At 38.4% G+C, this 57671-nt stretch carries 55 protein-coding genes, 1 pseudogene and 1 other annotated feature (1 of these 57 only partly in view); of the genes and pseudogenes, 7 read left to right on the forward strand and 49 right to left on the reverse strand.

Annotation, left to right across the window (positions count from 1 at the left end):
- The 14 genes from LG336_RS15010 to LG336_RS15075 all read right to left on the reverse strand — a co-directional run.
- A protein-coding gene (locus LG336_RS15010; protein ID WP_404328304.1) for an acetate--CoA ligase family protein crosses the window boundary here: on the reverse strand, positions 1-1707 show its 5' portion. The gene continues 405 nt to the left of window position 1, outside the view; 1707 of the gene's 2112 nt are visible here — the first part of the coding sequence; its start codon is at positions 1705-1707; its stop codon lies beyond the left edge, outside the window.
- Between the two features lie 353 nt (positions 1708-2060).
- Positions 2061-4001, reverse strand: a complete 1941-nt coding sequence (locus LG336_RS15015; RefSeq protein WP_404328305.1) for a sigma 54-interacting transcriptional regulator — start codon at positions 3999-4001, stop codon at positions 2061-2063.
- Between the two features lie 159 nt (positions 4002-4160).
- Positions 4161-5105: a phosphotriesterase gene (locus LG336_RS15020; protein ID WP_404328306.1), complete on the reverse strand. Its 945-nt coding sequence runs from the start codon at positions 5103-5105 to the stop codon at positions 4161-4163.
- A 28-nt stretch (positions 5106-5133) separates the two neighbouring features.
- Positions 5134-6441, reverse strand: a complete 1308-nt coding sequence (locus LG336_RS15025; protein WP_404328307.1) for a TRAP transporter large permease — start codon at positions 6439-6441, stop codon at positions 5134-5136.
- Between the two features lie 12 nt (positions 6442-6453).
- Positions 6454-6933 (reverse strand): TRAP transporter small permease, encoded by a 480-nt coding sequence (locus tag LG336_RS15030; protein WP_404328308.1) that lies wholly within the window; start codon positions 6931-6933, stop codon positions 6454-6456.
- A gap of 89 nt (positions 6934-7022) precedes the next feature.
- Positions 7023-8096, reverse strand: a complete 1074-nt coding sequence (locus LG336_RS15035) for a TRAP transporter substrate-binding protein (RefSeq protein ID WP_404328309.1) — start codon at positions 8094-8096, stop codon at positions 7023-7025.
- 73 nt (positions 8097-8169) lie between these two features.
- Positions 8170-9237 (reverse strand): LLM class flavin-dependent oxidoreductase, encoded by a 1068-nt coding sequence (locus LG336_RS15040; RefSeq protein ID WP_404328310.1) that lies wholly within the window; start codon positions 9235-9237, stop codon positions 8170-8172.
- 492 nt (positions 9238-9729) lie between these two features.
- Positions 9730-11355, reverse strand: a complete 1626-nt coding sequence (locus LG336_RS15045) for a long-chain fatty acid--CoA ligase (RefSeq protein WP_404328311.1) — start codon at positions 11353-11355, stop codon at positions 9730-9732.
- Between the two features lie 278 nt (positions 11356-11633).
- Entirely contained in the window at positions 11634-12638 is a 1005-nt protein-coding gene (locus LG336_RS15050) for an NADP-dependent oxidoreductase (protein WP_404328312.1), read from the reverse strand.
- Between the two features lie 1091 nt (positions 12639-13729).
- Positions 13730-13885 carry a hypothetical protein gene (locus LG336_RS15055; protein WP_404328313.1) on the reverse strand — a complete coding sequence of 52 codons (156 nt, stop codon included), beginning with the start codon at positions 13883-13885 and terminating at the stop codon, positions 13730-13732.
- Between the two features lie 142 nt (positions 13886-14027).
- On the reverse strand, positions 14028-14231 hold the full coding sequence (locus tag LG336_RS15060; RefSeq protein ID WP_404328314.1) for a zinc ribbon domain-containing protein: 204 nt from the start codon (positions 14229-14231) through the stop codon (positions 14028-14030).
- Positions 14232-14449: 218 nt separating this feature from the next.
- Positions 14450-15517 (reverse strand): C45 family autoproteolytic acyltransferase/hydolase, encoded by a 1068-nt coding sequence (locus LG336_RS15065; protein WP_404328315.1) that lies wholly within the window; start codon positions 15515-15517, stop codon positions 14450-14452.
- Between the two features lie 182 nt (positions 15518-15699).
- Positions 15700-16944 carry a tyrosine--tRNA ligase gene (gene tyrS, locus LG336_RS15070; protein ID WP_404328316.1) on the reverse strand — a complete coding sequence of 415 codons (1245 nt, stop codon included), beginning with the start codon at positions 16942-16944 and terminating at the stop codon, positions 15700-15702.
- 46 nt (positions 16945-16990) lie between these two features.
- Positions 16991-17216: a binding site (T-box leader), on the reverse strand.
- A 16-nt stretch (positions 17217-17232) separates the two neighbouring features.
- A complete protein-coding gene (locus tag LG336_RS15075; protein ID WP_404333177.1) occupies positions 17233-17745 on the reverse strand; it encodes a MarR family transcriptional regulator in 513 nt (170 codons plus the stop codon).
- 185 nt (positions 17746-17930) lie between these two features.
- On the opposite strand from LG336_RS15075, the gene LG336_RS15080 reads away from it, so the two are divergent.
- A complete protein-coding gene (locus LG336_RS15080) occupies positions 17931-18368 on the forward strand; it encodes a cell wall hydrolase (RefSeq protein WP_404328317.1) in 438 nt (145 codons plus the stop codon).
- A gap of 99 nt (positions 18369-18467) precedes the next feature.
- On the opposite strand, the gene LG336_RS15085 is transcribed toward LG336_RS15080, so the two are convergent.
- A complete protein-coding gene (locus LG336_RS15085) occupies positions 18468-19088 on the reverse strand; it encodes a superoxide dismutase (RefSeq protein ID WP_404328318.1) in 621 nt (206 codons plus the stop codon).
- 267 nt (positions 19089-19355) lie between these two features.
- Between LG336_RS15085 and LG336_RS15090 the strand changes: the two genes are divergently transcribed.
- The gene (locus LG336_RS15090; RefSeq protein WP_404328319.1) at positions 19356-19997 is read left to right on the forward strand and encodes a helix-turn-helix transcriptional regulator; all 642 of its coding nucleotides are present in this window, start codon (positions 19356-19358) and stop codon (positions 19995-19997) included.
- A gap of 156 nt (positions 19998-20153) precedes the next feature.
- Here the strand turns inward: LG336_RS15090 and LG336_RS15095 are convergent, their stop codons facing one another.
- Positions 20154-20600 carry a GyrI-like domain-containing protein gene (locus LG336_RS15095; protein WP_404328320.1) on the reverse strand — a complete coding sequence of 149 codons (447 nt, stop codon included), beginning with the start codon at positions 20598-20600 and terminating at the stop codon, positions 20154-20156.
- 346 nt (positions 20601-20946) lie between these two features.
- Between LG336_RS15095 and LG336_RS15100 the strand changes: the two genes are divergently transcribed.
- Entirely contained in the window at positions 20947-21108 is a 162-nt protein-coding gene (locus tag LG336_RS15100; protein WP_404328321.1) for a helix-turn-helix domain-containing protein, read from the forward strand.
- A 208-nt stretch (positions 21109-21316) separates the two neighbouring features.
- Here the strand turns inward: LG336_RS15100 and LG336_RS15105 are convergent, their stop codons facing one another.
- From LG336_RS15105 to LG336_RS15135, 7 genes and pseudogenes are all read right to left on the reverse strand, one after another.
- Positions 21317-22195 (reverse strand): haloalkane dehalogenase, encoded by an 879-nt coding sequence (locus LG336_RS15105; protein WP_404328322.1) that lies wholly within the window; start codon positions 22193-22195, stop codon positions 21317-21319.
- A gap of 167 nt (positions 22196-22362) precedes the next feature.
- On the reverse strand, positions 22363-23718 hold the full coding sequence (gene glnA, locus LG336_RS15110) for a type I glutamate--ammonia ligase (RefSeq protein ID WP_404328323.1): 1356 nt from the start codon (positions 23716-23718) through the stop codon (positions 22363-22365).
- Positions 23719-23909: 191 nt separating this feature from the next.
- Entirely contained in the window at positions 23910-24308 is a 399-nt protein-coding gene (locus LG336_RS15115) for a cytidine deaminase (RefSeq protein WP_404328324.1), read from the reverse strand.
- A 272-nt stretch (positions 24309-24580) separates the two neighbouring features.
- On the reverse strand, positions 24581-25015 hold the full coding sequence (locus LG336_RS15120; protein ID WP_404328325.1) for a VOC family protein: 435 nt from the start codon (positions 25013-25015) through the stop codon (positions 24581-24583).
- 191 nt (positions 25016-25206) lie between these two features.
- Positions 25207-25746: a histidine phosphatase family protein gene (locus LG336_RS15125; RefSeq protein WP_404328327.1), complete on the reverse strand. Its 540-nt coding sequence runs from the start codon at positions 25744-25746 to the stop codon at positions 25207-25209.
- 24 nt (positions 25747-25770) lie between these two features.
- Positions 25771-26427, reverse strand: coding sequence for a hypothetical protein (locus LG336_RS15130; protein ID WP_404328328.1), 657 nt, complete (start codon positions 26425-26427; stop codon positions 25771-25773).
- A 71-nt stretch (positions 26428-26498) separates the two neighbouring features.
- Positions 26499-26681: pseudogene (locus tag LG336_RS15135) on the reverse strand (DUF4440 domain-containing protein); the annotation flags it as partial.
- Between the two features lie 228 nt (positions 26682-26909).
- On the opposite strand from LG336_RS15135, the gene LG336_RS15140 reads away from it, so the two are divergent.
- Positions 26910-27239 carry a hypothetical protein gene (locus tag LG336_RS15140; RefSeq protein WP_404328329.1) on the forward strand — a complete coding sequence of 110 codons (330 nt, stop codon included), beginning with the start codon at positions 26910-26912 and terminating at the stop codon, positions 27237-27239.
- A 113-nt stretch (positions 27240-27352) separates the two neighbouring features.
- Here the strand turns inward: LG336_RS15140 and LG336_RS15145 are convergent, their stop codons facing one another.
- From LG336_RS15145 to LG336_RS15215, 15 genes are all read right to left on the reverse strand, one after another.
- Entirely contained in the window at positions 27353-29083 is a 1731-nt protein-coding gene (locus LG336_RS15145) for a glycine betaine ABC transporter substrate-binding protein (protein ID WP_404328330.1), read from the reverse strand.
- A 5-nt stretch (positions 29084-29088) separates the two neighbouring features.
- Positions 29089-30294 carry a glycine betaine/L-proline ABC transporter ATP-binding protein gene (locus LG336_RS15150; RefSeq protein ID WP_404328331.1) on the reverse strand — a complete coding sequence of 402 codons (1206 nt, stop codon included), beginning with the start codon at positions 30292-30294 and terminating at the stop codon, positions 29089-29091.
- Between the two features lie 235 nt (positions 30295-30529).
- A complete protein-coding gene (locus tag LG336_RS15155) occupies positions 30530-31237 on the reverse strand; it encodes a DNA alkylation repair protein (protein ID WP_404328332.1) in 708 nt (235 codons plus the stop codon).
- A gap of 110 nt (positions 31238-31347) precedes the next feature.
- Positions 31348-31908: a sugar O-acetyltransferase gene (locus LG336_RS15160; protein WP_404328333.1), complete on the reverse strand. Its 561-nt coding sequence runs from the start codon at positions 31906-31908 to the stop codon at positions 31348-31350.
- Between the two features lie 799 nt (positions 31909-32707).
- Positions 32708-33166 (reverse strand): hypothetical protein, encoded by a 459-nt coding sequence (locus LG336_RS15165; RefSeq protein ID WP_404328334.1) that lies wholly within the window; start codon positions 33164-33166, stop codon positions 32708-32710.
- A 4-nt stretch (positions 33167-33170) separates the two neighbouring features.
- Positions 33171-33959 carry a hypothetical protein gene (locus LG336_RS15170; RefSeq protein WP_404328335.1) on the reverse strand — a complete coding sequence of 263 codons (789 nt, stop codon included), beginning with the start codon at positions 33957-33959 and terminating at the stop codon, positions 33171-33173.
- Positions 33960-34331: 372 nt separating this feature from the next.
- On the reverse strand, positions 34332-34928 hold the full coding sequence (gene clpP / locus LG336_RS15175; protein ID WP_404328336.1) for an ATP-dependent Clp endopeptidase proteolytic subunit ClpP: 597 nt from the start codon (positions 34926-34928) through the stop codon (positions 34332-34334).
- A 15-nt stretch (positions 34929-34943) separates the two neighbouring features.
- Positions 34944-35636, reverse strand: coding sequence for a sigma-70 family RNA polymerase sigma factor (locus LG336_RS15180; RefSeq protein ID WP_404328337.1), 693 nt, complete (start codon positions 35634-35636; stop codon positions 34944-34946).
- A gap of 118 nt (positions 35637-35754) precedes the next feature.
- The gene (locus LG336_RS15185) at positions 35755-36390 is read right to left on the reverse strand and encodes a TVP38/TMEM64 family protein (protein WP_404328338.1); all 636 of its coding nucleotides are present in this window, start codon (positions 36388-36390) and stop codon (positions 35755-35757) included.
- 33 nt (positions 36391-36423) lie between these two features.
- Positions 36424-37140, reverse strand: coding sequence for an endonuclease/exonuclease/phosphatase family protein (locus LG336_RS15190; protein ID WP_404328339.1), 717 nt, complete (start codon positions 37138-37140; stop codon positions 36424-36426).
- A gap of 34 nt (positions 37141-37174) precedes the next feature.
- The gene (locus tag LG336_RS15195) at positions 37175-38755 is read right to left on the reverse strand and encodes an alkaline phosphatase family protein (RefSeq protein ID WP_404328340.1); all 1581 of its coding nucleotides are present in this window, start codon (positions 38753-38755) and stop codon (positions 37175-37177) included.
- A 139-nt stretch (positions 38756-38894) separates the two neighbouring features.
- The gene (locus LG336_RS15200) at positions 38895-39455 is read right to left on the reverse strand and encodes a YkoP family protein (RefSeq protein WP_404328341.1); all 561 of its coding nucleotides are present in this window, start codon (positions 39453-39455) and stop codon (positions 38895-38897) included.
- 315 nt (positions 39456-39770) lie between these two features.
- Complete coding sequence (locus tag LG336_RS15205; protein ID WP_404328342.1) at positions 39771-40250, reverse strand: hypothetical protein; 480 nt, start codon at positions 40248-40250, stop codon at positions 39771-39773.
- Between the two features lie 182 nt (positions 40251-40432).
- On the reverse strand, positions 40433-41332 hold the full coding sequence (locus LG336_RS15210; protein ID WP_404328343.1) for an EamA family transporter: 900 nt from the start codon (positions 41330-41332) through the stop codon (positions 40433-40435).
- A gap of 259 nt (positions 41333-41591) precedes the next feature.
- Entirely contained in the window at positions 41592-42170 is a 579-nt protein-coding gene (locus tag LG336_RS15215) for a LysE family translocator (protein ID WP_404333178.1), read from the reverse strand.
- A 131-nt stretch (positions 42171-42301) separates the two neighbouring features.
- Here LG336_RS15215 and LG336_RS15220 point away from each other — a divergent pair, with 131 nt between their 5' ends.
- Positions 42302-43198 (forward strand): LysR family transcriptional regulator, encoded by an 897-nt coding sequence (locus LG336_RS15220; RefSeq protein WP_404328344.1) that lies wholly within the window; start codon positions 42302-42304, stop codon positions 43196-43198.
- 35 nt (positions 43199-43233) lie between these two features.
- Here LG336_RS15220 and LG336_RS15225 read toward each other — a convergent pair whose 3' ends face one another.
- From LG336_RS15225 to LG336_RS15275, 11 genes are all read right to left on the reverse strand, one after another.
- Positions 43234-44382: an acyl-CoA dehydrogenase family protein gene (locus tag LG336_RS15225; protein WP_404328345.1), complete on the reverse strand. Its 1149-nt coding sequence runs from the start codon at positions 44380-44382 to the stop codon at positions 43234-43236.
- 42 nt (positions 44383-44424) lie between these two features.
- Positions 44425-45483 carry a phosphotransferase family protein gene (locus tag LG336_RS15230; RefSeq protein WP_404328346.1) on the reverse strand — a complete coding sequence of 353 codons (1059 nt, stop codon included), beginning with the start codon at positions 45481-45483 and terminating at the stop codon, positions 44425-44427.
- Positions 45458-46672 (reverse strand): acyl-CoA dehydrogenase family protein, encoded by a 1215-nt coding sequence (locus LG336_RS15235; RefSeq protein WP_404328347.1) that lies wholly within the window; start codon positions 46670-46672, stop codon positions 45458-45460. Before LG336_RS15235 ends, LG336_RS15230 begins: the two co-directional genes overlap by 26 nt.
- 410 nt (positions 46673-47082) lie before the next feature.
- Positions 47083-47526, reverse strand: coding sequence for a DinB family protein (locus tag LG336_RS15240; protein WP_404328348.1), 444 nt, complete (start codon positions 47524-47526; stop codon positions 47083-47085).
- A gap of 145 nt (positions 47527-47671) precedes the next feature.
- Positions 47672-48325 carry a GGDEF domain-containing protein gene (locus LG336_RS15245; protein WP_404328349.1) on the reverse strand — a complete coding sequence of 218 codons (654 nt, stop codon included), beginning with the start codon at positions 48323-48325 and terminating at the stop codon, positions 47672-47674.
- Between the two features lie 25 nt (positions 48326-48350).
- Entirely contained in the window at positions 48351-49331 is a 981-nt protein-coding gene (locus LG336_RS15250; protein ID WP_404328350.1) for an HD-GYP domain-containing protein, read from the reverse strand.
- Positions 49332-49674: 343 nt separating this feature from the next.
- Positions 49675-50877, reverse strand: a complete 1203-nt coding sequence (locus LG336_RS15255) for a D-alanyl-D-alanine carboxypeptidase family protein (protein WP_404328351.1) — start codon at positions 50875-50877, stop codon at positions 49675-49677.
- A gap of 203 nt (positions 50878-51080) precedes the next feature.
- The gene (locus LG336_RS15260) at positions 51081-51539 is read right to left on the reverse strand and encodes a hypothetical protein (RefSeq protein ID WP_404328352.1); all 459 of its coding nucleotides are present in this window, start codon (positions 51537-51539) and stop codon (positions 51081-51083) included.
- 466 nt (positions 51540-52005) lie between these two features.
- The gene (locus tag LG336_RS15265) at positions 52006-52743 is read right to left on the reverse strand and encodes a hypothetical protein (protein ID WP_404328353.1); all 738 of its coding nucleotides are present in this window, start codon (positions 52741-52743) and stop codon (positions 52006-52008) included.
- 406 nt (positions 52744-53149) lie between these two features.
- Positions 53150-54256: a 4Fe-4S binding protein gene (locus LG336_RS15270; protein WP_404328354.1), complete on the reverse strand. Its 1107-nt coding sequence runs from the start codon at positions 54254-54256 to the stop codon at positions 53150-53152.
- 144 nt (positions 54257-54400) lie between these two features.
- Positions 54401-54649, reverse strand: coding sequence for a hypothetical protein (locus LG336_RS15275; RefSeq protein ID WP_404328355.1), 249 nt, complete (start codon positions 54647-54649; stop codon positions 54401-54403).
- Between the two features lie 280 nt (positions 54650-54929).
- Between LG336_RS15275 and LG336_RS15280 the strand changes: the two genes are divergently transcribed.
- Together LG336_RS15280 and LG336_RS15285 are read left to right on the forward strand one after the other, a co-directional pair.
- Entirely contained in the window at positions 54930-55811 is an 882-nt protein-coding gene (locus tag LG336_RS15280; RefSeq protein WP_404328356.1) for a PhzF family phenazine biosynthesis protein, read from the forward strand.
- A gap of 328 nt (positions 55812-56139) precedes the next feature.
- Complete coding sequence (locus tag LG336_RS15285) at positions 56140-57669, forward strand: multicopper oxidase family protein (RefSeq protein ID WP_404333179.1); 1530 nt, start codon at positions 56140-56142, stop codon at positions 57667-57669.
- The last annotated feature ends 2 nt before the right edge of the window (positions 57670-57671 follow it).

Below are 57671 nucleotides of genomic sequence, written 5' to 3' on the forward strand. Positions count from 1 at the left end.
TTCAAACTCAGCGCCATCTGTTTCTTCAATGATCTTTTGTAATTTTTTGAATTCTATCCTTACAGCCTCACGGTCAATTAGGTTAAGTACAACCAATCCTTTATCTGTCTTGTGGAGGATTTGCGGTGACATCCCTTTTAAAACAATTGGATAGCCAATTTCAGTTGCAAACTGGATGGCTTCTTCAGCGGTTCTAGCTAATTTTTCCTCGGTAATTGGAATTGCATATTGTTTAAGAATTCTTTTGCTTCCATACTCTGTTAATAGAGTCGAGCTACCAAATACATCTTCTTTTACTGGCAGGTAGGTTTCCTCATGATCTGGTTCTGCTCGATTCGCAAAAAAGTGAAGTGCTTTTGATACTGTAACCGCCCTTGAGGGATCGTCGATTACACAAAGCCCTGCATCGCTAAACATCTTTCTAGATTCTTTACTATTAATCGTGACCACGATCTGAGGAATGTCCTTATAGCGTTCCTTCATCGCTTTTAATGTCGTAATCCGATCAGCTAACGAATCTAGTTTTAAACCTGCAAACCCTAGAAAGATGACTGTGGAATCAAATTCACCACTAGATAGCACTGAATCCATAAAGTCCTCGAGTAAAGTTGGCATATAAGAAATTTGAGCTGTCGTATCAATTGGATTCTGAACACCGGCAATTGGGAGAATCTCTCTAAGCTTTTGTTTTACTGGCTCCGGAGTTTCTGGTAGCGTTAGTCCGTTTGCAGATAACTGGTCAGCTAGCATAATGCCAACTCCACCTGAAACAGTAAATACTGCAACTTTGTTCCCTTTTTGGAAAGGCAATTTAGATGCTGCATAGGTAACATCTAAGAATTCCTCAATCGTTTCAGCACGGTATACCCCATATTGCTTAAAGACTGTATCAAAGACCTCATCCGCACCGACTAGAGATCCAGTATGGGACAATGCTGCCTTCATTCCCACATTTGTTCTTCCTACCTTTAGCGCAATAACAGGCTTCCCATTCTTTCGCGCTAGCTTCAGGGCTTCAATTAATTTGTCCCCATCCTTGGTTCCTTCGATATAACAAGCAATAACATCCGTACCGGGGTCTTGTGCTAAAAACTGAATACAATCCGCAACATCCACATCACACTCATTCCCGGTAGCTACAAAATAGCTGAAGCCGATATGATGTTGTCTAGCCAATGTGAATACATGTGACCCAAATGCACCGCTCTGGCTGACAAAACCAATATTACTGAGCAATGGTTTTTCATCTTCGATGATCGTAGAGAATGTCCCGTAAACTCCTTTGCTCACATTAAACATGCCTAGACAATTCGGACCTAAAACGCTTACATGATTCTGTTTGGCCAATCGAGAAATTTCATCTTGAAGTTGTTTTCCTTCCTCATCTATCTCGGCAAATCCAGCGCTAAAAATGATGACGGATCGGACCTTTTGATCCACACATTTTTTAAATGTGTCAAGAACAACCGATTTAGGGAGCGCAATAATGGCCAAATCGATTTCCGCTTTTACCGCTTGAATATCTGGGAAACACTTTAGCCCATTCATTTCTTCGTATTTTGGATTTATCGGATAAATAACACCTTCGTACCCATACTTTTGCAGATAGCTTAAAGGTCTTCCTCCAATTTTCTGGTCATCTGGAGAAGCGCCAATAATCGCGATACTTTTGGGATCAAATAGTGCATTTAGATTGGCTTGCTGCAAGCAATATCACTCCTTATCTGTTTTAATTGTTCTATACCTTACTTAATGCAAATTCCGTGCCAACTTTCAAAATGAATTACGATATTTCCCGTTTATGTATAAATATCTGTTGAAGGTTAGTTAAAACCTCAGCAGTAAAGCGCTTTATTACTCCGACAAAATATAATTTCATATTATTATGGTACTCAGGATCGATTAGGTTTTCTGTAGATGTTCTCATTTTTCAGAATTATCGTTTCACGAAAGGATTATATGTCTTAATATTGAAACACCTCTTTATATTCAAGAAAAAAACAAGCAACCACAACTGTTGCTTGTTCATTCCGCACAAGAGCTTACCGTATCAACTTTCCCTATTTCGCTTCAACCTGATCATTCAGTTTTCTCCAAAGAGTACTTCTACTGATTCCTAGTATTTTTGCTGCTTCTTTTTTGTTTCCATTTGTTTTTTCCAACACTTCTTTAATTTTGCTTACTTCTATATCTTTAATGACTTCCTGATAAGAGGAGTTTTCAAAATTCAATTGATCCAAAAGGAAGTGGTTTTCTTCGATTGCGTCTTTTAAATAGGTTAACACCTCTTTTTTTGAGATATGATGTGGGGTTTCAATATAGGCAAACAACCGTTCCATTGTATTTTCAAATTCTCGAATATTCCCATGCCATTCGTGGTCTTCTAAGTAAGGTAAGATATCACTTAACACATCATTGACCAATGGCAAAAATGCTGGATAGTTTTTGGCAGTAAACGCCTTTACAAGGAGCCCAATATCTCCTTTTCGATTACTGAGTTTAGGAAGGAACAGATTTAAAACGGCGATTCGATAATATAAGTCCATTCTAAATTTTCCTTCCTTAACATCCTTAATCAAATTCACATTTGTTGCAGAAATTACGCGAACATTAATCGGAATCGCCGTTGGACTCCCCAGCCTTCTAACAACGTTTTCTTGTAGTACCCTGAGAAGCTTTGCCTGCATACTTAATGGGATTTCGCCAATCTCATCTAAAAAGACCGTTCCATTATGGGCTAACTCAAAAAGACCTGGATTTCCACCTTTTTTTGCACCAGTGAACGCACCATCGTTATAGCCAAAGAACTCGCTTTCTAATAAGTTTTCAGGAATCGCTGCACAGTTAATGGCGATAAAAGGCTGATTCGCACGTGAACTTTCATTATGTATACTTTGAGCAAAGAGCTCCTTCCCGGTTCCTGATTCACCAAGAATAAGAACATTCGAATCCGAACGGGCAAACTTCTTCGCTTTATTAATCGCCTTAATCGTCTGTTCACTTTGCCCGATAATATCACCGAAATGATATTTAGCTGTATCTGCTTTGTAATGCATTTTACGTCTAATTTTATTTTCCTGTTGCTGTAAAGTCTCAGCATCTGAAAACAACGCCACAATTCCATTAAAATTTCCATTTACATTGATGGGTAGCGTGTTCAATAGCAACGTTCTTTTTTTATATTGTACAACCATATCCTTAACTACTTTACTTGCAGATAAAACGTCTAAAATCTCACTTTGAGGCAAAATATCACTAATAAGCTGTGTAGTAAGATTATCTTGGTCCCCAAGCCCTAATAGTTCAACCGCATGATGATTAATACTTAGGACCCTGCCTGTTACATTGAGATTAATAACCCCTTCATTGAAATTTTCCAAAATATAGCTTTGTCTTTTCTGATAACTTTGCTCTGCAAGCTTAGCAGTCAGGATATTAAATGCAATATCTGCAGCAAGTCCTACACTTTCTTTTCCGTACCAAAGGATGCCTTCCATCCCTAGCTCTTTGGCTAACCTTACGATCAAGCCTGATCCAATGACAACCTTTTGTCCTTCAGACTTAAGTTTCCTCACTAAGTTACTAGCATCCTCAGCGGTAACATAGGTATACTGATTCATTTTTATTTTAAAGATTGAATCCAATTCTTCTTTCATTTTAATAACATTTTCCGGTTTGCTTTGAATATATTCTTTCTGATAATTAATCACATTAACTTCATTGGAAATTTTTGAGGCCTTGACTAACGCTTTATAAAAATCATTGGTCTGAACACGCAAAGGAATAAGATTGCCGCGAACACCTATCTTTTTAAATTCCTCAAATAACATCGCACCACATATTAATACATCATCATCTGTAATATAGGTTGGATTATTTAATATATAAATAGAGTCCAAGGTTTGGACCACCAAATCATTGATCGTTCCCTTTCGTTTATCGATAGCACGTTTTACATAGTCATCCAACGGTGCTGATCCAGTAACAAGTAATTTAAGCACATTCAGTCCTCCTTTTGTGCCCAGAAGTTATAATGATTATTCCTTTTTATTATAATTATAACAAAATTAATATTATGAATATACGGAAAATTTCACCGAACAAAAAATCTCGCAATTTCTGCGAGACTTTTGAAAAATAGTGAAAAAGACGAGCGTTCATCAATTAGAAAGCCAATCCTTTACATTTTCAACCATCATTCTATGAATGTGCTCATCTGATACCCCATGCTCTTTTAGAGTCGGGAGAATTTTGTCCAGCAGAAAGGTCATGGACCAATCTGGATAAGTAGCTCTTTTGGATTCCTCAGGTTTATGTGCATCGGTTGTACAGCAGTAATCCTGAGACAAAAACATGCGATTTGCATAGCCTTTTTTCACTAATGCAATGACTGTGTCATTTCGTTTTTCAGTCGATAAAGTATGCGTCAATCCATATCTGTCCATGCCGATAAACGCACCAGTATCTAGGACTCTTTCAATATAATCTAGGTTGTCTGTGTCCCCACAATGACCGATTAAAACCTTATTTAACGAGACCCCTTCTTCTTTAAAAATAGCTAATTGTTTGAGGCCGGTTTCTGAGGCTGGGTGAGAATGTGTCATAATTGGAACACCCGTTTTATGGTGTGCTCGGGCCACTCCCCGAATTACCTTTTCAACTCCAGGTGTAATCCCTTGAATATCTGTAGCGCATTTTAGAAAGCCCGCACGAATCGATGAATTCTGAACACCAACGTCTAGGTCTCGAACAAATTGGTTAGCCATAAATTCAATATCATTAAAGGCAAAACGCGTTGGTAAATCATTGAATGTGAAAATCCCCGTAGCTGCCACAATGTTCATGTCTGTTTCTTTGGCCACCCTTTGCATAAACCTTACATCCCGGTCTAGTCCCAAGACAGAGGGGTCAAAGATCGTTCTTACCCCTCGTTCTTTAGCAGCCTTAACCTGTGCCATCGCCAAAGCTACCTCTTCTTCGTGATCATATAAATGTGGAAATTGTTTTACCACTCGTTCATCTCGAGTCCTTAAATGCTCGTGAATTAAGGTGCACCCTAAGTCTTCAACATGCATTTCCCCGTTCACTGTTTGGATGGTATTCATGTTCTTCCCCCTTACAAACATACTATTATTATTTTACTAGATTCGGAAGAAATAAAGCGATCTCTGGAAAGATATAAAGCAATGTGATTAATGTTAAGATTGGCACCATAAAAAGAAAGGAGCCTTTGAAGATATCACTCAATTCAAGTTCCTCTACAACCCCTTTTAACACGAAGCAGTTCATCCCGATTGGTGGGGAGATGAGCGCCATTTCCACTAACAATACGATGATGACACCAAACCAAATTAAGTCAAATTCTAGTAACTGTAGAATCGGTAAAATAATGGGAATGGTTACAACAATCATGGCGAGTGTATCCATAATTGCTCCTAAAATGAGGTACATGATGACGATTAAAAGAAAAATGATCGTAGGTGACAACGATTTAGCAAATAAAAAGTCAGCAAGAAGATTGGGGACTTGCGTAATGGTCAGTACAAAATTTAATAAAAATGCACCCATGACAATCGCAAAAATAAATCCAGTTGTTTTAACCGTGTTAAATACCGCCTCTGTGAAATTCGCAAACGTTAATTTTCGGCGAATCAGGGCAATTAAAAATGCGCCCAATGCTCCGATTCCAGCTGCTTCAGTAGCCGTAAATGCTCCAACATAGATTCCACCCATTACCAATGTAAATAAAGCTAAAATCCAGCCATTCGCTTTTAATGAACTAAATTTTACCTTCCAGCTCACTTTCGGTTCTTGAACATCTGATATTAGTTTGGGGTTGAACATAATACTGATATAAATAGTCGCCATGAAGAATAATGTCAATAAAATTCCTGGAATGATCCCTGCAATTAATAACTTTCCAATCGATTGTTCGGTAACCATCCCATAGATGATAAACATCGTACTAGGTGGGATGAGAATCCCTAACGTCCCCCCTGCGACAATGGAACCACCTGTTAAACTTTTCGCATAACCGGCTTTTAGCATTTCCTTTGATGCAACGACCCCAATTGTTCCTGTTGTTGCTAAACTCGATCCAGATGAAGAGGCAAACATAGCTGAAGCGCCGATTGTAGCGATCCCCAACCCGCCTTTTAGTCTTCCAAACCAATTTCTAAATGCCGTAAATAATTCATCACTAAACCCAGCTTTATAGAGTAATTGGCCCATTAAAACAAACAGAGGGATCGTACTCAATGTGTAATGATAGCTGTGCTGCCAGATTACACTATCGATCGCGGCATATAATGGGATCTCCCCCTTTAAGTAGAGCAATCCTAAAATTCCTGGTATCGCCATCGAAATGACAATTGGAACACGCAAAAACATTAAGAGAAAGACAGATAGAATAACTAGGACACCAACCATTTCAACTCCCAAGAATCTCCCTCCTTATACAGTAGATTTTTTCAATGATTGAATAGAGTAAATGAGTTTTTTTATTGCGACGAGAGCCCAAGCGACGAACCCAATGATTAGTAATATCTTAAATGGGTAAAATGGAATCCTTAGCAAAGTAGAAGCGTGGACAAAGTTTAATTTAATAAAAAAAACATACGCAACAACGAAACAGAAACCAATGGTAAGCATCTGAGAGATGATGTCTAATACCGTTTGTATCCATTTTGGAAATTTATCAACGACAATCCCAATGGCGATATGAGAATTCGTATCCTCTGTAAAAGCTAACGATCCGACAATGAGTAACACCATTCCGAATTGGACAAATTCAACGTCGCCAATAATCGGGTACCCCAATCCCCGTGAAAGTGCCGCTATCCCAACGAAGATCATCATCAGCACTAAAATACCGAAAGAAATCCACTTATTTACATTTACTATCATCCCTATTATCTTATCGAGTATGGTCATACACTTCCCTCGCTTCCTGCTTGTATATCCAAATAAGATAAAACAAACTAGAAACTTAGCTAGTTTGTTTTATCCACCGGACAAACACTTTATTTTGGAACCTGAACCCCTGCTGATTCCAAGAGTTCTACGAAATAATCCATCATCTCTTGACCGTTATATCCACGTTTATTTGCTTCATTCACCCAATTTTCCATTTGTTTTTTTACAGGTGCTTTAAATTCTTCCATTTCTTCGGCAGTAGGTTCATAAACAGCGCCACCTTTATCCTTAACAGCTTCTTCATAAATCTTGATCCCTTCTTCTGCAGATGATGTATAGAGCTCCGTCATTAAATCCGCATATTTAGGACCAAAATCATCAACAAATTGCTGTTTAATTTCCTCAGGTAATGAATCTAAGAAGTTTGTGTTAATAAAGAATGGTAGGACACTAACAGCCAAATCAACCTTTGTCATATACGGTGCTACTTCGCTCAACTTGTAACCGTTTGCACCAACGGCTGTATAGGCAACAGAATCGACTACACCCCGCTCTAAAGACTCATATAACGCTGTATTATCTAATGATACTGGTACGGCACCTAACTGTTTGAATAGCTCGAGTCGTGCGGCCACACTGTCACTTAATTTTTGATTATTGAGATCTTCTACCGATTGAATCGGGTTCGTGCTATAGATTTGGTAGGAATCCGTCGAAGACACTCCCATAAAGGTTCCTTCGACGAATGAGTCTTTCATAAATTGATCCACAAATTGTGTTACGACTTTTTGGGCCACTTCAGGAGAGTTTACGAGAAAAGGCGTATCTGCAATGGTTAGTGGAAATAAATCTGTATCCACATGTAGCCCTGGCGGAACAAGCCCTGCTTCATAAACCCCAGCATTCACATCATCGAATGATGTAGCCAAAGAGCCTAGTGCGGCACTAGGAAAAACATTTACCTTTACAACGCCATCCGTTTCTTTTTCAACATATTCAGCCCAAGGTTCCGCAACATTCACATTAAAAGGACTTGTAGGAGCCGCCGATACATTGAGGTTCAGCTCATACACCTTTGAACCATCGTCTGTCGTGTTACTTTCAACCCCACCACAAGCCGCTAGAGTTAAGAATGTAATAGATAGGACCAATACACCCAGGATTTTTTTCATTTTCATCATCTTCTTTCCCCCCCTTGATTTCCCAAAATAAACAATGACTGCCATTAAGCGATTGTAAGCGCTTTTAAATATGTTATTTCTTAACGGCTGATACAGATTGATTTTCAAAGTGTGGCATTACTTTCTCGGAAAATAATTTCATTGATTTGACAACTTTATCTTGTTGTTGACCCCCAATATTCATCCAAAGAATAATGTTATTTAGTCCTGTTTCTTCTTTGTACCTTTCAATATCCTTTATTACTTTTTCAGGTGATCCGATTAACGTATTCTCTGACTTTAAGAAACTATCGTAATCAACCTCTCTATCCCTACTAATAACACCAAAAGTAGGACGGTTATCTCTTTCACCCATATACCATTCCAAGCCCTGCCTATAGTCTTCTTGAGCTTGTTCAGTTGTATCAGCTACGAAACAAAATAACAACTTACCCGACCTAGCAACTGCTTCTTCTACATATTCTTCTGATAATCCGGAAGCTACGGCATGTTCTCGGTACAATGAAATTTTATGCTTCGTATCGTCATTCTTAATTCCGCCTAATACAAAGGAATGACCTTGCTTAGCTGCATTAATCATTGAAGCATCATTCCCCGAAACCATAACAAAAATCGGTGGTCTTGGGTTCTGAACAGGTCGAGGGTAAACTGGTATATCTTTAATATCATAAAATTTACCTGAATAGTTTACGGTCCCATTTTGTAAAGCGGTTGTTAGGATATCAAGCGATTCTAAATACTTGTCATGTCGATCGTCAAAATCGATGTTATAAGCATCAAACTCCAATTTGTCATAGCCTTTTCCTACACCTAAGTAAAGTCTACCATCACTGATGATATCGACTAGTGCCATATCCTCAGCTAATTGAAGCGGGTGATGCAAAGGTAGCCTAGAAACGGCTGAACCTAATTTGATATTTTTTGTCATTGCCGCTGCAGCAGATAAATATACCGATGTTGAACTGACAACACCATATAAACGCGCGTTATGTTCCGCAATCCATGCAGAGTGAAAACCTAAATCGTCTGCCAATTTAATTTGATCTAACCCATCCCTAAGCTCCTCTGCATCGGTTTTCCATGGAGCCACTGAATTTAAAAAGAATAATCCAAAAGTCATATCTTTGCCTAACACTGCCATTCTACCATCTCCCATTTTTGAATTTTTACAATTTACTATAATACGATTAAAGATATACTTTTTGATGTGCATAATCCAGGGTAATAGAACAGTAAAAAATACAATGACTATAGACCGTACGGACAAATGCACCTCCTCAAAAAATACATTACACCCTTAAATATGCAAGAACCGTACCAAAGTAAAAAAACGGGGAGAAAATTTGTAGGATTATAAGGTTGAGGATGCTATCAAACCACACCAATTCTACATATTTTCTCAAAAACTATTTTTAAATAAATAATATTTTGTAGAAGAAACCCTAATAAACAATTGGGTTGTATTTCAATATTCGGAATTATCCGTTTTCAAATTAAGACATCGTGTTTCATATCTGATACAACAAACTCTCAAAAATAGATCAATGGAAGAGATGAGTCCCCACTTGCTAACGAACTGTGAATTCACAAAAAATGTAAGCCCTTCATTCAATGAAGGGACCCATGGCTAAAACTAGAGTGATTCGCTCATAGTATAGCTTTTATAATCCTCACGTAATTTCATTTTCAAGAATTTCCCTACAGAAGTTTTTGGTATTTCATCGATAAAAATGAAATCATCTGGTAACCACCATTTGGCAAATTGTAGTGCTAAGAAATCCAGTAGTTCTTCTTTTGTTACGTTAGCATTCGAGGTTTTGCTTTTTACGATAAAAGCGACTGGCCGCTCCTGCCATTTTTCATGAGGAACCGAGATGACGGCAGCCTCAGAAATCGCTTCATGTGCCATTAAGGCATTTTCGAGGTCAACAGAAGATATCCATTCTCCCCCACTTTTTATTAAGTCTTTTGTTCGGTCAACAATCTTGATCGTTCCTTCTGAATCAACTGTGGCAATGTCTCCTGTATAGAGCCAACCGTCTTTTACAGCCTCAGCTGTTTTCTCTGGTTGATTGTAATAGGAATCTGTAATCCATGGTCCCCGAACCAGCACCTCCCCCATTTCTTTCCCATTATTTAGTACTTCACCCTGTTCATTTATCACTTTTATTTCAATTCCAGGAACAGGAATCCCCTGTTTGGAGATAAAGTCTAGTTTCTCTTCGTAATCCAAACCTTCTTGATAGCTTTTCAACCTGGAAACTGTGGCAACCGGACTTGTTTCTGTCATTCCATAGGCGTGAATAAATGGGATATTGTATTTCTCTTTATAGGCCCGAAGGATTCCTTTTGGTAACGCAGAACCTCCACATACGATACTACGTAAGCTCGACAAATCGTACGTATTTGTATTCAATTCATTCAACAAACCAATCCAAATAGTGGGAACTCCTGCAGTAATGGTCACACGTTCTGTTTCAATCAGGTCTCCAAGTGTTTTAAAATTGAAATTCGGACCAGGCAATACTTGTGTAGTACCAAACCAGACCGAAGCAAACGGAAAGCCCCAGGCATTCACATGGAACATTGGAACCACATGCATGGCAATGTCGGATTCAGATAATGACATCGTATCAGCCAAACCAAGCATCATACTGTGCAAAACAATGCTTCTATGTGTATATAAAACCCCTTTAGGATTTCCTGTTGTTGCAGATGTATAACACATACCAGCTGGCTCGTTTTCTTTTAGATTATCAGGAAATACATGCTGTTCATTTCCTGTTTCCAATAGTTTCTCATAATGATAGACAGGCTGAAGGTTCGTAGTAGGGAGGTGTTCTTCATCTGAAAAGACAATATAAGCTTTGACATGAGGGAGATCCTCTTTAATACTTTCAATAATTGGCAATAACCCTTGATCAATAAGCAGTATCTTATCCTGTGCATCGTTAATGATATATTTTAGATGGTCAGTTGAAAGGCGAATATTAATCGTATGCAAGACTGCACCCATGCTAGGAATTGCAAAATACGCCTCTAAATGTCGATGGTCATTCCACGCAAACGTTCCAACCTTGTCACCACGTTCCACTCCTAAATGTTCAAGTACACTCGCTAGTGCTCTAGTTCTTTTGGCAAAGTCAGCATAAGTGTAACGTGTAACTCCTGTTGAAGTTTTAGAGATGACCTGCTTTTTGGCAAAATAGTTCTCAGCCCTCACTAATAGAGTATCAATAGTCAATTGTGTGTCCATCATAATGAATCTCTCCCGTCTTTCTATTTTTTATTGGCTCTTTTCCCAGACTTCATTGCTCTTGGATACAAATTCGGTTGAATTAAGCTTTGTTTCCCTTCAAAGTACCCTTTTATTAATGAGAAAAGAGCGCGCAAACTTCTTATCACGTACCAAATAGCTTATCTTGCGTTAAAATCGGCTTTAGGTAGTAAAAATCGGCTTTAAGATTTTTACAATTTTAACAACAATCTTTACGAAAAAAGCCTATTTAATTGATCGTTTCAAATGTGCAACATTAATTACTCAATGACCTTTACCATTTGCTTTCCTAGGTTTTCACCACGGAATAATCCTAAGAAAGCATCAGGAGCATTTTCTAACCCTTCAACGATATTTTCTTTGTATTTAATTTTCCCTTCGTTAAGCCATTGTGCTAGTTCTTTTCTTCCTTCTTCAAAATGTTCTTTATAATCGCTATAAATGAACCCCTTTAAAAGGATGCTCCTTCGGATAATGGTGGTAAACAGACGCGGACCTAATTCTTTATTTTCAGAGTTTAACATCGAAATCTGCCCACATAGTGGGACTCGTCCATGAAAGTTTAATAAGGTGATTGCGGCATCGGAAATCTTCCCACCGACGTTATCATAATAAATATCGATTCCGTTCGGGCACACATTTTGTAATGCTTGAGCAATATCCTGTACGTTCTTATAATTTATGACCTCGTCAAAGCCAAGTTCGTCTTTCAAAAAGGTTGTTTTTTTATATGAACCTGCAATTCCTACTACTCGACACCCCTTAATCTTAGCAATTTGCCCTACTACCATCCCCACTGCACCAGCAGCACCTGAAACAACAACGGTTTCCCCAGGTACTGGCTTGCCAATGTCAAGTAAACCAAAGTAAGCGGTTAAACCAGTCATTCCCGTAACATGTAAATGCGATGTAATCGGCGCACCAGGGGGAATTTTTTGTAATCCTGAGCCTTCAACGATTGAGTAATCTGCCCAATCAAACGTCCCTGTCACCATCTCCCCTGTCGAAAAGTCTGGATGCCTTGATGAAATGACCTCTCCAATACTATCACCCGTAAGTGGCTCCCCAACTTGGAAAGGATTTGCATAGGACTTTATGTTGTTCATTCTTCCACGCATATATGGGTCAACAGATAAATAATGAGAACGGACGAGAACTTCATTTTCCTTTGGAATCGGTATATCTGTTTTTACAAGGGTAAAAGTACTTGAATCAGGCACACCTACTTGCCGTTTCGCTAACAAAATTTGCCGATTATTTTTCATTACGACACTTGCACCCCTTTTTTAGTATTTGTAGTCATAAAAGCTGAGCTCTTTACAGACGACTAGTGTATTTGTTTAAGTAAGTCATTTTTTTTTAATCACTAGACTATTAACCTCTCACCAAATTTCTAAGAAGAAATCGTAGTATTTTCCTTGTTTTTCTTCGTTTTCTTAAAGATCGCCCAACTCATGATTGTTACTGTTAAAAGAATTAATAGTATTGAGAAGGGTCGTGTATAAAAAATGTTTGTTTGCTCTAAAAATCCTTCTTTTTTGTATTCACACCATAAGTCAATGCAAGGTTTGTGCCAACTAGCTATAAAATGATTGAATTTCAGTACATCTAACCGTGGATCTTGAGTTAGACAGCTATGAATTAAATCACTTTTTATGTAGCATGAAACATCCTTTTTTAAATTTCTGTTTCATAATTGAGGTACAACGTCTCGTTAATGAAGCGCTTTTACTTCTTTTGTCCTTAGCAACTTTAGGCAAAATAAAAATGGGTCGCGTTAGTGCGACCCATTTCTGCTTTACATATTTACATATTTCATTCCATTATGTCCATTGGGAACCACACTACCTAGATATGGATCCAGCATTCCGAAAATCAATTAGGAACAAGCCAAAAAAATTTTAAAAATTACACTTTGAAGCTTACCCTCTTCCCACTACATAGAGGCTTTTACGCAAAGATTGAATAGTTGTAACTGGAAAATAACACTAGTTAAAAAGTATGTTAATATATTACTATTGAATTTTTCTGTTTTTAGGGGGATACATTCGATGTTGGAAATTAAAGTAGAATAGATTGGCAGCGATATCATCATTAAGCATCTGTTTACAAAAGTGGTAATTCCTATATCTGATATAGTGAGTGTCTCTTTTGACGATACATATGAGGGTGAGGAGAAAACGGCCATTAGAATTGGGCACCCTAGTAGTAGTACTGAAAGAATTGCCATCAAAACAAAAACCAGCGACTATTTATTATTTGTCCCTAATTATACCTCTGTTATGAAGTTAATTAAAACAGCCATCGAACAAAATATACAAAATTAGTGAGACAAGGGGACAGGTTCACTGTCCCACTATGAAAGTCGAATCTTCCCAACCCTTCTGCGTTTCACAGCATTTTTACTCTCCTGGTCCTTTTCGGCCGTTGATTGCATTGGAAGGGTTATGAGACCTGCTCTATACATGGCAATACTAACCACCGTGGCTAAAACCGTACTTCCAAACAGCATCCATATGAATCTCCTGCCAACATGATGAAACATATATTTCACCTCATTAACCTTAATTGTCCATTATATGATGAAAAAAAAGGCTATATACCTCATCGGCCGGGCTGTTGGCATCAGTTGCTTACCCCAAAATTCTGGTTTTTTAACCGAAAAACAAATCAAGAATATTGGATGAGGCAGAAGCTTTTTTATTGTAAAACTCTGAGTACCCACAATTGTTACAGTAGACGACGATAAACTGATTGTTTTGGATGTCAAACATTTTCGATAATCCGGTACCGGTCATTGCGACTTCCTTCTGTCCTGCATCTTTGCTTCCGCATTTTATACATCCTTGATTAGCCATAGCGCAATCCTCTCCTTTTCTATCGTAGTTTTATTACCGTTATCACCGAAAAAGGTTCCATTTTTATCCACCGCAGGTTTTGTTTTTGAGAGTGGGCCAAGGTTCACCTTCCTAGCTGGGACAGTGAACTGAACTGTCCCTTTGTCCCTATCCACCGCAGGTTTTATGTTTGAGAGTGGGACAATGAACCTGTCCCCTTGTCCCTTCAAGGGGACAGGTCACAATTTTTGATACCAATCTGCTTTCTCCATATTCACAAAAGGGATATCTGTATCAACTAGCCCTTCGACTCGCTCAATTGATAGGTCTTCCCCCTTTAACCACTTTGAAAAATCGATTTTTGTTGGTTCCTGGTTTCCACCGAGTGCTACCCAGGCGGCCATTTCTTTTGGAAAATAGGCGGAGGTATGAATAGTTCCTGCCCAACTTCCGTAAAGTTTGGAGAAAACACCTTTATCGGTATCGTTTAAGAGTCGGAAGGCCTGTTCTCCGCTTAATTCATCTACGCGATTATCCTCCATGGCTTGCATTCTTTTTTTCGAATCATCAAGGACACGCCGATTCTCATCGGTCAAAATGTGAAAATGGTTGGTACACGATAATCCCTGACGCACTTCAACTCTTCGTGGCGATGTTTCGAGAATATAAGGCAACTCGCTATTGGCATCATATAACACATAGCTAAAAGAGCCACGGTGCGGTATCTCCTTCAATAAATCCACTGCCTCTTCAGCACTAGCGCAAAGTTCCAGGATGAGCCTGCCAATCATGTGGCAGATAAAACCGTCGCCTGGACGTCTCCGGTTCATAAAGGTATAGCCCATGCTAAGCCCTTTTTCATTCAAGCCATCACTTCGACCGGTGATTTTCTGCGTAAAGCCACTGGTCGCATAGCCCCCATCACTTGGTTGGTAAAAAACGAAGCGGCCATCGTACGTTTTCGGATGATAATCATAATTGCGAATCATATACCCATCCCCAACATAAATGGAACAACCCGAACGAATGATGTTAACCCGGTACCCTCCAAATTCAAGCAACACCCTTTCCATCGACCACCCTAGAGCATCCTGCAGACCTAAGAATTCCTCCCAGATAGATGGTGCTAACTTCTTGAAAACCTGTTGTGTCTCGTCATGATTGATTTTAAAAAGCGGTTTCCGTACTTTCCATTGTCGTTCCCGATTATGGACAAGAATCGAATCCTTGATTAAGTTCCCCTGGTGAAAACCGAAATCATAATGTGTACCGCGAAATTGAATAACATCTGCAAAAATCTTTTTCATCGTGTAATCCTCCATTTGCTCCATTATTACTAGCATAGGTTTATTGAACTTAAAAATAAAGAAATGGAGTTTTTGGGAGGACATAACCAAATCTAGTCCGAATCCTTTTGAATATGTAATAAGGAAAAAGAGCCCCCTTAATGAATCAGTAAGAGTCAATAAAGGGGCTCCTTATTAGCGATTTAGAGCGTAATCTTGATGAATTTACGTTTCCCTACTTGAACGATTAAACCATCACTTAAAGTGAGCTGCGCGTTTGTATCTTCCACGGTGTCTCCATTTATTTTTACGCCTCTATTTTCAATCATTCTTCTCGCTTCACTCTTCGATTGGAACAATTGCAAACCAACAAGAAACTCGATGATGGCTATTTCTGACTCTCCCGTCCACTTGACTGTAGGGATGTCTTCAGGCATGTCACCTTTTTGGAACACAGAGATAAAATGCTGTTCCGCTTTTTCTGCTGCCTCGAGCCCTTGGTACATCCGAACAATCGTCTTGCCTAATAACATTTTGGCGTCTCTTGGATGCAATGTATCTATCTCTATTTGTTCCTTTATCTTCTGAATTTGGTCTGGAGTGAAATCGGTAATTAGTTCGAAGTATTTAAGCATTAACTCATCTGGAATCGACATGGCTTTTCCGTACATTTCTTGTGGACTCTCATCAATCCCAATGTAGTTATGCTTGGATTTAGACATTTTTTCGACCCCGTCTAGCCCTTCTAATAAAGGCATTAACAAGGCAACTTGCTTTTCTTTCCCAAACTTTTCTTGGAAGTGTCTTCCCATTAAAATATTAAAATGCTGATCTGTCCCGCCTAGTTCGATATCACTTTCTAACATGACCGAATCATATCCCTGCATTAACGGGTAAAAGAATTCATGAAGCGAGATGGGTTTACCAAAGGTAATTCGTTCTTCAAAATCATCCCTTTCTAACAATCTAGCTACCGTTATTTTACCCGCCAACTGAATAACATCTTCAAAATTTAATTTTGATAACCACTTAGAGTTGTAGTGCAACTCTACCTTCTCCATATCAATAACATTAGCAAATTGTTCGAAGTAGGTTTTAGCATTATGCTTTACTTCTTCATCTGTTAATTGTTTTCTAGCGACAGATTTACCAGTTGGATCGCCAATTTTTCCAGTAAAATCACCAATAATCAGTTGGATGATATGACCATTCTCTTGAAACTGCCTCATTTTGTTCAGGACAACCGTATGACCAAGATGGACATCTGGAGCAGACGGGTCTAAGCCTAGTTTTATTTTTAATGGCTTATTCTCTAAAATGGACTTGGCAATTTTATTTTCTAACTCTTCGGTTGGAATGATTTCTTGAACCCCTTGACTGTAAATAGCCATTTGTCTCTTTACTTCTGTTTGTTGTTCCTCCGTTAATTTTGCTTTTACATCTTTCATCTTCGTTCCTCCTATAATTAAATATAAAAAAACCACATCCCTATAAAAAAGGGACGTGGTTATACTATTGCACGCGGTACCACCCTTATTGAAGGATCCAATCCTTCCACTCTACGATTAACGGCTCGTCCGTTCTTTGCTACTTTTAAAGATTTCACAAAGAAAGCTCAGGGAATGTAATTCATTGTTGTCTATGTATCGATTTTCACCAACCATCGATTCTCTGTGAACAGGGAGACAACAATTACTGGATTTCCCATCTCAGCTTTTTTCATTATTTAATTCATTTTAAAACTGATTTTCAAGAATGACTTTTCTGAGGTATTTTGACATCCTTTTTTGTTCATCTACTGACAAACCAGACACAATCTCGATTTCACCTTTGTGGAATCGTGGATAGAGGCTCTCCATCACTTGTCTGCCCTTTTCCGTTAAAGCCACGTACGTGATTCTTCTGTCTCTACTGTCGCCTTTTCTGTAACACAGCTCTTTTCGTTCAAGAGTTTTCGTGATATTACTTACGGTCGCTTTTGTGACTCCAGCGGATTCTGCTAATTTTTTCGTTTCGATTGATTCCCATATCCACATATCATATAGCATCGAAAAAGCCGTCCATGATAATCCATATTCAGATAAAACTTCCTGTTCCATCTTATTTTTTAATCCTTGTGCAACTCGATAAATATTAGTCACAACGGCAACGGCATCAAGATTTAACGAATCAAGCGGGATGTTCGTTAATCGATTGATTGTATCCTTTTCTTCAGGAAGCAGTTCACCATCCAGATTTGTTGCGTGTATAGGAATCACCTCTTTTAATTTTCAAAATCATTAGCTATGAAACGATATTACCAAAAAGATTTAACGAATACAAGAGATACATTGTGGTAAAAGTTACAAATTAGCAAGTCCACTATAATAAATATTACCTAAAGCCAACATGTTTGTAGGCTTTCTTCATACAATTCTTTTAGAGGTGATGTTAAGTGGCGAGAGTAAAATATACGGATAATGACGTTAATTTAGTCGCGAGAATGATAAGGGCCGAAGCCGAGGGTGAAGGAAAGATGGGAATGTTAATGGTTGGAAACGTCATTGTTAACCGTACTGCTGCAGATTGTTTAGACTTTAAAGACGTAAGAACCATTTCCCAAGTCATTTTCCAAGTTCAAGGAGGAAATTATTCTTTTGAAGCTGTCCAAAAAGGCAATGTTTTTTACAACAGAGCAAGGACTGCAGAAAAACGATTAGCCAAACAAACGTTAGATTTTTGGCGTGAGCATCCGTCGAAATACTCTCTTTGGTATTTCAACCCGTATGCTCCATGTCCACCAACATGGTACAATCAACCATTTGCAGGACAATTTAAGCAACATTGTTATTATGAACCGATAGCTAATACATGTGATAGTGCTTATAGATAGTAAAAAATCCCCACACACTGTGTGAGGATTTTAAAAAAGTGAAAACGTACCGATTGGGATATTAATCCTTTTCGGTACTGTTTTATAAAATGAAAGACCTTAGCTTAAAGCAGCTTCATACTTGCTTGAAACAGCTTCCCAGTTGATGATGTTGAAGAAGCTTGCGATATAATCTGGTCTTCTGTTTTGATAGTTTAGGTAATACGCATGCTCCCAAACGTCTAACCCAAGAACTGCTACTTTTCCATCCATGATTGGGTTATCTTGATTTGGAGTGCTTGTTACTTCCACAGCACCATTATCATTTACAACCAACCAAGCCCAGCCTGAGCCAAAACGAGTTGTTGCTGCTTTTGTAAATTCTTGTTTGAAGGCATCAAAGCTTCCAAACGCTTTATCAATTGCTTCTGCTAGTTTCCCAGTAGGAGCATTGTTTTCAGTTGCAGGCGCAATCACTTCCCAGAATAGTGAATGATTCAAGTGTCCCCCACCATTATTTCTTACCGCTGTACGGATTGCTTCCGGTACCGCATCTAGATTGCTTAGCAATTCTTCTAAAGACTTTTCTTGAAGTTCTGCTTTTCCTTCTAGGGCAGCATTAAGGTTATTTACATATGTTTGGTGGTGCTTGCCATAATGAATTTCCATTGTTGTTTGGTCAATATGGGGCTCCAAGGCATTAAAGTCGTACGCTAGTGTTGGCAAAGAGTATGTAGTCATCTATTATTCCTCCATTTTTGTTTTCTATTTATATACTTTATAGTATAAAAAGTATATTTTTACTATAACTCCTAGAAATGGAATAAGCAATCGTTTTGCTCGGTGGAATTATAATATTTTCATATTCTCTCATTGCGGGAACGCAAGAGGCCTTTTCTTTCAACATTTTATACTATGTAGTATACTTAATGAACGTAACCTCCAAAACTAGTAATAGTGTGCACTATTTTTATAGACAAATGAAGACAGAATTGAAGGTGACTTTTGTTGCTTAAAAACAAACCCAATACGAAGGATCGTATTTTAGATTTATTGAAAAAAGAAGTTTCATTGTCAGTAAATGAGCTTACTGAACAATTGAGCATTACCCATATGGCTGTTCGAAAGCATCTTACTAGCTTGGAAAATGATGGACTGATTCAATCTGTAGAATGCAAACAACCTATGGGCCGTCCACTGCAACTGTACTCTTTAACCGAAAAAGGTGAAAAAGTTTTCCCTAAAAACTATGAAGGAATTACGCTTGAATTCCTTAAAGATATCGAAGAAATTTATGGTGAGGATTCAATCCACCTTCTCTTTAAGAAACGAGAAAACCGTCTTGCTACAGAATATTCTACTAGAATTCAAACAGACTCCATGTCAGAGAAAATGAGTGAAATCGTTAAAATCCAAAACGAAAAAGGGTATATGGCTAGTGCCAGTCAAATTGATGAAGGTTCTTTTGAGCTTATTGAATATAATTGCCCTATTTATTCCGTTGCCCAAGAATACAAGATTGCATGTCACTGTGAAACAGAAATGTTTAAAAAGGTAGTAAGAACTGACCAAGTTCACAGAACCTCTTGTAAAACAGACGGAGACAGCCATTGTAAATTTGTTTTTAGATTCAATTCAAAAAATCTTTAGGACTAACCACTTACAAGGTTAGTTCTTTTTGTTAAGATTCCAATCATAAACACCTTCCCCCTTCTTTACCAATCCTATACCGTTAGTAGAACAAGATTATTTTCATTTTATCTATCCGTTTTACTTTGATTTTACTAATTCGTTTAGATTTGACTTTTATACTTGAATTGGTAAATATATCTGTACTTCTTCCTCTCCTTCGCTCGTAGGGTGATAGGTCTCAATTATGTAAGAATTGAAATCTCTTTGATACCCTTTTTCTTCTGCCCAATTCAATAAATTCAAATGAAGTTCTCCCACATTAGATAGATTTCCTCTCGTAGTTATGTAACTCTTATTGGTTTCGAAATAATCCATTCCTGTTGGTACTTCTTTTAATTTCTCCCTTACCATTAAGCCTACATAATAATGACCTATGTTATGCTTCTCATCTTTTTTAGGCTCAAATAATGCAATTTCGGTGTCTGTTGTATACAGGATTTCGTTTGATCGGCTTAACAGTTGCTTTGCAAGCAACGGAACTTCATGACCAAAGTTAACAAACTCCCCACTCCCTTTTAATCCAACAATCTTAAATTCTTTTTTTATCATCATAAACGACATCTTAACCTCTCCTATTTGAAAAATTCAATCATGGCTGATTTCATTTATTCAACAAAAAATCCTTACTTCCTGCAGGGTAGGGATTGAATACACGACGAATACCGATAAACCTTTGAGCGAGATAAGTAAAAAGGATCTTTTTCTGATAAAAACAAAAAAGTACAGCCTCTATTCAGCTGTTCTTTCGTCTTGCCTAACAACGTCCTACTCTTACAGGGGGAAACCCCCAACTACCATCGGCGTCGAAGCTTAACTTCCGTGTTCGGCCTCGGGCTGCCAAGACCGGCGGAAAAGAAAAGCGGGAGTTAAATCGAAGCAATCTCTTGATCCCCAAACGAACTCGAGCTTGACCGTTATTGATAAAACAGAAAGGCATCAAATACGAGAGCTACCCATTGAAACGGACTGGAATATTTCAGCCGTTGCAAGAGAGTTAAATATCGCGAGAACGACCCTGTACCGGAAGATGAAAAAGTATCATTTAAAGGAGCAGCGGATGGTGGAATGACAAAACATCCATTTTAAAACTCGCACAATAATCTTGATGATAGAGTATCAAAACCTCCTCTTATGCTGGGGCACCTGTAGACCTCCGCTGTAAAACAATGATTGGATAAAAATAGCCTTCTCTTATCGAGAAGACTATTTTTTATGGTCTAGTTTTACTCTTTCATCTATCAAGAAGTCCTTTTTACCTAAAAAGAATCGTCAAAAATTTAGGATATCGATTGAACAAACCGGGCAACCGCTTGACCAATTTCTTTTGGCGAATCTTCTTGAATAAAGTGTAATCCTTTTACCGTGACTTCAGTTTGGTTCGGCCAAGTTCTGCAAAATTCCCGTTGAGGACCTGTCAGAATGGTGCCTGGTTCCGCATTGATGAAAAGTTTAGGAACCTCACTCTTTGATAACCACGTTGCATAATCCTGTGCAAATTGGTGTACATCCTCTGGCTCTCCCTCAAAAGGAATTTGTCGGGGCCATGTCAGCATCGGCCGCCGTTCTTCTCCTGGCTCTTGGAACGGACGACGATAGGCATTCATTTCCTCTTCGGTAAGTGGACGAATAATGCTGGAGGGTAAAATTTTCTCGATAAAGCCATTCTCCTCAAGAATAAACTTTTCCCCTTTTGGAGATCGCATTTTCTTGAAGATATTGGTTGCTGAATCAGGCCATTCTTCCCAAGTGACAGGGCGGACAAAGGCCTCCATATAAGCAATCCCCTTCACACGATCACGGTTGCGATTCGCCCAGTGAAAGCCAAGTCCGGAACCCCAATCATGAATAACAAGCGTTACGTTCTTTAAATCTAATGCATCAAACCAAGCATCAAGATATCGTGCATGATCCACAAAACGATATGAGCCATTCGGATTCTTTCCTGATTGCCCCATTCCAATTAAATCAGGAGCGAGGCACCGACCTAACCCTTCTACTTCTGGAATGATATTTCTCCAAAGATAAGAGGAAGTCGGGTTTCCGTGAAGAAAGACAATTGGATCGCCTGTCCCTTCATCAATATAAGCCATTTCTGAATCAAGAACCTTTACTCTTTTACGTGTGTACTTGTCATCAACTGAGAGATTAATCGTCAAATTTCATAGCCTCCTTTTTAGTTTGATTTCTATTTCGCTATTACCCTAAGCAATCCCTTTGTAACCGCTTAAAAAATCTTCGTATCTGGTAAATTGACAACAAGATAATCCACTTGAACAAAAAAAGCCTTCTCGATACGAGAAGACGATTTTGTGCCGGCCTTATATTAGAATTTAGCTTGATAATTTTCAATTTCCCATGAGTGAACTGCAGTACGATAGCGATCCCATTCCGCTGTCTTCAAGGACACATATTCGCTATACACATGTTCTCCCAGTGCTTTAGCACCAAATTCACTTGCTTCCAATTCCACAATCGCTTCTTTTAAGCTACCAGGAAGGTTTTCAATTCCTAGTTCTGCTCTGCGATCGTCTGTCATATGGAAGATATCCTCATTCACCGGTGCTGGCACTTCTAGTCTTTTTTCGATTCCATCTAATCCAGCAGCTGCAATGACCGCAAACGTTAAGTATGGGTTAGAGGATGGGTCTGGACAACGTAATTCTACTCGTGTCGCAAGCCCTCTTTTAGCTGGAATCCGAATGAGAGCGGAACGGTTAGACGCAGACCAAGCAAGATAACAAGGTGCTTCATATCCAGGGACTAAACGCTTATAAGAGTTTACGAGTGGATTTGTGACAGCTGCAAAACTCTTCACGTTTTCAAGGACTCCTGCAATAAATTGATAGGCTTTCTCTGATAACTCCAATTCATCGGAAGAATCATAGAATGCGTTTTGACTTCCTTCAAAAAAGGACATGTTCACGTGCATCCCAGAACCATTAATTCCAAACGCTGGTTTCGGCATAAATGTTGCGTGCAGACCAAACTTCTTGGCAACGGTCTTTACGACCCATTTATAAGTCGTCGCTAAGTCTGCAGCTGTCAGTGCATCTGCATATTTAAAGTTAATTTCATGTTGTCCTTCCGCTACCTCATGGTGTGAAGCTTCAATGGTAAAGCCCATTGCTTTTAGCGCACGATAGATTTCTAACCGAACACGTTCTCCAAGATCATGTGGTGATGGTTCGAAATAGCCTGCTCGATCACCTAATTCACGAGTCGGATACCCATCTTCATCTGTTTTAAAAAGGAAAAATTCTAACTCCGGTCCGACAGAAATCGTATATCCATGGTCCGCTGCACGCTCCATTGTTTTCTTCAGGACATTTCTTGTATCTCCTTTAAATAGCGAGCCATCCGGGTTTTTCACCGAACAAAGGAAACGTGCCTCTGAATACCCTTCTTCAACTGTCCATGGGAGAACAGCAAATGTATGTAAATCAGGCTGTAAATAAAGATCTGATTGATTAATAGGGGAAAAACCAGTAATAGAAGAACCATCAAACATCATTTTCCCTTCTACTACGTCCTCTAACTGTACAGTCGTTACCGTTACATGCTTTAAGATTCCCTCTAGGTCCACGAATTGTAAGTGTAGGAGTTCCACACTTTTTTCTGTGATGGTTTCTTTAATTTGTTCTAAAATGGACGATTCATTTCGTACTAGTGTTTTAGTCATGTTAGATTACCCCTCAAATTCATGTTATGTTTTGTGACATCTCAATAAAATGATTATAATTAATACATAATAGTTTGACAACTATTTTTTTGTACAGTTGCGATTCTTTTTTGTTTAGGGTAGATCATTCTTTTCTGCAAATGCGAAAAAAGCCATCAACCAATGGTTGATGGCTTGAGACTTCTATTTTTTTACATTTCTAAATCTGTAAAAGCATATGGTAATAACTCTCTTAAAGTCAATTCTCGTATTTCTTTCTTGTCATTTGTTAAGTAAACGGGCATTTCAGGAGAACAGAATTCTGCTAATACCTGCCTGCAAATACTACAAGGTGGAAGATAGTCTTCCGTATCCCCTGCTACAGCAATTGCCTGAAAATCACCTTTTTTATAGCCGTTTGCAATGGCCGTGAAAATAGCAGTACGCTCAGCACAATTGGTTGCACCAAACGAAACATTCTCCACGTTTACACCATTAATCACCGTACCATCCTTTAGTAATAATGCTGCTCCAACTGGAAACTTAGAGTAAGGTGCATAGGCATTTTCCATCGTTGTACGTGCAATTTCCATCAATTGTTCTTTATTCATGTAATCCATCCCTTTCAAGGAAGAATGAACTTTTGACAGTCCCCTTAGCCAACTTTTTTAAAATTGCAGGACTCTTATCTTATAATTTTCCTAAATCTATGTCAATCTCGATAAGCCTTTCAGTGTCATATTGCACAAATATTTCACTGAGACCATACAGCGAAAGACACACTTTATTGATAATTTTCTTCTTTGGGCATCTCCATATGGATCATCTGGGGATGTACTTTTCATTTATATTTTTTTTAAAAAAAGAAGTATTAAACCTTCTTTTAATTCTCCCTTTTTTCCTCCCAAAGCTTTAAACGTTTTTCATGACTAACCACTTTATGTACTTGATGCAGCATCCATATATAGCCAAAGGGGTCCATGAATATGGCGTTCGATACTCCGTAGTCAGGAATCTCAGTAACAGGTTGCACCTCTGTACACCCTATATCCATCGCCTTTGCATAGGTCTCTTTAATGTCTGGGACAGTAACATTAACCCAACTGGTCTTAGGGTGGTCAGGATTTGGTGCGTTCAGATGGAATTCTGGGTTTTCATCTAACATATGAAAGCGAACGCCGTATAGGGTAAAAACGGCCTCATTTTCACCACGAGGAAAGTTTGAAACCTCCACTCGCTCGATCTCAAATATCTTTTCGTATAACTCCAATGCTTTTAAGCAATCATTCACAACCATATCAAGTTCTACTCCAACCATAGTGTACACACTCCTTTTACCTATTATTTTAACATAAATTTACAATATTCCTTTAGGTTAATCAAATTAACATAACCTACAGCATTCTAAATTACATAGTGTTGGCATCGTGGACAAATCCTGTTTGGATCAATGGCTCCTACACACCTATATTTGCACCTGTTTTATAGGTACAATACTTTAGAAGTACCTTATTCCCATATTCGCTCAAAAGTTACTTTATTTTTTTCATTTTTTATGAGAAATACATCAGGATTACTAAGGTTTTTCCAATCCTCGAACCCGTATTCCGAGTTAAAATGTTTTAACAGTAAGGACATTAGGTTTCCGTGTGTAACGATAATTGTGTTATCAATATTGCTATTAAAGATTTCTTCTACAACTTCAACGACTCGTTTCATTGCTTCTCTGCTAGATTCTCCTCCTTCGAATTTAAGCTCTAAGTCTTCAAAGGTATTTCTTAGGTTTTCAAACCAATCCGACATATTGTGGGTACTAAGTATACGTTCTGTTAATCTACTATCTACCTCTACCTCAATATTTAAATTCTTTGCAAGGGGCTCGATAGTCTCCATTGCACGTTTATATGGGCTTGAAATAATTCTATCCACTTTTATATAGGAGAGTAACTCAGATAAATCTAACGCCTGTTTCATGCCTCTCTTTGTAAGTTGGGCTTCTGATGGCTGCCCTTCTGCCTCACAATGCCTAATCACATAAATTTGTTTCAAGGTACCCACTCCAAACATATGATTTTAATAATCATGAACAGTAATCAATTTGATTAATTTGATGACGTCTTCTTCATCCCCCGGATCAATGCTAACTAGCTTTGTATTTTCAATCATTTCTTTGTAGAATTCTTCACCAGCTGGGTAAATGCCGTCCCACCGTAAAGGAACGTTGTATACATTAATCGTCCCATTCCCATTACCACTGTAGGTAACGGATCCATCGATTAAACGAGAACCGGCTAGCTGAATCACATCCTCTGGATAATTCAAACTTGTTTCATCATCAGGATTGAGGGGTGTACCCACTGGAATCAATCGAACATACAATCCGTCGATATCTTTATTTGGACCAAGTTGTAGCCAAACTCTAGCATATTCTATTTCTTCACTAGAATATCGGGCTAAAGCTTCTTTGTCTTCCTTATCGCTTTCATTTCCTTCACTATTTTCAGAGATGCTATTATCGGCTTCTGAAGAGACGTCCGTTGCGTCATCAGTGTCAGATTCTTGTCCTTCATTGGTCGAATCATTTTTATTCGTTGTCGCATCTTCGGGAGACTCTAAACGAGAACTGTTTTCTGAAGAATCCGTCGTGGTTTCCTCGTTTGAATTGCTAGCGCATCCTCCAAGTAACAATAAAGCAAAAGTAAAAGAAAGAATCATAAATCGTTTTTTCATTTCTCAATCCATTCCCTTCAATAAAAATCTTCCACTAAGGATATTTGATTGCTCCTGCTATTTCGTTCATTTTATAACGATGGCCCTGTTTTGGTCCCTTGATGAAAAACCATCTTCCATCCTCCATTATGAAGTTTCCATATTGAACTTCGCAAGGAATGTTGACTCGTCATTTCATTAAAAATTCGGTATGTCGCTAATACAATTTCATCCGATAAAGGATGGATCTCGAAATCACTCAATTTCATTTCTATTTCATGATTAGTCTCATTTACAACGATTTCCTTCAAACCGTCTATCTCAACCTGCTTTTCAACCTCCTTTTTGATGTTAATCTGAAATATCAGTGTATTTTTATGTTAGGATAAAAGAAGATGTGAAAGGATCTTTTAGCTACAGAACGGTGCAATGTTCCATAAGATCAATCGCTTTTTTACTAACATTGTAGATTATTGGTTAAAGAAATAGTATGAGGTGACACTATGTATTGGGAATCACTCCCAAGTTGGATTTGGGTAATCTATTATTTATTTTTATTTGCAACATTGGGAACAGCCATTATGAATTTGAAAAGAAAGAAAATGATTTATTTATCAATGATCACGATAGTTCTGACCATTACTGTTCCAATCATCAGTTTAACAAATAGCATTGGAAGGTTAGAAGGAGTAAATGAATTTGAACACTTAGTTGCTCAGTTACAACAAGGTTCAATTTGGTCTTTTTATGTAGTCCTAGGTTTTATATATTTGTTTGTTTATTGGGTCATGCTTATTTTTAAAAATAAGTTGAGGACTGAAGTAACTCACTAATATACGCAACTTTCCATTAAAAGCTAAGGATACATGTATACATAGGTTGAAGGTGAATCCATTTTTAATCTAGAAACATGAGAGAGTCTCCAGAAGGAAACTCTCTCTTTGTTTTATTTCAAGTCTTCAATCGAGTTGATTTCAACATACTTTGGTACAACCAGTCCATTCTTAGTCCCATGAAGATTTTCTCCAAGGTCAATGAAATCGTCCTTATAGGTATTAAAATATTCAACATGCGTAGTTGGGAGCCATGCACCAACCATGCCATCAGCGCTTCCATTGGCAACACCAGCAAACATCGGTCCAACTTCAACTTGGCTCAACGTCACATCATACCCATTTTGCTGCAGAACCTTGCCAATCACATAGGTGCTGGCAATTTCTGAGTCCCAAGCAACAAAAACAAGATTGACTGGTTTCCCATTTCCTGGTTGGGCACCGTTTGTCCATTCAGAAACTTTATCTGAGTTGGCATTAATCCACTTTTCAGCTGCTTCATTTGGATCCATTCCATCGGCAACATCGACCATTACGGCTTCCATATCGCTTGGTTCCCAAGTAAATTGGTCTAGGATGGTATACGCACCAGGTGCATCCTGTTCCAGACCTTTTCTTACGATTGTATGAATTTCTTCAGCGCCACCAAAGGATTCTCTCGGGTCGTCGAGATATTTCAAATCAAATGAGGAGAACATCCAGTGTGGGGTCCATCCGGTGATAATAATAGGTTCTTGATTTGAATAGGCTTTCTGCAACTCTGCAACCATTGCGGCAGAAGACCCTTCAAGTAGCCTCCAATTATCTAGTTCGTATTCCTCTATTGCTGTTTTTGTCAACTCCATCAACCCTGCTCCAGGCTCAATCCCAACAATTTCATACTCTGTCTCAGCACCGATACCAGTCGCATTCTCGTTTATAGGAGAATTGTTATCTGGAATCGCTGTAACAATGGCCGTACCAACTGCTAGTAATGCTAAAATAGAGAAAGCGATTTTAGGCTTAAGTACATGCCCATAAGCTGGCTTACGTAGGTTTTGCGTGATACGATCTAGTATGATTGCAATGAAGACGATGGATAATCCAGCTTCAAAGCCTTGTCCAACGTCAATTTGGCTAACCGCTCGGTAAACATCTGCACCAAGTCCGGGTGCCCCAACTAATGAAGCCGTAACAACCATGGATAAAGCGAGCATAATACTTTGGTTAACCCCTGCCATAATCGTTGGCGTCGCCAAAGGCAATTGCACTTTGAACAATTTTTGACTGGTCGTTGACCCAAAAGCATTTGCTGCTTCAACTAAATCTTCAGGCACTCTTTGGATACCAAGATTCGTCATCCGAATCGTTGGTGCAATCGCGAAAATGAAGGAAGCAATAATACCTGGTACAACTCCAATCCCAAAAAATAAAATCGCTGGAATTAAATAAACAAATGCAGGCATTGTTTGCATAAAGTCTAAAATAGGTGTCACGATGCGTTGCACTGTTTTTCTTTGTGCACACCAGATTCCTACAGGTATCCCAATGATGATTGTAAGCAATCCTGATAATAAAACAATGGCAAGTGTTTGAATACTTGAATCCCAATAACCAAGATTTTCAATCAAAAGTAAACTTAATAACGTAAAAACACCCAATGGCCATCTGCTTGTATAAATAACCAAAAGAGTCAAGACGAGAATTAAGATAATCGGAGGACCTACACTTAATACATCTGCGATAATATTCAATAGACCATCGATTAAATTGGTAATAAAAGTAAAAAATCCAGCCCAAGCAATGGTTAGCCACGCGACAAAAGAATCAACCCATTCTCCTAACGGAATTTTAGGAATATCCATTGTAATTAATCACTCTCCAGTTCATTCAAAGAATCTTTGTTTCCCGATAAGGCTCCAATGACGGCTCCTCGTATCACAATTCCTTTGAATCGATGGTCTTCATCTATAACAGATATCGGCAAGCTAGATGTTGCAATTTCATCCATCAAGTCAGCAAGTAAGGTATCTTCTGAAACCGTTGGGATTTCCGTTGTCATCGCTTCGGCAATGGGTTGATTTTGGTCAATGGCCTGACGAGCTTGTTCAGCGGTTAGTGCGCCCAGCAACTTATTCTTACGGTCGACGATAAAGATGCTTGAATATCCTTGCTTCCGCATTATTTCCAATGCGACCCTTGGACCGCGGTCTACCGTAATTTTTTCGCCTCGCTTCATCACATGCGAAGCTGTGATAACTTTCGACAGATCCACATCTTCAACAAATTTCTCGACAAATTCATTTGCCGGATTAATCATGATTTCTTCCGGTGTTCCAAGTTGAATCACACTGCCATCTTTCATCAGGGCAATTCGATCCCCAATTCTCAGTGCTTCATCTAAATCATGGGTGATAAAAATGATTGTTTTCTGGTATTGCTCTTGGATGCCAATTAATTCATCTTGCATATCTTTACGAATTAAAGGATCTAAAGCGCTAAAAGCTTCGTCCATCAAGATAATATCTGTATCGCTGGCAAGAGCTCTAGCGAGTCCAACCCTTTGTTGCATACCACCACTCAGTTGGGATGGGAATTGATGTTCATACCCTTTTAACCCGACAGCTTCTAAAGCCTGCATTGCCTTTTTGCGGCGTTCTTCTGAAGATACCTTTTTAATTTCAAGACCATATTCAGCGTTTTCTAGTATGGTTTTATGTGGAAAAAGGGCAAAGTTTTGAAAAACCATACTGATTCTTTTTTGTCTGGTTTCCCTTAATCTTGCGGGATTCATCTTCACGATATCTTCATTTTTTATGAGAATTTCTCCAATTGTCGGGTCAATCAACCTGTTAAACATCCGAATTAACGTTGACTTACCACTTCCAGATAAACCCATGATGACAAAGATCTCACTAGGATAAATTTTAAAACTAACATTATTAACACCAACTGTGAGCCCTGTTTCTTTTAAAATTTCTTTCTTTGATTTGCCTTGTTTCAATAAATCAATGGCAGGTTTAGGAGATTTGCCAAAAATCTTCGAGACATTCCTGACTTCTACGTATGGTTCCATCTATCCTCACCTCGGTTTATAATTGGCTATTTCCTATTTACTTTTCCCTAATGTATAAAACGATATGAATGCTTAGTAGGTGGCGGAAAAAATCATACAACCATTTTTACAAAATAAAAAAAGGACCACACATAGTAGACAATGCTAAAATGTGTGGTCCTTTTTTAATTTCTTATCCAATTAAAGCTATTTCGGTACCTTCAGTCGAATCAAACACCCCCATACAAAGGTGTTTTTAACATCTGACATATTTGCGCTTGAACCCAATCTTCCCTCTATCAACTACCTTTTGAATATCTTGGGAAGCATGGAGAATACTGCTTTTTTTCTTTTCCCGCTTGATTTCGATTGGTCCTATCGCCTTCGCCGTTTCAACCGCCTTTTCATGAAGTGGCAAATAAGAAACAGCGACTGCGGAAAGAAAGGTATTCATCGCAGATTGTGTTCGCACGGGAGAATCGTGAATACTATTTTCTACCAGGTCAAGCATACTAGAAATTTTGCTTTCACTAAATTGGCTGTCAGGTCGGTTCCCCAAGAGCCAACAATAACAGCTCCATCCTCCAGACATCCTCAGTTCTTCCCCACTTGCAATCCATTTATCAGCAACCTCTTGGGCAATATCTGCCTCTGATAAAGTGACGGCGACCACATAATCGGACAGCATATAAAAGTAAGCAGCATCCATCCAACGATCATAATCTGACTGAGTCATCCCGTTTGGGTCGGCAATAATGCCTGCAAAGTACATCGCATCATAGTTACCAGTCGCATAGAGTTCTTCCGCTAAAGGTTGGTTTATTTTAATTTTCTTTGCCATTGGTTTCATAGCGCCAGTCGCAACACCAAAAAGCGGCTCATGAGCACCATTGGATAGGTACGTTTTTTTCGTTCGTTCCTTGCCGAGTTCCTCAAGCTCCTGCATCACTGTTTCGAAATCCATCGGTTAGTACTTCCTTTCTTTTTATATGTCTGAATAGGTAATTTAAATCGAGATATGAAATACACGCTTTCTGGATATGTTAAAGGGGCATTTTATTTAACTGTTTTCCTCTAAAGTTCAATATGTTTTATAACTTTTGCTGGGTTGCCACCCACGACCACATTATCTGGAATATCCTTCGTTACGACTGCACCTGAAGCAATGACCACGTTGTTCCCGACCTTTACACCAGGGTTTATGATGGCACTACCACCAATCCAAACATTGTCTCCGAATGTAATCGGCTTTGCATATTCTATACCTGAATTCCGTTCGGTTGGATGAAGTGGATGTGTTGCAGTATAGATTTGTACTCCAGGTGCCAGCATGCAATTGTCCCCAAAACGAACTTCACAAACATCCAAAATCGTGCAGTCAAAGTTCGCATAAAAATTCTCTCCGACATATGTGTTATACCCATAATCAAACCGGATTTTGGGCTCCATATAGATGTTTTCTCCCGTAGAACCGAGTAATTCCTTTAATAATTTCGTACGCTTTTCACCTTCAGTTTCTAGGGTTTGATTATAAATCCTAACCTTGCGTCTTGCTTCCTCGCGTTCTTTTACAAGCGCAGGATCAGCAGGATTGTACATTTCCCCTGCCAACATCTTCTCTTTTTCAGTTTTCATTTAATGACCAGCTTTCTTATGTAGTGGGACATAGGGGACAGGTCCCTTGTCCCACCATATAATTCCAATTGGACAACGATGTCCCTGCTTCCCTATATATAGTCCATTCAATCACAATTACTTTCATTCTTCCACTATCATGGGTACTTTGTTAATCCGTATTTAAATATCGGTTGGTTTGCGGGACAGCTATTCCCGTTATTTCATTAAAGCACCCGACCGTACTAGTAACAAACCACTACTTTTCCATTATTTTAGTATACAGCCAAGGGATTCCCAAAAAGATCAAAATTCCTGATAGAAATGAAAGGAAAGTGAAAAGACTTATTACATTTATCAAAAATAGCACTACTAATACTACTAAGACAAATATCCTCCAATATAGAATGAAGTTTTTCAAAATACTCCCCCTTAAAGTTATTCACCTTCTTAGAGGTAAGCAACCTTTATTTTAATATTATTTAAAAACATATGTAAGGAGCAAATAGAACTAAAATAAATACAAACGCTCTTCTTATTCTATTATTCTTCCAATTTAAAATACCTTGATAAAAACAGCCAACAAGGAGCAAGTATAAGGAACAAATCAACAAAAAAAGTCGTACACATTAAAGTCCAGGTACCTTCTCCCGTCGCAAAAACTAGCGGGGACAAGGTACCTGTCCCTGACGTCCCGTCTCATCAGCTTGTAGCCAATGATACCAGGATAAAACCAAAGAAAGAATGATTCCATTTCCACTTTTTTCTTCTTTTGATTAAATATGTCTTCCTTTCTGCCCAAAGTTCTACTAAAAAGTATTTACTTAACCTTAGCTACTCCCAATGCAAAATGGTTCCACAAGATATTTTCTACTAATTCTACTTGTGATTCATCACAATCAATAATTAAAATGACTTCCGATTGTTTACCCTTTAGTAACCTTGATTTTTTCTTAATGACTTTTTCTGTAAATAGTCGGATAGCAACTCCTAAAATAAAGCCTATGGAAGCACCAATTAACCCCCAATAGATCGGTCCCCATGCAAGTTCGAACCCAATACTCGCACCAATGACAGAGAAGGCGGTAGCTAAAGCAACTCCTATATCTATAAGTGAAGTACCATCCGAACGATGCAAATTATCAAAGATTTTTCTTTCTTCTGCTCGATTATCAAGCGGAACTGCAAAGATAGATTCTTTTTTTATTCCCTTTTTTTCTAGCATTGAAATAGCGATTTCTAAAAAAGCATTTTTTTCAAAGGTAGAGAATACCTGCATTTTATCACTTCACTTTTTGTCCTTTTAGTATTTCGAAATTGGGAGATTGAAAATTTTCTATTAAGTATTTACGTTGCTCTTTTTCATAAAGTTTATTGTTTTCAACTGTGTTCATGTAAGAGTCAAATACAGCAAAACCATAAATTGAAGGAAAAAATAAGAGCCATTCGGGTTTTAAAACAGCTGTAGCTTCTTTAACTTCCCCTAAAAATAGAAGGGAAATAGCTTCAAGCCCATGTGAGTAATAAGTAAAAATCACAACCCAAATGATAATAAAGAATGCTGTGGTAATCCTATGTATATATAATTGACCAAGACCAGGAACGAATAGTGACCAAACGAAAGTCATAACAGGATTTCTTTTGTCAAGATAGTTAATCTCAAGTGCACCTATACTAAATGAGTTAAAGCGATGCTCTTCACTCTTTGCTAAAATATAAACTTTATTCAAATCAACTGTTGTTCGATAGCTATCCCAAATTCCAAATAGATACACAGGAATATAAATTAACAGCCATCTGGTATCCAAAATCTCTTTTGCCATATCAATTTTACCTTGAAAAGAATAAATCATGGCTAAATTAACATTTGCCAGTACATTAACAACCACTTCCCATATAAACAGAACAAATCCACGCAGATATTTAGACAATAGTAAATGTCCGAAACCTGGAAAAGCAGCACTCCACCAAGCAATGATATAAGGGTTTCTTAAATGTATTTGTGTGGTACCCAAAATACTGACATGTGCACTGTACCGTCTAGCTGTATTATCATTGGTATAGTTGTTCATTTAAAGTCACCCAATTTTATGTACCTATATTTTATAGTTAGGATACCTCTAATAAGGATTATCTATCCTGAACCTCAATTCACTAACCTGCCTTTTTACTTTTATGAAAAAATCATAGCAAAAAAAGGCGTTAATCCTTACTGCATTAACCGCCCCCGTTAATTGAGTAAACTCCTGGCACAAAATATAATTCTATTATAAAATCAACAATATTAGGAACAGAATAAAATAAAAAATGACGTGTGCCAATTCACACGCCATTTCTTTTTGACTAATGATGACCAGCGGAAAAGGGAAACCAGTAATCTTCCCTAACGCCTTACATCCACATCTCATTAAACAAGGTGTTCCGGCCATTCCCGTGTGAAAGCATTAGAGACCTGACTTCTCCGTTCGCCCGATGACCTTATCAATAATCCCGTATTCTAACGCTTCTTCCGCACTCATGAAAAAATCCCGCTCGGTATCGTTAGCAATCTTTTCAATTGGTTGGCCCGTACGTTCAGCAATAATCCCGTTTATATGTTCTTTAAGTTTCAAGATCCTCCGAGCGGAAATTTCAATCTCCGTCGCCTGTCCCCTCACCCCACCTAGAGGTTGATGGATCATAATCTCACTATTTGGTAGCGCAAATCGTTTCCCTTTTGTTCCTGCGAGCAGCAGCATCGCCCCAAACGAAGCAGCCATCCCGATACAAATCGTATTGACATCTGGTTTAATATGCTGCATCGTATCGAAAATCGCAAAACCAGCTGTCGTGGAGCCACCTGGACTATTGATATAAATAGAAATGTCCTTATCAGGATTGTCGGCTTCAAGAAATAATAACTGAGCAATCACGCTGTTCGCTACCTGATCGTTGATTTCATCACCAATCATTACGATTCGGTCCTTTAACAACCGAGAATAAATATCGTAGGAACGCTCGCCACGATTGGATTGATCGATCACATATGGAATTGTCGCCATGCTTTTTCCTCCCTTTTATGCTGCCATAGAATAGACATTGAGAGGGGTTTGGGATGGTTTCGGTTTTTTCAGAACTGGAACCTCGACAAGCGAAGGGATTTGCTTTAGATTCTCAATAAGGATCTGCGGGTCGTCTGCTTGAAGGGATTGATGAAGCAGCTCATACAACAGTCTTTGGTCATTTTTCTCCGAAATTGGTTTTACAGGTTGCATTTTGCTTTCCCTTGCTAATGTTTGCCTAGCACGGAATAAGCTAGACTTAATCGCCACTTCACTACTATCAAGCAAATCGGCAATTTCCTTTAGCTGAAAACGGAAGCCTTCTTTTAGGGTAAAAATAACTGCCTGTTTTGCAGTCAATTGTCCAATCAACGTCTTCACCGTGTCCATCAATCGATCAGTGTCAGATTCTACCTCAGAGTTGACGATTTCTTGTTCAATCCCGATGATTTCGCGTTTTCGCTTTCTCACCGTATCAATCCATTGATGATAAGCAATCTTGTTCAGCAAGGCTGGTGTTAGCTCTGTTTGAGGATAACTCTTAGTAGCTTTTAAAATGACCTCCTGAACAAGGTCATCACCATCCCATGAATTTTGAGCAAGAAAATGACAATACCTTCTTAGGCCCTGATACAACTTTCCAATTTTGAAAGAACGGTCGGCATCCCCTGCCTGAACTTCCTCTATAATCCCTTCGTGCGTTGACATTCTGTTCACTCCTTTACCACCTCTCTACTCTATATAACGGATGGGAGGTGGGAAAAAGATACGGCTAATTTAAATTTTTTCAGAAGGCATCTTTTATCCAATTAAAGCAAGATAAATATTAATCCATTACCACCTTCGCCTTCCCTTTATACCACCAACGATAGCAAAGTAGGACGACAAGCAAAAAAGCGACATAAACGATAATTCCAATAAATAGTGTATGGGTTGAGGCAAATAGTTGATTACCAACATATGCGTAAGCAATCATTCCTGGAACTTTTCCTAAAGCCGTCGCATACAGGTAGGTCTTAAACAACATCCTACTTAAACCTGAGTATATATTGACTACAGGCGGTGGTACAACTGGAATGATTCGACTAAATAAGACAGCAATAAAAGCGTTTTGACTGATAATATAATCAAATTTCTTAATCCCCTTATACCTTCCAATTGATTGCTGAAATTTTTCTATAAAAAAATAACGAGCCAAGAAGAAAAAGATTGCTGCCGCTCCTACAGAACCTACCCAATTAATGGAGGCTCCAATTACGATCCCATATTTAGCTCCCATTAAACCAGCAAATACGCTAAATGGGACGATTGGAATCACCCCAAAGAGAATGGACAATAAGAACATGAGTGGTAGCATTGATAAATCACTCTCATTTAACCAAGCCAATAAAGGTTCACGATAGGTAAAAGCGGTAAATAATATCACTGCATAAATAAGAAGAAAGAAAATTCCTTTTTTCATTCGTGCTGTCTCCCTTTAAAAAGGTCTTTGTAATCAAACAGAAAGCGTGGCCATGACCGGTAAATGGTCAGAAGCAATGGGATTTGTTTCGATTACACCAATATCCTCGACATCAATATCTTTTGTTGTAAAAATATAATCAATTCTAGCTCTCGGTTTCGTGGATGGGTAGGTGTAGCCAGCACCCTTCCCCGACTCCTGCCAAACATCTCTATAGGTACCCGCTACCCTTTTCCATTTTTTAGTATTCGGGTGCATATTCCAATCCCCAAGAATCACTCCAGGTTCCTTCGTGTTTTCTAAGATAAACTCTGTTTGTTTCCGATGTAACCGAGGATTTAGGCTTAAATGTGTGACATAAACGTTGAGAAATTGTTGATCTAGCTCAATCGTTGCTTCAAGAATCGACCTTCCTTCGATTAGACCTGGGATAAAGTTAAATAGGTGATGATTATCTTTCATGATTGGATAGCGAGAAAGTAACCCATTCCCATATTGTTGGATCTCAGTAGAGTTTTTAGACTTTCTTGTTAAGGATGGACTATAGGCATAAAATAGATTTAGTTCTTTCGCAAGGAATTGAACTTGGTCGATAAAATCACTACGTTTCGAGAACGTTTTATCCACCTCATTTAACCCAATGATATCTGCCTCGCTACTAGAAATCACCTTCGCAATTCGTTTTAAATCCACCTGTTTATCCATTCCTTTGCCGTGATGGATATTGTATGTCATGACTTTGATGTTCAATTGACTTTCCCCCAGGCTTGTGTCGATTTCCACATTATTCGGAAGTTTTATTCGGTTGCTCTAGAATTCTTAGAATCCACTCTTTCATATCCAAAATTCGCTCATGTTTCGGTTTTTCGTCAGTGCCTGCAACGATCAGCGGGAAATAGGTATCTTGTTTATGCAGGGAGCCATGCCCCGCCCCACCCACATGGGTTGGAGAGCCTTCACCAATAAATTCATATCCGGGCTTGGCATTTACGACTAAATATTGACCAGGATGTGATTGAAAAGCGCTATAAAGCCGAGCAAGACCATCTGGGTAGTCGTTGTATGTAAGTTGATTTTCTTCATTCATACGTAACTCTAAAATTTCGACATTTCCAGTGAGGGACCAAGCCTGTCCATAAGCATCGCTATATTCTCCATTCGGTTTAAAAGTAAGAGCTCCGTCATGATGGGGTGAAACAACTGTAACTTCTTCCCCTTCTTTCCAAGCAATATTGTCAATGCGCTTTTCCGTCCGGAGAACATCCACCAGATTCGACATTTGGATATTCTCTTTTAGCCGATAAATAAAAGACATACGTTCGTTTAAACCAAGCACAATCTCATCCTCAGCTTTGATTGGTCCGCTAATTTTATGAATGTGATAATCCTTTAAAAGCTTTCTTAGATCGATTAAGGCCTGTTCTTTGTCATCCAGAACATCCGTTTGACCGCTATCTCCCATGACGATCCATACCACCTTATTTAAGGCCTCTTCCCAAGATGGATAAGAATTAAAAATCTTTTGAAGCTGTTGGTCGGCATCTTCAATTCCTTTCGTTACGTTAACACCTTTTTTATGTACCTCTTTATCGTTATCTGAAAAATAGACTAATGAAAAAGCGGGCACAGCATTATTTTTAATCAAATAGGTTAGTTCTTGCGAGGCAAATCGGTCATTAAAGCCAAACGCTTCCCATACATGAGTATGCTTATTGTTCGGGTCGATTCTCGATAATAAGCCATATGAAAAATAGCTTGGCCCTTGAATGCTCGCGTCCTCTTCCAGTAAACTGATAACGCTCGCCAATTTAGGTACAGATAACTGCTTGGGATGATTCCCACGATAAACTAAGGTATTAATGGATGCGGTAGGCTGATCTAATTCCTCATGTATGGTTTTCACCTTCGAACTTAAATGTTTGTGATTCAAATGAAATAAACTTTCGCTGAGAACTTGTTTTGGACCTAGTTTTAAGATTTCCTGCTGAGCACTTCCGTAGCTTATAAAACGCTTTTCAGCTGAATCATACCAAACAAGCGCCGGTACTTTATGTTGGTCCGCATAGGTTCCGGTTAAAAAAGTGCTATCGATCACGACAGACATCGTTGGAAAACTGCTTACCATCTTGGGATAATAGTGCCCATTTCTCATTAAGAATTGAAGTGCGGGTATTCGGTCTGAATTTACCGCTTGTAATGGCTCATCCATGAGCGAATCAATAATCACGACCACAACCTTTTTACTTGGTGAGGTTAGTGGTTGATGGATTGGACTGTTCGATGAATTGGGCGGTTTTACTACGGTCCAGTAAAGAATTCCAACTAATATTAGTATCGTTAGAATAGGTACGAACAATTTCAACAAGTTTTCAACCCCTAAACGAGTTTATAGTAAAAAGATTATAGGTTCGAAGTATGTTACCAAGGCTTTCGTCGGATTGATGAAAGCAGGTTCCTGATAATATACATCTTGGTACTTTTCGGGCAACCGTTATGGAGGACAGTTAATTCCTATACATATTAGTTAATTTATTTGATGACATGAACAAGTAAGCTGGTTTCTGATATTTTACAATATGCCTGATAGAAGAATTGGGACTTGAGAGCATCGCAATAGGCATAAAAGTAAAAAATTTAAACCATTTGTAGATAGGATTTGCGATCTCAAAATTCTCAAAGCCAAGCCGTTCACAGCCTCTATTTAATTGAGTAATCCCGATAATCCCTTTAATCTTCTCAGAGTGACGATTGTTGCGGATATAAATTTCAACGCTTGGCAAAGAGTTTTTAATATAATGGTATATAATTGCGCCTCTTTTAAATTCATTCTCTATATCCTTTAGTTCTTTCAATAGTCTGACATTGTGAAGGTGAATTTTGACTAATGTATCATTCTTGTTTATTTGGGTTCCATCGGAAAGGACGACATTCCTTCCCTTATATTTTGTCAACCGGACCCTAAAAATATTTCCTCCTGTGTCCTTACCAGGAAGATAGGTAAGACGTGTACAAAAATAATAAAACGGGTCAATTAAACTCCAAATGGAAAGTATATAACCTCTCATTTCCCGCTTCCCCTTTTTCTATCATTTTTTTCATTTTATTTTTTATCAAATGATAAAATTTTATTTACGGGAAATTCGGCTAGTGTTGTAACGGGAAATCAACTAGTTTTTACATCATATTGATGATCTCGCTCATTCAATTGATTTTCTGTAGCTTTAAGATTTTAAATCTAAAAATTCAAGTCCACTATTTTACTAAGTTTTCACACATTTTACGCTAAAAATCAGATTCCTAAAGAAATAACAAAAGGGAGGTAGTTGATACCTCCCTAAGCTTTGTGGTCATAGTTCCCCTATTTAAAGGCACCCACGTCCTTACCCAATAAAAAGTTTTCGCTTCTCCACTAGGTATTGTACACCATATAAGATTGGAGCTTTGAAATACAAGTAGACAAAAAACGTAGGATAACTCATATTCAACTTAATGACTTTGATTCTCTTCAGAAATTTAATGACCCCAAAAGCAAAAATCCCGTCAGAAACGGCATTCATAAGCATAAACTTCTTAAAATCTCCAAAGTAAAACTTTAGGAGCCACATCGATAAAGGCATATAGGCACCAAGACTAAAAGGAAGTTCATTGGTAAAAAAAGATTTTTTCTTCCCATAAAAAGTCCACCAGTTCCGTTTGTATCCTATGATATGATTGATAATTTCAAAAGCAACAATAACAAATCCAGAAAACGAGTAACGCTTAATATCTTGTTTCCCCATTAACAGCAAAGTGGACCAAGGAATCACGATTTGAGCAACATTATATAACAACTGCGTTTTCGTCATCTTTTTTCTTCTCAACAGTCTCACCCTAACCTATTTTTTACAGTTCCTCCAATCTAAGCTATCCAAAATTAGTGAATTTTAATCATAGGGATAGGCACTTGTCCCATCGAATAGGGACAGAGGGATAGGGACAGAGGGACAGGCACCTTGTCCCGCTGGAAAAAACAGCTGGGACAAGGTGCCTGTCCCTGGTGTCCCTAATTATGAAGTTCGATCACGTTTGAAGCAGGTTTTTTATTCAAAGCCAATAAGATGATTAAGCCGATGATACAGGTGGTGCCGACCCATTGGAAAACGCCAAAGGGTTCTTTTAGCCAATAGACGGTTGTTAGAACGGCCGCTAGTGGCTCGATGCTACCGAGAAGACTTGATTCATTAGGTGGTAGACTCTTTAGGCTTTTTATATAGAACCAAAAGGCAATCATCGTGCCAAAGATGATCACGAAAACCAAGTATAAATAAACTTCCAATGTTAAGCTTTTTAGGTCGATTTGCCAAGGTGGCTGGATGAAACTTAAGGCCAAACCACCGATCACCATCGCCCACCCAATGATGACAAGTGAATCGTATTGCTTCAATAAAGGAATTGCATATAAAGTATAAAATGCCAAAGCTAAACCAGATAAAACACCCCATACGATAGCAGGTGTCGGGACAGATAATTGAGAGATGGAGCCGTTTGTTAACAAGAAAAAGCAGCCAACTAAAGCTAGCGAAACAGTCACCAAATCTCTTTCGGTTAACACAGTCTGCTTACGAAATATTAAGTATACGATTATCATCACCGGTGCTAAGTATTGCAATAGTGTTGCAACTGCCGCATTGCCATGCTGAATGGAGGCCATGTAGGTGTATTGAACCGCGAGCATGCCGAGTAACCCGAAGATGATCAATTGAATGGCTATTTTTCTAGTTTTCCAAACTTTTAGGATTTGTGAGCGTTCTTTTCCAAAAAATTGAACCGTCAAGAGTAAAAATCCAGCAATCAATAATCGAGTCGTTACAAGCCAATCGACATCGACTCCGAGTTCAAAAAGCTTTTTTGAAACAGTACCGCCAATCCCCCAAAATAATGCACCTGTGATAACAAGGAACATTCCTTTTTTTCTATTTATGACGCTTCACCACCTTTTACTATTAAGCCGTTTTTTATATTTTTTATGATAACTGGAAAACTATTCATATACTATCTAAAATGCTTGAATACCAAAAAGAAAAAGCCACCTCAAAGGCAGCTAAATCTATAATTCTTGCAGGGACATAGGGACCTTACACCTTGTCTCATCGTGAAAACGAGCTGCTGGGAAATAGGAACCTTGTCTCATCGTAAAAACTAGCTGGGACAAGGACCTGTCCCTAAAGAAAGATTGTCACGGCAGAATAAGCCAACAATAAACTCATCGTTATTCTAAATCGCTTATCATATTTAGCAAAGAATTTCTTGAAGAGTGAGCCGAACCCTGACCACAAAAGCAAGGCCAACCATCCTAGGAAAATGGCTAGAGTTAAATAAAAAAGGATGGAGTGAAGCGAATGGTTAAACGGTAAAATGAATGCACTCATTACGGTTAGAAAGAACAAAATGCTTTTCACGTTTATAATTTGAAAGATAAAGCCAGATACAAAAGAAGATTGAACTTTCCTGGAGTTCTTTTTTGAGCTTTTATTCGCCCCTACTTGCCAGGCTAAGTAGAGAAGGTATGCTGCACCAGCTATTTTTAAATATGGCTCCACGACGGGTATCCAATTGTATAGGCCCGTTGTGAATACTCCGCTCATAAATCCAAGTGCTGCGAACCCTACCAAAATACCACTAGTAAATCGCCATGCACCTAAAAAACCAAACCTCTGTGCTTCATTCATCATGAGGATGTTACTTGGTCCAGGAGTAATCGATGTAATAATGACATACGAAAGAAATGCTACTATACTCATAAACTCACCTTTTCTAATCATGTACTTTTGAACACCTTTATTGTAAGATAATCTCAACCATTAATAAAATTGAAATCGAAAAAGTCATTATCATTTTTTTCGATACATCGTGCGAAGTAAGGAGCAATACCATGGAAATAAGACATCTACTAACCTTTCAAACCATAATTGAAATCGGAAGTTATACGGGGGCTGCTTCAAAGTTAGGTTACACACAATCTACTATCACTTCTCATATACAAGCACTTAAACATGAGATTGGTGGGGAACTCTTTACTTATGTAAAAAGAAAGTTACAACTAACCCATTTGGGGAAGGAATTGATCCCTTTAGCAGAAGATTTGCTGTCAACTCACGAGCAAATTAAAAACATGCGAACAGCCCAAGATGTAAATGGAGTATTAAAAGTGGCTGCACCAGAGTCTTTAACCATCTCTAGATTAAGCCCTATCATTAGGGAATATTCCTTAAAGTATCCTCATGTAAAATTAATCTTAACCAATGGTACATGCGGGCAAAATCAATTTGATTTAATCAGCGGACGGGTCGATGTCGCTTTAATGGTTTATCCGGAATTACAGGTGGAAAAATGTATTCATTACCCTTTAATTGAGGAAAGGATTGTCCTTGTGGGTAGTCATGAGGGTCCGGACCATTTTGATGATTATAAAAAAAATGCCAACAATTATTTTTTCATCACAAATGAAGAAGGCTGTGGTTATCGGAGTATGTTTGAAAAATGTCTATTAAAGCATGACATTCATGGTTTTCAAACGATGGAGTTATGGAGTATTGAAGCAATCAAACAAACAGTCCTGAGTGGATTAGGATTTGCTGTTTTGCCTTATATTACGGTCAAAGAGGAAGTAAACAAAGGGAAGCTAAAAATTCTCGGACATACTGAACAATTCGACCCAATATACTCCCACATGCTAGTAAAAAGGGAAAAATGGTTGTCCCCAGCAGTAGAAGCTTTTGCAGAAATTGTATTGAGGGAAATAGGGACAGGCACCTTATCTCAGCGTTAAAACGAGCCGGGACAAGGGACCTGTCCCTGGTGTCCCTAGAGATACAGTCCGGCTATTTCCTCAATTATTGTTTCTTTCTTTTGTAAATCTACCTTTGCTAAACGGATTTCTTTATACCATCTTTCAATTGGCAAATCACCAGCGAATCCGGCACCTCCGTGAATTTGCAGGGCATCATCAATTATTTTCGCAGCTGTTTCGACTCCATAAAGTTTGGCCATTTGGGCTGCGATTCTAGCATCCTTTTTTCCTTGATCTACCTTTTTAGCTGCATCTTGAACCAACAACCTTGCTGCTAGAAGATTCATGATTCCATTTCCAAACATGGAGCGGATAGAAGGAAACTCAATTAATGGCTGCCCTCTCGTAATTCGGATCTTGGCATACTCTTTTGCATATTCTAATGCTTTTACGGCAACACCTAAGCTTCTCGCAGCTAAAAGGACTTGGGATTCCGTTAACCACTGCCTAACCAACTCGGCCCCTTCCCCTACTTTTCCAATTCTTCGACGATCATGGATTCGAAAGTCCTTGAAGAATAATTCATGCGATTTCTGTACATCAATCAGCGTTGTTTCCCTTTTCTCAAAATGATCATCTTTTTCGACAATAAATAAGGTTGGCTTGACGGCCCCAGTCTCATCCATGCAGTTTACCAACACAACCCCGAAACTGGATTGATCCATTTTTTGAATATACGATTTGTGACCATTAATCACCCATTCATCCCTATCTTTTTCAGCTGTACAAGTGATTCTTTCTAAATGATTATCTTCAAGTTCTTCCCATACTGCAAGAAAGCACCCTTTCCCTTGTTGAACGGCTGGTTCGACATAAGAATGGATTTGTTCTTGGGTGCATTCTCCCAAAAAGCTTGGCAGTTCTTCCCCAAAAGCATCTCCAGCGGGATGATAGAGTCCTAGCCGATGTTGCGAAGCCTCTTCGTAAATGACACTTCGCTCATATAAGGAAAGACCTGCGCCGCCCCATTCCTTTTTAGCCCCTAACGCCCTCAATCCTGCCGCCCTCGCCTTTTCCTTTAGTGAGGAAACAACCTCTGGGGATAATTCTTTTATATATTCCTTTTGTCCTAGCTCAACAGTAGCGACCTGTTCTTTTACAAATAGCTTTATCGTCTTCTTTAATATGTCTAAATGATCATCTATCATTAGATGGTTATTCATCTTATTCCCCTCCAGTAATGACGTTCATAGTCATTTTCATACTTACCCGAGAAGCTCTTTTCGTTGCGCACGTTCTGCGAGCCTCATTAAATTGACGACCCCTTCTCCTAATCTTTCAAACCTGTCATCTCGTGCTTTCCCAATTTTCCAGCGGTAATAGAGTTGTTGTAGGATGACGGCAATTTTATAAAAAGCGAAGGTCAAGTAGTAATCAATTTGACTGACATCTCTTCCACTTTGCAGAGCATACCTCTCAAGCATTTCCCTTCTTGAAGCAAAGCCGGATTCCCTCGTGACCGAGGTTAAGCCTGTAAATAGGTCCCCCTTTTGTTCCCAATAAGCGATCATAGCCGCCACATCTGTAAGCGGGTCTCCTATTGTACTTAGCTCCCAATCAAAAACACCGATAATTTTACTAGGGTTGTTTGCTTCAAACATCATGTTATTCAGTTTAAAATCATTATGGACAATCGTTGGTTCAGAGGATTCCGGAATAGACTTCAAAAGATATTGTTCAAGCGCTTCCACTCCCTTTATCTCATCGGTTCTACTGTTTTGATATCTCTTTATCCATCCATGAACTTGTCTAGTTAAATATCCCTCTGGTCGCCCAATCGTTTCCAACCCTGCTTCCTTGTAATTCACCTCATGCAGCTTGACCAATGTCGAAACAACCGCTTTTGAAATTTGTTGACAGGCATTCGGAATGGTACGAAATTCCTCTGGAAAAGTATCGTCCATCACCACTCCTTCTTTCTTTTCCATTACATAAAAGTGACGTTCCATAACGCTAGAATCTTCACAGTAAAGATAAGGCTTTGGTGCAAGTGGAAATACCGTATTTAATTTGGACAAAATGTCATATTCCCTTTTCATATCATGGGCTTTCGGTGGTATTGGTCCAAATGGCGGCCTTCTCAGGACCGCTTTCCAATCTCCCAATTGGATCAAATAGGTTAAGTTTGAATATCCTGCAGAAAACGCTTGAACTTCAAGCTTTACATAATTAATGTGAATATTTTGACTTCGGAGGTAGTTTTCCACCTTTACCCAATCTATCCCTGTCGAAGCAGCTTTATTTTGAAACGGAAGCTGGTTCATTCAAACGCTCCTTTTTTTTAAATTCCTTAAGCACTTGTCTTGCCACAACCATACGATGGACTTCATCCGCACCGTCATAAATACGGGCAGCCCTGGCCTCACGGTAAAGACCTTCTAGTTGTGTGTTTGGTGTGAGGCCATATAGCCCAAGCACATCGATTGCACGATTCAAGACATTATTTAAAACAGTTGCTCCGTAGAGTTTAATAAGTGAGACTTCTTTTCGAGCTTCATCCCCCTGATCCATTTTCCAAGCAGCTTGTAAAGTTAGCAGCCTTGAAGCTTGAATTTCCGCTTCCGAATCGGCAATGAAATTTTGAATGGTTTGGGAATCAGCCAGTGTTTTATCTCCAACCTTTTTAGATAATGAAAATGCGATCATCTCATTTATTGCACGCCGTGCCACTCCTAACCAGCGCATCGCATGTGTAATTCTTCCAGGACCTAGACGCAACTGTGCTAATTTAAATCCTTCTCCTCTCTGTCCAAGCATGTTTCCTTCTGGTATTCGACAATCATTGAACCGAACTTCACAATGACCACCAGGATAATGATCCCCCAACACCGGTACTTCACGGATGATTTCAAAACCAGGATTATCGGTGTCAACGATAAAGAGACTTGTTCGTTTGTGCTTTTCAGCATCAGGATCGGTTACCACCATAACAATGCAAAAGGACGATCCAACCGCACCCGTTGTATACCATTTATGAGCATTAATCACCCATTCATTTCCAACTTTTTCCGCTCTCCCTTGAAGTGTCGTTGGGTCAGATCCACTTACCTCAGGCTCAGTCATTCCAAAACAGGAGCGAATATCACCAGCCGCTAAAGGGTTTAAATATTTTTCCTTTTGCTCAGCCGTTGCTGCATGCACCAATATTTCACCATTTCCAGCATCAGGTGCCATGGATCCGAAAACGTACGGTCCAATCGGACTTTGACCGATTACCTCTGATAGAAGACCAAGGGAGACAAAGCCATTTCCCATGCCTCCCACTTCTTTAGGAAGATGCCCTGCCCAGAGACCTTTTTCCTTCACAATCTGCTGAAGTGGTTTTAAAATCTTATCAGGCAATCCACGATGTGGTTCCATGTACTTTTCATTTGGATACACATATTGATCCATAATGTCCGATGCTTCCGCTAGCATTCTTTTTTGCTCTTCACTTTCCGTAAAATTAAACATGACAGCCTCTCCTTTAAGATCATGATTTTAAGATGATGTGTTTTTCATCCTCACTTTCTAGAATTCTTTTAAAGATTTAAGTGTTATCAATATAGGGTAAAGTCGATATCCTATTAGCTCTTTAGCTCTTACGTGTTAATATATTGATAATTCTGATATCTTATAACAATACAATATCCTTAGATAGAGAGCTTGAAAGTGAAGATAATCACTCTTTTTTAATCTAATTGTGATTTTTACAAAACAATTGTAAGCTAAACAAAAGTAATAGATTGAATTAGTAGATCCTTTTAATAGTTCATTTACCTAACAGGAGGCTAATCACCAAAAGAAAGGGCCTTATTAGAAAGCCCTTTCATTTTCCTGCAAGATATTTAGTCGTCAACATTCTGACCTTTAACTACTAAAAATCAGGTAACAATTCTTTTCATTGCCATCATTTGTCCAAAGTGGTATGCCTCATGAAAGACCAAAAACCCCGCCAGTTCCCCAGTTGTATGTCTACCAATTATGGGTTCAGGAAGTTTCTCAAGAAAACGCTCAGTTGGAATTTCCCAAATCCTATTTAGTTGTTCTTTTGAACTCTCGAACAATTCATCCATAGTTGGTACGTTTCCCTGCCAGTCAGCAGGTTTCGTCCCAGCTCCGAAATATTCTTCGTAGTTAGCAGGTAGTTGTCCATTTTCCTTAAATAGAAATTTTTCTGTTATCCATAATAGGTGTCCCAAATTCCAATGTATATTATTGTTAAATCCTTCTGGTTGCTGATCCACTACCTCAAAAGGTAAATCAGCTAATTTTTGTACTATTCTTTCTCTTATAACTTCAAATTGCATTTTAAGTATATCTCCCAAACTATCTCCTCCTTGTAAATTTTTATCCTTTATATAATTATCGAATATTCAGACAACAATTGCAATCCTCTTGTTTTCAGGGACAGGTCCCTTCTCCCGCCGTAAAAACGAGCTGGGACAAGGGACCTGTCCCTGGTGTCCCAAATCATCTGCCTATTATTTTATTTTTTTGAGCTTTGTCTTTATACATATTTTGATCTGCTGCTTTTAATAATTCGTCAAAGGTCTTTCCTTCACTTGGGTATATAGCCGTTCCGATGGAAACACCAATTTCTAATCCGTTTGGTGATACGTTTTTGAGCCTTTGACGAATCTCTTCAATTCTTTTCCCCAATTCTCTCTTTTTAGGTGTATAAGGAAAAATGATTATAAATTCGTCGCCACCCCAACGTGCAACGATTTCCTTTTTCCCCGCAGTATTCTCGAGTTGGCTAGCAATACTCTTTAAATAATGATCTCCGGCTTTGTGTCCGTAAATATCATTAATGATTTTAAAGTCATTGAGATCCAGAAGGACAATGGCAAATTCTCCACCATTTCTCTCGAGTTTGGAGATAAATGTATCAATGTATCTTCGATTATAGAGTTTCGTTAAGGTATCTTTTTCAGAATAATATTTTACGACATCATATTGTTTTCCAAACCACCAGGCTAGCATGATCATGACAGGAAGGCCGATAAACTCGATCTGAGCAACGAAACCATCTCGCAGATAATAATGGGTAATATATAGTAAATTTAATGTGCTAACAAGTAAGGTTGTTGTAATCCGTCCCTTTAATCCCATTGACTTCATCATCCTTTTACCAACCTGTCATATATTTTTATCCCAGGTTTTCTAATAATGGCATATCTTCATCTTTTTTACTATTAACTTGCGCGGTAGTATCTCTGATGTTCAAATCAAGTTCATTTGTCTCAAATAAGCTTAGAAAAACCTCTGCAATTTCAGGGTCAAATTGTGTTCCTTTATTATTTTTAATTTCTAACAAAGCATCTTTTATCGACATTTTTTGACTGTAGACTCTTTTTGATGTCATTGCATCAAAGGAATCTGCAACGGCCATGATTCGAGCAGCGAATGGGATTTGCTCTCCCTTTAGACCATTTGGGTATCCCTTCCCGTCATATCGTTCGTGATGATACATCACCATATCTAATATCCCTTTGTCATGGAATTCCTTTACGTGTTTAATCATCTCATAACCAATCAATGGATGATTTTTAATAATCCTAAATTCTTCATTACTCAATTTACCTGGTTTTAATAGAATCGACTCTGGGACTCCGATTTTCCCAATATCGTGTAGTAAACCACCAATTCTGATTGCCTCAATGAGGTCATTAGACAATTTCATCTTCACCGCAATGTTCGTAGCGTAAATTGATACATTTTGTGAATGCCCGGATGTATAGCTATCTCTCGAATCCAAAGCCTTAGAAAGAGCAGAAATTAATTCTAATTGATCCTCCTTAATCTTTTGATGCTTTTTCATAAAACCAACAGAGATAAACATAATGATAAGATAGGAGCTTTCCAAAATCATTAGTTTAAGCAAAGTAGTAGACTCAGGTCCCTGCATGAAGCGAATGAACACTAGTAATGTAGTTAACGTCATTAAGAGCCAGATCGGACGATTAAAAAATCCGATCCCTAAGCAGACCGTTGCAAGGATATATAGAATATAGATATGGTTTTCACCCACATCATAAAAAAGTAAAGTCGTATTGATTATTAAAAGAACAACAAAACTGTAGCGAAAAAAAGCAGGATTATTTAGCAGCTGATTCTTTTTAAGTTTCACTTTTTCTCCCCCGTTTTTATTGAAGCAAAAATTCTTGTTCGTGAATTGAATTGTTCTATATTTTATAATAATTTTACTATATTTATAGGTACAAATAACTAAAATTCAGCTTTTTTCAATAAATAGACAATTTTTGGGGTGGGAGAAAGGGAGATGGGACATAGGGACAGGAACCTTGGCTTTCGGTAAAAACGATCTGGGAGGATACAGGTCCCTTGTCCTGCCGTAAATATTGGCTGGGACAAGGTGCCTGTCCCTAGTGTCCCTAAAAAAAGTCGATTTCCTATACGTTAGGGAATCGACTTTTTCGATAAGGGATATTAACTCTATTAAAATAAGTCAATCACAGCGATCTTGACTTTTTAATTTGTTTCTTTCTCCGTCTAACCGTAAAAATGATATAAATTCCTATAAGTGTAAGAAATAGTCCGGTATATAGATAGAAGGTTTTAAAAGGTGTTTCTTCATCCTTAGGTTCCTTAGGCTGGCTAGTTGCCAATTTCGTAGGTGTTGGACTTTGCATAACCACTTCCTTTGACTCGTTAATTAAAGGAAGAGTAGCCAGAAAATCCTGATTTTCAATGGATATTTCGAGATTCCCGTCTGCAGTTATATTCTCTTTATATACTTCATCATGAGAAATCGGAAAGGTATAGCGTTCTTTTGTTACGTATGTATGTTCATTTTGTTTATATTCTTTTCCCATTGGAATATCGATGAGTTTAAACTCATCAAAGGCATAGTCAAGCAGCTCGACTGTATCCGCATAGGCTTTATTGGAAGAGGGTCCTTTTAAAACCACAACAATCAAAGACAAATCCTCTCTTTTAGCTGTTGTAATTAAAGTGTTTCCTGATTCATCAACATAACCCGTTTTTCCGCCTGTAACCCCTTCATAGGGCCTTCCTCTCATTAATTTATGATGAGTGAACAGGGTAGTATCCCAAGCCGCACCATCCCATTTTAATTCCTCGGTGCCGAAAATGTAGCGGAACTCTGCATTTTTCATCGCATATTGTGTTACTTTCGCTAAATCTTTCGCTGTCGTAACGTGTTCAGGATCAAATAACCCGTGAGGATTTTTAAAGTTAGTATCATGGAGACCAATTTCTTTCAAATATTGATTCAAATGGATCGCAAATTCCTCAACCGAACCTTCCATGTGTTCCGCAATCGCTATGCCTGCATCATTCCCAGAATTTATCAACAATCCTTGAACAAGCTTCCTTAAAGGAACTTGCTCCCCTTCTTCTAAATAAACTCTTGTGCCATCTGCGTGTCGAGCACGCTCACTAACAGTAGCAATTCCATCAAGGTTCCCATTTTCGATGGCATAAATGGCAGTAGCAACTTTTGTTAAGCTTGCAGGATACATCCGTTTGTCAGCGTTCTTTTCATATAAAACCCTGCCACTACCTTCTTCCATGATAATAAAAGCTTCACATTCAATTTCCAATTTCTCTTCCTCTCCCTGTGCTAGCACATTTGTAGAAACAAATAGCAGCAACATGAAAGGGATTACAAAACCCATCACAACTCTCCTCATCAAGCGCCTCCTTTCTTCCCCGGGACGGAGGGACAGGCTCCTTGTCCCAAATCGGACAAGGAACCTGTCCCTCCGTCTCATACTTTTTTTGCCTGATAAGAATAATAATAAACTGACTTTATCCATTTTTCTACATTTTTTTATCGGGACAAGTGCCTAGGCACACTGTCCAGGTGATGTAGGGTTTTGTAGCAACGCAAACCTTACGACCGTGGCAATAAATGAGAATCATCTCGTACTCGTTTCTTGAAATTTCTCCATTGATTTTTGGACATCATCCACCCTAATAAAATTTCAAAAATTCCAACCGCTAAGAAGATAACCTGCAAGATACTTTGGAATCCTATCCAATATACTTGGGCAAGAATCCAAATGACCATACATACCCCGAGTATATATGTCACTTTTCCAGTTACAAGGGATTGTTTAAATGATAATAAACTACCAAGTAAACTTCCTATGCCATTTACAATTAACAAAGCGTATCCTGGAATTAAAAAGGTTTTAAATGGCGAATCTTTTAATAGATTTACGTTCAAACCTAAATAACTTCCATCTGGCTTTAAAATAAAACCGATTCCTGCGTAAATAGCACCTATTGCAACCGTAAGCAGTAGGATTCCAGTAAAAAGGTGAAGTGCTTTTACTTTCATTTTCACCATCTTCTTTCCATCCATTAATGTGGAATTCTTTCAGTTCCCTATTCATATTTGCGTCTTTTTTATGTTGAATATTTTACATAATATTGACACTATCAGCTGGATAATCTTAATAAATATAGGTACTTTCCTATTTCCAACCCCCTTCTTTCCATGATTGTTTCCTTGCCTTATCCTCTTAATCAGGGATGAAGTCTCGAAACAAAAGTTGCTCATAACTTCACAATCTCCTCGTAAAAAAGACTCCTTTGCAAAAAAATACTTTTTCTACAAAGGAGTCTTTTATCATGTTGTTCTGTTATAAATATTATAGCACTTAAAATCTCTTTAATCTATTTTGGGCCTTAGTTGCCGCGGAAAAACCCCTAGGACATGGGAAAGTTTTTTCAGTACGTTCTTACTAGTTTAAGGATAGGAGTCTACTCTCGGATCGGAACTTAGGGTCAGTGCATCGTCCTCACCTATAAAACTAGCGGGGCATGTTCCTTTTGTCTGTGGCGATCTTCTTTTCTATTTGTAACATCACGGAAAGAACATGAAGAAAGGTCTCGTGAGGGGTAGAGCTTTTTGAGAATTTTTCATAGTGGTGGTGGAAACAGCTGCAGATTGCTTCTCTGGCTTCATAATCAAAACGATAAAAATCAACGACTGGAAAATATAGTCCACCTCCTAAAGGATGCAGGGTACCTGCTACGATTCCACCTCTTTTCGGTGATCTTGCATCAGAGTGACACAGGAATACTTCCAATACGTTTTGGGTTAAAAGATCAACTACTAGAAAATGGTTGTCACTAAACTTTTCCCCAATAAAATAAAAGTTCGGAACCGTTTTATCACATTTCCTTAGCCACGATGTCATGAAAGGCTTGGTTCTAAGGCGATCAAACTTCACTGATAAATATTCCTCTACGCAACTCACAGTATTCTGCGCTGTTTGATATAAGATTTGCCACCAAAACAAGTTATCTAGTAAACATTGTCTTTTTAGCACACTTGGATTAGATTCCTCTACAAATTCCTTCAGAATCATAAGAGTTTCATCATTATAAAACTCTTCATAAACAAAGGCTGAGAAATCACTAAACACTTCGTTAACCATTTTAGCTCTTAAGTCTTCTGACACTGGATAATCCATCCGAAATGTTTTTGCCTTTTCCTCTGTTTGGATCATTTCGACCAGGTTTTGAGCAACTTTGCTGTTCTTCATTCCATCATTCCTTTTCAATTTTAAATGGGAATTTATATATTTAAGTCATGAAGACATGGATGTACGGATTGAGGTGTTGATTTTGAAAACGGATATTAATAGGATTGAAAATGTTGTGGCAAATAAGAGGGGAGAAATTTAGCAGAATACAGCTGCTTTTGTAAAATGGGGAAACATTGAATATATTATAGCATTTGCTTTTTGTCATAGGGGAATTTAACATGCAGTTCACAGAATTGTTAAAAAGGAATCTTATATGAAGAATATAGTGACAAGTCATCTCCCAACGTATAAAACTTAGAAGGAAAGGATATTGTACTTGCTTCACTTCCGGTCTTGGTTTTAAAGATCACAAAATAAAAAAACGCCAGTGAGTTTGACCTCACTAGACGTATTCTTTGAAAGTCTAGACCTGGGACAAGGAACCTGTGTCCCTTTCAACTAATACAGCCGGTCCACCCAACAATGCACCATTGGCGACATGTTTCAGGGTAATACTTTCAAAAAAGCAGATCTCTTCACATAACTGACAGTCTACACATTTAGAAGGATTAAGTGTAATCTTTTCATGTCCATTCTCACGTTCTAATACAAGTGCGTCTGTCGGACAAAGGATGGCACAGGCCCCGCAGAGGGTACAATTAGGGGAGATTTCTGGGAGTCGAACATCGCACCGGTGTTGCAGAACTTCATTTTTGGTTAACTCCTCGAGTAAAACCTTCCGCTTCGTCATATACGGATAAGACGCTACATGGGTAATTTTCTCGACGACATCATTTGCGACGTCTTGCCATTCTTTTTCCAGTCGTAACACAGGCTCTTCCTTCATCTTGTCCTGATAGGTCCGAATTTTATCGATAGCTAGCCATTCTTTCATTGCAAGTTTATTGGTTGATTTTACTTCACCAAACAAGGTCGAAAAAAAGCTTCTGCGATTTTGATCATACTGAACTTGTTGTTTTGGGTATTCAATAGCTCCGCAAATTTTGAGTTGCCGTGAACTCATCGCTTCCCCTAGTTGCAACTCTTTCCGCCACACGCGTTCACCGGTAGAAACTTCACACTCATGACAGCTTTCATCAGGATGATAAATACTAAGCTTGTCACTGCATTCGCCACTAATCGCGAGCCACGCTTCCCTCGGAATTGCTCCAAAACAAGAAACTTTCACCGTCACTACGTCTTGATTCGGAATCTTTACTTTCTCACAATGTAAATAAACTTTTTCATTTTGTTTACATGTACGAATGGTATCTGAAATCCATTGATTAAGAGAAGGTCGTTGAGACAGGATCGCATTGGTTGGGCATACAGTTGTGCACAACCCACATTCTAAACAATGCTCATCGATGACAATCTCATTTTTATTAAAAGAAATACTGTTGGTTGGACAATGTTCGACACAGCGATGACACTCACTCCTTGGGGAGATGATGTGTGTACATAGATTCGCCTCCACTTGTAACGGAGACATTTTTTTATCAATTCCATTAGCCAACTTAAAAATATTCATTATACTCGACCTCCTCCCAAATCCTAAGTACTAGCAACTTATATTATTAAGATATCAATCTGCTAGCACTCTATTCACTTGAAGTAAGCAACCCTTTAGTACGTAATGCTAACGGTCAGGACAACCCATCTTACTAAACATTTTTTATAAATGAATCGCCGTCTCGTAAAATTGCAATCTACCAATACATTCACTAATCAACAAGATTGTAAAAGCAGCGGTATAGATACTTTTACTGCGCATTTTACTATTATTATAAGCCAATGCTAGCAAAGCGAAAGCAATAAATATCGTTGCAAACCGAATCCAGAATAATCCACTATTCACCAATAACCGCGCCGTTTCAACCCGCTTCAGGCAATCCACCCTGAAGCGAGAAAATGTAGACTCCAATGACAATAATCGTTAAAATGATCGCTAAAGCCGAAAGACCCGCTATCCGAACAACGAACTCTCCACGAATCGCTAAAATCGCCCCAACAAATAATGGGCCTAACAATAAGAAGTTAAAAAGAAACTAATAATCGTTACATTCCATTCCATTCCGGAATCAAGACAATTATTAAGCAAATAAATTGGGTTAGTAGAAACACTTTGTCTTTATTTCTGTAAATGATAATGAAATAATTGGTATATTACTTAAATTAAGAATAATAAAAGAGGGAAAATACTTATGGAGAAGATAAATTATTCGATTGTTGATGTATTTTCACAAGGGAAATATACAGGAAATCCACTCGCAGTTTTTAAAAACGCGAGTCATCTTTCTGATCATGAAATGCAACAAATAGCAAAAGAAGTCAATTATTCTGAAACTACCTTTATATTGTCAGATTCTAAAAATGATGAGGGTTATGATGTTCGTATTTTCACCCCAAATGAAGAGATTCCTTTTGCTGGTCATCCTACTTTAGGAACGGCCTTTATCATTCAACACGAACTATTAAATGGATCATCAGAAAACGTTAGGTTAAATTTCAAAGGAGGTCAGATACCTGTTTCATTTGATCACCTGGAAGAAGTTTTATGGATGAAACAAAATGAACCAACTTTTGGTCAAATGTTAGATCCGAATAAGGTTTCTAATGTTTTAAGCATTGAGAAAGAAAACATCGATGAAAGATTTCCGATCCAAGAAGTTTCTACCGGACTTCCAGTGATTATTGTCCCATTAAAATCTTTAGAAGCAGTGAAAAATGTAAAAATAAAGAAAGAGAATTACTTTGAATTAATTGAACAAACGGATGCAAAGGCAATCATGGTTTTTTGTCCTGAAACATATCATTCGGAAAATGATCTAAATGTTCGAGACTTTGCAGATTATTATGGCATTCCCGAAGATCCAGCTACCGGTAGTTCGAATGGATGTTTAGCTTCCTACTTAGTAAAATATCAATATTTTAATAAAAGGGAAATTAACATTCGGGTAGAACAAGGATTTGAGATGAAAAGACCTTCCTTACTATTTTTAAAAGCAGATGACCATAATGAAAAAATCAACGTTTATGTAGGTGGAAAAGTAGTAAAAATGGCTCAAGGTGAATGGTTTCTATAATTCCATTCTTTTTAAACTAATGGGTAGTACGAGAAACGATTATAAATAAAGACAAGGTATGGCCCAGTTTTGTGAACTGGACCATTTTTTATCGATAAAAAACACTGCGATTTTCTCGTGAAATTCGATTAAAACAGAACCCGCTATTTGTAATCCGCCCCCTCTTCCAGTTCCTTGTCCCAGGTGTAAAACTTATTGGGCCCTGTCCCCTGTGTCCCATTTTCAGTAAGTAAGAAAAACCATTACATACGCCCTTCCTAAATCTGTGTATTTGCCATTTCTTATAGTAACGAATGAAATAGAGGTGGTAAACATGCATCCGAAACACATGGATAAGAAATTGAAGAAATTTGTTGATCCTTTACCCATTTTAGAGACGTTGAAGCCAAAAAGGTTCACAAAAGATGGTCCTTATTATGAGATGAAGATGGAGGAGTTTAAACAGAAGCTTCATCGGGATTTACCTCCCACAAGGTTATGGGGCTATAAACGGCAAGTACCAGGACCGACAATTGAGGTAAAAAAGGGGGAACCCATTCAAGTCAAATGGATGAACAACCTTCCGCGAAAACATTTCCTTCCTGTTGACAAATCCTTTCATGTCCACGATTTACCTGAGGTTCGAACGGTTACACACTTGCACGGAGGAGAAACCACTCCCCCAAGTGACGGATATCCTGAAGCATGGTTTACGAGAGACTTTGAAGAAGTAGGTCCATTTTTTGAACAAGAAGTATATGAATATCCAAATCATCAGCGGGCTACCATGCTTTGGTATCATGACCATGCAATGGGCCTTACAAGACTGAATAACTATGCTGGCCTAGCGGGACCATATATTATCCGTGATAAATGTGAGGATTCATTAAATCTTCCAAACAAGGAATATGAAATTCCATTAATCATCCAAGATCGTTCTTTCAACTCTGATGGTTCTTTATCTTATCCGCGACAGCCTGACAATGCCGCTGAAAACCTCCCTAATCCATCGATTGTACCTGCTTTTTTAGGCGACACCATTTTAGTGAATGGAAAAGTATGGCCCTATTTAGAGGTTGAGCCAAGAAAATATCGATTTCGAATCTTAAATGCATCAAATACACGATCCTATCAATTGCATCTTGATACTGGTCACCCCTTTTATCAAATTGGAACAGATGGAGGACTTTTAAGAAGAACGACAACGGTGGATAAAATTCCAATGCTACCCTCTGAGCGAATCGATGTCATTATTGATTTTTCCAAAATGAAAGGAAAAGAAATCATTTTAAAAAATGACCTTGGAGAAAATGCTAGTCCAGATGACGAAACAAATGAGGTAATGAAATTTAAAGTGACAAAGTCTTTAACTGGAGAAGATACAAGTGTGATTCCGAAGATCTTATCGGATTTTCGTTCTTTAAAGCATAATAAAATCACCTCCAATAGAGTAGTTAAGTTAATGAGTTCATCAGATGAATTTGGAAGGCCCCTTTTGTTACTCAATAATAAAAAATGGCATGACCCGATTGAGATCACGCCACAATTAGGCTCAACAGAAGTATGGTCGTTTATGAACACAACAAACTTCACACACCCAATGCATATTCATTTAATTCAGTTTCAAATCCTAGAACGACAGCCTTTTGATTTGGATCGATATAACGAGGATGGCCAAATTATTTTCACAGGAGCACCACAGCCTCCACAACCATATGAACGAGGCTGGAAGGATACAGTAGCTGCCCCAGCCGGCCAGATGACGCGGGTAATCGGAAAGTACGCTCCTTATACAGGACATTATGTCTACCACTGCCATATCCTAGAGCACGAAGACTATGATATGATGCGACCGTTTAAAGTGGTTGACCGGGATTGAGG

This window comes from Mesobacillus maritimus, from assembly GCF_044803185.1.
In the GTDB taxonomy this organism is placed as follows: Bacteria; Bacillota; Bacilli; order Bacillales; family Cytobacillaceae; genus Mesobacillus_B; species Mesobacillus_B maritimus_B.

What these genes read in the sequence shown, in the direction of transcription:
- LG336_RS15020 (WP_404328306.1), bottom strand. Translation starts at nt 5,105, where the DNA reads ATGAATACCATCCAAACAGTGAACGGGGAAATGCATGTTGAAGACTTA.
- LG336_RS15030 (WP_404328308.1), bottom strand. Translation starts at nt 6,933, where the DNA reads ATGACCATACTCGATAAGATAATAGGGATGATAGTAAATGTAAATAAG.
- LG336_RS15035 (WP_404328309.1), bottom strand. Translation starts at nt 8,096, where the DNA reads ATGATGAAAATGAAAAAAATCCTGGGTGTATTGGTCCTATCTATTACA.
- LG336_RS15040 (WP_404328310.1), bottom strand. Translation starts at nt 9,237, where the DNA reads ATGGCAGTGTTAGGCAAAGATATGACTTTTGGATTATTCTTTTTAAAT.
- LG336_RS15045 (WP_404328311.1), bottom strand. Translation starts at nt 11,355, where the DNA reads ATGATGGACACACAATTGACTATTGATACTCTATTAGTGAGGGCTGAG.
- LG336_RS15050 (WP_404328312.1), bottom strand. Translation starts at nt 12,638, where the DNA reads ATGAAAAATAATCGGCAAATTTTGTTAGCGAAACGGCAAGTAGGTGTG.
- LG336_RS15055 (WP_404328313.1), bottom strand. Translation starts at nt 13,885, where the DNA reads ATGCTGTTTGGAAGTACGGTTTTAGCCACGGTGGTTAGTATTGCCATG.
- LG336_RS15060 (WP_404328314.1), bottom strand. Translation starts at nt 14,231, where the DNA reads ATGGCTAATCAAGGATGTATAAAATGCGGAAGCAAAGATGCAGGACAG.
- LG336_RS15065 (WP_404328315.1), bottom strand. Translation starts at nt 15,517, where the DNA reads ATGAAAAAGATTTTTGCAGATGTTATTCAATTTCGCGGTACACATTAT.
- tyrS (WP_404328316.1), bottom strand. Translation starts at nt 16,944, where the DNA reads ATGAAAGATGTAAAAGCAAAATTAACGGAGGAACAACAAACAGAAGTA.
- LG336_RS15085 (WP_404328318.1), bottom strand. Translation starts at nt 19,088, where the DNA reads ATGACTACATACTCTTTGCCAACACTAGCGTACGACTTTAATGCCTTG.
- LG336_RS15095 (WP_404328320.1), bottom strand. Translation starts at nt 20,600, where the DNA reads ATGTCGTTTATGATGATAAAAAAAGAATTTAAGATTGTTGGATTAAAA.
- glnA (WP_404328323.1), bottom strand. Translation starts at nt 23,718, where the DNA reads ATGACTAAAACACTAGTACGAAATGAATCGTCCATTTTAGAACAAATT.
- LG336_RS15115 (WP_404328324.1), bottom strand. Translation starts at nt 24,308, where the DNA reads ATGAATAAAGAACAATTGATGGAAATTGCACGTACAACGATGGAAAAT.
- LG336_RS15120 (WP_404328325.1), bottom strand. Translation starts at nt 25,015, where the DNA reads ATGGTTGGAGTAGAACTTGATATGGTTGTGAATGATTGCTTAAAAGCA.
- LG336_RS15130 (WP_404328328.1), bottom strand. Translation starts at nt 26,427, where the DNA reads ATGAAAAAACGATTTATGATTCTTTCTTTTACTTTTGCTTTATTGTTA.
- LG336_RS15140 (WP_404328329.1), top strand. Translation starts at nt 26,910, where the DNA reads ATGTATTGGGAATCACTCCCAAGTTGGATTTGGGTAATCTATTATTTA.
- LG336_RS15145 (WP_404328330.1), bottom strand. Translation starts at nt 29,083, where the DNA reads ATGGATATTCCTAAAATTCCGTTAGGAGAATGGGTTGATTCTTTTGTC.
- LG336_RS15150 (WP_404328331.1), bottom strand. Translation starts at nt 30,294, where the DNA reads ATGGAACCATACGTAGAAGTCAGGAATGTCTCGAAGATTTTTGGCAAA.
- LG336_RS15155 (WP_404328332.1), bottom strand. Translation starts at nt 31,237, where the DNA reads ATGGATTTCGAAACAGTGATGCAGGAGCTTGAGGAACTCGGCAAGGAA.
- LG336_RS15160 (WP_404328333.1), bottom strand. Translation starts at nt 31,908, where the DNA reads ATGAAAACTGAAAAAGAGAAGATGTTGGCAGGGGAAATGTACAATCCT.
- LG336_RS15165 (WP_404328334.1), bottom strand. Translation starts at nt 33,166, where the DNA reads ATGCAGGTATTCTCTACCTTTGAAAAAAATGCTTTTTTAGAAATCGCT.
- LG336_RS15170 (WP_404328335.1), bottom strand. Translation starts at nt 33,959, where the DNA reads ATGAACAACTATACCAATGATAATACAGCTAGACGGTACAGTGCACAT.
- clpP (WP_404328336.1), bottom strand. Translation starts at nt 34,928, where the DNA reads ATGGCGACAATTCCATATGTGATCGATCAATCCAATCGTGGCGAGCGT.
- LG336_RS15180 (WP_404328337.1), bottom strand. Translation starts at nt 35,636, where the DNA reads ATGTCAACGCACGAAGGGATTATAGAGGAAGTTCAGGCAGGGGATGCC.
- LG336_RS15185 (WP_404328338.1), bottom strand. Translation starts at nt 36,390, where the DNA reads ATGAAAAAAGGAATTTTCTTTCTTCTTATTTATGCAGTGATATTATTT.
- LG336_RS15200 (WP_404328341.1), bottom strand. Translation starts at nt 39,455, where the DNA reads ATGAGAGGTTATATACTTTCCATTTGGAGTTTAATTGACCCGTTTTAT.
- LG336_RS15210 (WP_404328343.1), bottom strand. Translation starts at nt 41,332, where the DNA reads ATGTTCCTTGTTATCACAGGTGCATTATTTTGGGGGATTGGCGGTACT.
- LG336_RS15215 (WP_404333178.1), bottom strand. Translation starts at nt 42,170, where the DNA reads ATGAGTATAGTAGCATTTCTTTCGTATGTCATTATTACATCGATTACT.
- LG336_RS15220 (WP_404328344.1), top strand. Translation starts at nt 42,302, where the DNA reads ATGGAAATAAGACATCTACTAACCTTTCAAACCATAATTGAAATCGGA.
- LG336_RS15225 (WP_404328345.1), bottom strand. Translation starts at nt 44,382, where the DNA reads ATGAATAACCATCTAATGATAGATGATCATTTAGACATATTAAAGAAG.
- LG336_RS15230 (WP_404328346.1), bottom strand. Translation starts at nt 45,483, where the DNA reads ATGAACCAGCTTCCGTTTCAAAATAAAGCTGCTTCGACAGGGATAGAT.
- LG336_RS15235 (WP_404328347.1), bottom strand. Translation starts at nt 46,672, where the DNA reads ATGTTTAATTTTACGGAAAGTGAAGAGCAAAAAAGAATGCTAGCGGAA.
- LG336_RS15245 (WP_404328349.1), bottom strand. Translation starts at nt 48,325, where the DNA reads ATGATGAAGTCAATGGGATTAAAGGGACGGATTACAACAACCTTACTT.
- LG336_RS15255 (WP_404328351.1), bottom strand. Translation starts at nt 50,877, where the DNA reads ATGAGGAGAGTTGTGATGGGTTTTGTAATCCCTTTCATGTTGCTGCTA.
- LG336_RS15260 (WP_404328352.1), bottom strand. Translation starts at nt 51,539, where the DNA reads ATGGTGAAAATGAAAGTAAAAGCACTTCACCTTTTTACTGGAATCCTA.
- LG336_RS15265 (WP_404328353.1), bottom strand. Translation starts at nt 52,743, where the DNA reads ATGAAGAACAGCAAAGTTGCTCAAAACCTGGTCGAAATGATCCAAACA.
- LG336_RS15270 (WP_404328354.1), bottom strand. Translation starts at nt 54,256, where the DNA reads ATGAATATTTTTAAGTTGGCTAATGGAATTGATAAAAAAATGTCTCCG.
- LG336_RS15280 (WP_404328356.1), top strand. Translation starts at nt 54,930, where the DNA reads ATGGAGAAGATAAATTATTCGATTGTTGATGTATTTTCACAAGGGAAA.
- LG336_RS15285 (WP_404333179.1), top strand. Translation starts at nt 56,140, where the DNA reads ATGGATAAGAAATTGAAGAAATTTGTTGATCCTTTACCCATTTTAGAG.